At 38.6% G+C, this 57,671-nt stretch carries 58 protein-coding genes and 1 other annotated feature (2 of these 59 cut by a window edge); of the genes, 47 read left to right on the plus strand and 11 right to left on the minus strand.

The genetic code is table 11. The features are described 5' to 3' along the window. The 26 genes from MKY07_RS06925 to MKY07_RS07050 all read left to right on the plus strand — a co-directional run. A protein-coding gene (locus MKY07_RS06925; RefSeq protein ID WP_339264187.1) for an LTA synthase family protein crosses the window boundary here: on the plus strand, positions 1–920 show its 3' portion. The gene continues 982 nt to the left of window position 1, outside the view; 920 of the gene's 1,902 nt are visible here — the last part of the coding sequence; the start codon falls outside the window, past its left edge; the stop codon is at positions 918–920. Between the two features lie 532 nt (positions 921–1,452). Beyond that, on the plus strand, positions 1,453–2,571 hold the full coding sequence (locus MKY07_RS06930; protein ID WP_008404777.1) for a thiolase family protein: 1,119 nt from the start codon (positions 1,453–1,455) through the stop codon (positions 2,569–2,571). An 87-nt stretch (positions 2,572–2,658) separates the two neighbouring features. Then, positions 2,659–3,834: an acyl-CoA dehydrogenase family protein gene (locus MKY07_RS06935; protein ID WP_008404776.1), complete on the plus strand. Its 1,176-nt coding sequence runs from the start codon at positions 2,659–2,661 to the stop codon at positions 3,832–3,834. Positions 3,835–3,902: 68 nt separating this feature from the next. Next, complete coding sequence (locus MKY07_RS06940; protein ID WP_339264188.1) at positions 3,903–5,096, plus strand: thiolase family protein; 1,194 nt, start codon at positions 3,903–3,905, stop codon at positions 5,094–5,096. Positions 5,097–5,119: 23 nt separating this feature from the next. Continuing rightward, positions 5,120–6,406: an acetyl-CoA hydrolase/transferase C-terminal domain-containing protein gene (locus tag MKY07_RS06945; RefSeq protein WP_339264190.1), complete on the plus strand. Its 1,287-nt coding sequence runs from the start codon at positions 5,120–5,122 to the stop codon at positions 6,404–6,406. A gap of 27 nt (positions 6,407–6,433) precedes the next feature. After that, on the plus strand, positions 6,434–7,345 hold the full coding sequence (locus MKY07_RS06950; protein WP_008404773.1) for an SDR family NAD(P)-dependent oxidoreductase: 912 nt from the start codon (positions 6,434–6,436) through the stop codon (positions 7,343–7,345). Between the two features lie 36 nt (positions 7,346–7,381). Further along, positions 7,382–8,554: an acyl-CoA dehydrogenase family protein gene (locus MKY07_RS06955; protein ID WP_008404772.1), complete on the plus strand. Its 1,173-nt coding sequence runs from the start codon at positions 7,382–7,384 to the stop codon at positions 8,552–8,554. Positions 8,555–8,611: 57 nt separating this feature from the next. Continuing rightward, positions 8,612–9,019 (plus strand): MaoC family dehydratase N-terminal domain-containing protein, encoded by a 408-nt coding sequence (locus tag MKY07_RS06960; RefSeq protein ID WP_008404771.1) that lies wholly within the window; start codon positions 8,612–8,614, stop codon positions 9,017–9,019. A gap of 11 nt (positions 9,020–9,030) precedes the next feature. Continuing rightward, a complete protein-coding gene (locus MKY07_RS06965) occupies positions 9,031–9,411 on the plus strand; it encodes a MaoC/PaaZ C-terminal domain-containing protein (protein WP_008404768.1) in 381 nt (126 codons plus the stop codon). A gap of 134 nt (positions 9,412–9,545) precedes the next feature. Then, positions 9,546–10,430 carry a R2-like ligand-binding oxidase gene (locus MKY07_RS06970; RefSeq protein ID WP_008404767.1) on the plus strand — a complete coding sequence of 295 codons (885 nt, stop codon included), beginning with the start codon at positions 9,546–9,548 and terminating at the stop codon, positions 10,428–10,430. 56 nt (positions 10,431–10,486) lie between these two features. Then, a complete protein-coding gene (locus tag MKY07_RS06975) occupies positions 10,487–12,004 on the plus strand; it encodes an aldehyde dehydrogenase family protein (RefSeq protein ID WP_008404766.1) in 1,518 nt (505 codons plus the stop codon). A 24-nt stretch (positions 12,005–12,028) separates the two neighbouring features. Then, positions 12,029–13,231 carry an iron-containing alcohol dehydrogenase gene (locus MKY07_RS06980; RefSeq protein WP_008404764.1) on the plus strand — a complete coding sequence of 401 codons (1,203 nt, stop codon included), beginning with the start codon at positions 12,029–12,031 and terminating at the stop codon, positions 13,229–13,231. Positions 13,232–13,311: 80 nt separating this feature from the next. Then, on the plus strand, positions 13,312–14,835 hold the full coding sequence (locus tag MKY07_RS06985; protein ID WP_339264192.1) for a long-chain-fatty-acid--CoA ligase: 1,524 nt from the start codon (positions 13,312–13,314) through the stop codon (positions 14,833–14,835). Between the two features lie 141 nt (positions 14,836–14,976). Continuing rightward, positions 14,977–15,738 carry a 3-hydroxyacyl-CoA dehydrogenase gene (locus tag MKY07_RS06990; protein ID WP_339264193.1) on the plus strand — a complete coding sequence of 254 codons (762 nt, stop codon included), beginning with the start codon at positions 14,977–14,979 and terminating at the stop codon, positions 15,736–15,738. Between the two features lie 12 nt (positions 15,739–15,750). Next, a complete protein-coding gene (locus tag MKY07_RS06995) occupies positions 15,751–15,873 on the plus strand; it encodes a hypothetical protein (protein ID WP_339264194.1) in 123 nt (40 codons plus the stop codon). 34 nt (positions 15,874–15,907) lie between these two features. Next, positions 15,908–16,546 carry an enoyl-CoA hydratase/isomerase family protein gene (locus MKY07_RS07000; RefSeq protein ID WP_339264195.1) on the plus strand — a complete coding sequence of 213 codons (639 nt, stop codon included), beginning with the start codon at positions 15,908–15,910 and terminating at the stop codon, positions 16,544–16,546. Between the two features lie 77 nt (positions 16,547–16,623). Further along, positions 16,624–17,733, plus strand: coding sequence for a CaiB/BaiF CoA-transferase family protein (locus MKY07_RS07005; RefSeq protein WP_339264196.1), 1,110 nt, complete (start codon positions 16,624–16,626; stop codon positions 17,731–17,733). A 204-nt stretch (positions 17,734–17,937) separates the two neighbouring features. After that, positions 17,938–18,699: a membrane protein insertase YidC gene (gene yidC / locus MKY07_RS07010; protein ID WP_008404756.1), complete on the plus strand. Its 762-nt coding sequence runs from the start codon at positions 17,938–17,940 to the stop codon at positions 18,697–18,699. Between the two features lie 474 nt (positions 18,700–19,173). Beyond that, positions 19,174–19,393: a binding site (T-box leader), on the plus strand. A gap of 37 nt (positions 19,394–19,430) precedes the next feature. Continuing rightward, positions 19,431–21,110, plus strand: a complete 1,680-nt coding sequence (gene argS / locus MKY07_RS07015) for an arginine--tRNA ligase (RefSeq protein WP_339264197.1) — start codon at positions 19,431–19,433, stop codon at positions 21,108–21,110. Positions 21,111–21,260: 150 nt separating this feature from the next. Beyond that, positions 21,261–22,112: an alpha/beta hydrolase gene (locus tag MKY07_RS07020; RefSeq protein ID WP_339264198.1), complete on the plus strand. Its 852-nt coding sequence runs from the start codon at positions 21,261–21,263 to the stop codon at positions 22,110–22,112. A gap of 21 nt (positions 22,113–22,133) precedes the next feature. Then, positions 22,134–22,901, plus strand: coding sequence for a hypothetical protein (locus MKY07_RS07025; protein WP_339264199.1), 768 nt, complete (start codon positions 22,134–22,136; stop codon positions 22,899–22,901). 21 nt (positions 22,902–22,922) lie between these two features. After that, complete coding sequence (locus MKY07_RS07030) at positions 22,923–23,501, plus strand: GNAT family protein (protein WP_008404747.1); 579 nt, start codon at positions 22,923–22,925, stop codon at positions 23,499–23,501. A 190-nt stretch (positions 23,502–23,691) separates the two neighbouring features. Then, positions 23,692–24,762 (plus strand): 3'-5' exonuclease, encoded by a 1,071-nt coding sequence (locus tag MKY07_RS07035; protein ID WP_339264200.1) that lies wholly within the window; start codon positions 23,692–23,694, stop codon positions 24,760–24,762. A gap of 103 nt (positions 24,763–24,865) precedes the next feature. Next, on the plus strand, positions 24,866–25,702 hold the full coding sequence (gene coaW, locus MKY07_RS07040) for a type II pantothenate kinase (protein WP_014824241.1): 837 nt from the start codon (positions 24,866–24,868) through the stop codon (positions 25,700–25,702). 137 nt (positions 25,703–25,839) lie between these two features. Beyond that, complete coding sequence (locus tag MKY07_RS07045; protein ID WP_014824240.1) at positions 25,840–26,238, plus strand: MarR family transcriptional regulator; 399 nt, start codon at positions 25,840–25,842, stop codon at positions 26,236–26,238. A gap of 5 nt (positions 26,239–26,243) precedes the next feature. Continuing rightward, the gene (locus MKY07_RS07050; protein ID WP_251688694.1) at positions 26,244–27,434 is read left to right on the plus strand and encodes an MFS transporter; all 1,191 of its coding nucleotides are present in this window, start codon (positions 26,244–26,246) and stop codon (positions 27,432–27,434) included. A gap of 147 nt (positions 27,435–27,581) precedes the next feature. Here the strand turns inward: MKY07_RS07050 and MKY07_RS07055 are convergent, their stop codons facing one another. Further along, entirely contained in the window at positions 27,582–27,971 is a 390-nt protein-coding gene (locus MKY07_RS07055; RefSeq protein ID WP_339264201.1) for a reverse transcriptase-like protein, read from the minus strand. Between the two features lie 111 nt (positions 27,972–28,082). Here MKY07_RS07055 and MKY07_RS07060 point away from each other — a divergent pair, with 111 nt between their 5' ends. Beyond that, entirely contained in the window at positions 28,083–28,274 is a 192-nt protein-coding gene (locus MKY07_RS07060) for a zinc-finger domain-containing protein (protein WP_008404740.1), read from the plus strand. A 310-nt stretch (positions 28,275–28,584) separates the two neighbouring features. Here the strand turns inward: MKY07_RS07060 and MKY07_RS07065 are convergent, their stop codons facing one another. Both MKY07_RS07065 and MKY07_RS07070 read right to left on the minus strand, forming a co-directional pair. Further along, on the minus strand, positions 28,585–29,580 hold the full coding sequence (locus tag MKY07_RS07065; RefSeq protein ID WP_339264202.1) for an SEC-C metal-binding domain-containing protein: 996 nt from the start codon (positions 29,578–29,580) through the stop codon (positions 28,585–28,587). Positions 29,581–29,814: 234 nt separating this feature from the next. Continuing rightward, positions 29,815–30,714, minus strand: a complete 900-nt coding sequence (locus MKY07_RS07070) for a DMT family transporter (protein WP_339264203.1) — start codon at positions 30,712–30,714, stop codon at positions 29,815–29,817. A gap of 227 nt (positions 30,715–30,941) precedes the next feature. Between MKY07_RS07070 and MKY07_RS07075 the strand changes: the two genes are divergently transcribed. The 3 genes from MKY07_RS07075 to MKY07_RS07085 all read left to right on the plus strand — a co-directional run bounded on the left by MKY07_RS07075 (position 30,942) and on the right by MKY07_RS07085 (position 33,381). Further along, entirely contained in the window at positions 30,942–31,814 is an 873-nt protein-coding gene (locus MKY07_RS07075) for a LysR family transcriptional regulator (RefSeq protein ID WP_014824237.1), read from the plus strand. 14 nt (positions 31,815–31,828) lie between these two features. Beyond that, a complete protein-coding gene (locus MKY07_RS07080; RefSeq protein ID WP_065217160.1) occupies positions 31,829–32,491 on the plus strand; it encodes a phosphopantothenoylcysteine decarboxylase in 663 nt (220 codons plus the stop codon). Between the two features lie 83 nt (positions 32,492–32,574). Then, entirely contained in the window at positions 32,575–33,381 is an 807-nt protein-coding gene (locus tag MKY07_RS07085; RefSeq protein ID WP_339264204.1) for a VOC family protein, read from the plus strand. Positions 33,382–33,423: 42 nt separating this feature from the next. Here the strand turns inward: MKY07_RS07085 and MKY07_RS07090 are convergent, their stop codons facing one another. After that, complete coding sequence (locus MKY07_RS07090; RefSeq protein WP_008404734.1) at positions 33,424–33,624, minus strand: cold shock domain-containing protein; 201 nt, start codon at positions 33,622–33,624, stop codon at positions 33,424–33,426. 318 nt (positions 33,625–33,942) lie between these two features. Between MKY07_RS07090 and MKY07_RS07095 the strand changes: the two genes are divergently transcribed. After that, complete coding sequence (locus MKY07_RS07095) at positions 33,943–35,622, plus strand: formate--tetrahydrofolate ligase (protein WP_339264206.1); 1,680 nt, start codon at positions 33,943–33,945, stop codon at positions 35,620–35,622. 158 nt (positions 35,623–35,780) lie between these two features. Here MKY07_RS07095 and MKY07_RS07100 read toward each other — a convergent pair whose 3' ends face one another. After that, positions 35,781–35,933 (minus strand): hypothetical protein, encoded by a 153-nt coding sequence (locus MKY07_RS07100; RefSeq protein ID WP_008404730.1) that lies wholly within the window; start codon positions 35,931–35,933, stop codon positions 35,781–35,783. 276 nt (positions 35,934–36,209) lie between these two features. Here MKY07_RS07100 and MKY07_RS07105 point away from each other — a divergent pair, with 276 nt between their 5' ends. The 4 genes from MKY07_RS07105 to MKY07_RS07120 all read left to right on the plus strand — a co-directional run bounded on the left by MKY07_RS07105 (position 36,210) and on the right by MKY07_RS07120 (position 41,188). Further along, positions 36,210–36,842 carry a phosphohydrolase gene (locus MKY07_RS07105; RefSeq protein ID WP_008404728.1) on the plus strand — a complete coding sequence of 211 codons (633 nt, stop codon included), beginning with the start codon at positions 36,210–36,212 and terminating at the stop codon, positions 36,840–36,842. Further along, a complete protein-coding gene (locus tag MKY07_RS07110; RefSeq protein ID WP_339264208.1) occupies positions 36,839–38,725 on the plus strand; it encodes an ABC-F family ATP-binding cassette domain-containing protein in 1,887 nt (628 codons plus the stop codon). Before MKY07_RS07105 ends, MKY07_RS07110 begins: the two co-directional genes overlap by 4 nt. Positions 38,726–38,735: 10 nt before the next feature. Further along, a complete protein-coding gene (locus MKY07_RS07115) occupies positions 38,736–39,857 on the plus strand; it encodes a virulence factor (RefSeq protein WP_339264209.1) in 1,122 nt (373 codons plus the stop codon). Between the two features lie 134 nt (positions 39,858–39,991). Then, positions 39,992–41,188 carry an aldehyde dehydrogenase gene (locus MKY07_RS07120; protein WP_065217155.1) on the plus strand — a complete coding sequence of 399 codons (1,197 nt, stop codon included), beginning with the start codon at positions 39,992–39,994 and terminating at the stop codon, positions 41,186–41,188. Positions 41,189–41,258: 70 nt separating this feature from the next. Here MKY07_RS07120 and MKY07_RS07125 read toward each other — a convergent pair whose 3' ends face one another. The 3 genes from MKY07_RS07125 to proB form a co-directional block, all read right to left on the minus strand. Continuing rightward, the gene (locus MKY07_RS07125; protein WP_339264210.1) at positions 41,259–42,152 is read right to left on the minus strand and encodes a DMT family transporter; all 894 of its coding nucleotides are present in this window, start codon (positions 42,150–42,152) and stop codon (positions 41,259–41,261) included. 127 nt (positions 42,153–42,279) lie between these two features. After that, positions 42,280–43,545, minus strand: a complete 1,266-nt coding sequence (locus MKY07_RS07130) for a glutamate-5-semialdehyde dehydrogenase (RefSeq protein WP_339264211.1) — start codon at positions 43,543–43,545, stop codon at positions 42,280–42,282. Between the two features lie 12 nt (positions 43,546–43,557). Further along, positions 43,558–44,640 carry a glutamate 5-kinase gene (gene proB / locus MKY07_RS07135; RefSeq protein WP_014824228.1) on the minus strand — a complete coding sequence of 361 codons (1,083 nt, stop codon included), beginning with the start codon at positions 44,638–44,640 and terminating at the stop codon, positions 43,558–43,560. Positions 44,641–45,288: 648 nt separating this feature from the next. On the opposite strand from proB, the gene MKY07_RS07140 reads away from it, so the two are divergent. Continuing rightward, entirely contained in the window at positions 45,289–45,765 is a 477-nt protein-coding gene (locus MKY07_RS07140) for a sigma-70 family RNA polymerase sigma factor (RefSeq protein ID WP_339264212.1), read from the plus strand. A gap of 59 nt (positions 45,766–45,824) precedes the next feature. On the opposite strand, the gene MKY07_RS07145 is transcribed toward MKY07_RS07140, so the two are convergent. Then, positions 45,825–46,217: a glucosamine 6-phosphate synthetase gene (locus MKY07_RS07145; protein WP_339264213.1), complete on the minus strand. Its 393-nt coding sequence runs from the start codon at positions 46,215–46,217 to the stop codon at positions 45,825–45,827. Positions 46,218–46,577: 360 nt separating this feature from the next. Here MKY07_RS07145 and MKY07_RS07150 point away from each other — a divergent pair, with 360 nt between their 5' ends. The 4 genes from MKY07_RS07150 to MKY07_RS07165 all read left to right on the plus strand — a co-directional run bounded on the left by MKY07_RS07150 (position 46,578) and on the right by MKY07_RS07165 (position 48,688). Beyond that, positions 46,578–47,276, plus strand: a complete 699-nt coding sequence (locus MKY07_RS07150; protein ID WP_339264625.1) for a Type 1 glutamine amidotransferase-like domain-containing protein — start codon at positions 46,578–46,580, stop codon at positions 47,274–47,276. A 50-nt stretch (positions 47,277–47,326) separates the two neighbouring features. Next, positions 47,327–47,851 (plus strand): AAA family ATPase, encoded by a 525-nt coding sequence (locus MKY07_RS07155; protein WP_339264214.1) that lies wholly within the window; start codon positions 47,327–47,329, stop codon positions 47,849–47,851. Positions 47,852–47,923: 72 nt separating this feature from the next. Then, complete coding sequence (locus MKY07_RS07160) at positions 47,924–48,274, plus strand: hypothetical protein (protein WP_339264215.1); 351 nt, start codon at positions 47,924–47,926, stop codon at positions 48,272–48,274. Positions 48,275–48,334: 60 nt separating this feature from the next. Next, on the plus strand, positions 48,335–48,688 hold the full coding sequence (locus MKY07_RS07165; RefSeq protein ID WP_339264216.1) for a Clp protease ClpB: 354 nt from the start codon (positions 48,335–48,337) through the stop codon (positions 48,686–48,688). Positions 48,689–48,764: 76 nt separating this feature from the next. Here MKY07_RS07165 and MKY07_RS07170 read toward each other — a convergent pair whose 3' ends face one another. Then, positions 48,765–50,939 (minus strand): DNA topoisomerase III, encoded by a 2,175-nt coding sequence (locus tag MKY07_RS07170; protein ID WP_339264217.1) that lies wholly within the window; start codon positions 50,937–50,939, stop codon positions 48,765–48,767. A gap of 383 nt (positions 50,940–51,322) precedes the next feature. Between MKY07_RS07170 and MKY07_RS07175 the strand changes: the two genes are divergently transcribed. From MKY07_RS07175 to MKY07_RS07200, 6 genes are all read left to right on the plus strand, one after another. Then, positions 51,323–52,684, plus strand: a complete 1,362-nt coding sequence (locus MKY07_RS07175) for an aspartate kinase (protein ID WP_008408466.1) — start codon at positions 51,323–51,325, stop codon at positions 52,682–52,684. Positions 52,685–52,801: 117 nt separating this feature from the next. Next, complete coding sequence (locus MKY07_RS07180) at positions 52,802–53,452, plus strand: DsbA family oxidoreductase (protein ID WP_339264218.1); 651 nt, start codon at positions 52,802–52,804, stop codon at positions 53,450–53,452. Positions 53,453–53,482: 30 nt separating this feature from the next. Beyond that, positions 53,483–55,261, plus strand: coding sequence for a glycerophosphodiester phosphodiesterase (locus MKY07_RS07185; protein ID WP_339264219.1), 1,779 nt, complete (start codon positions 53,483–53,485; stop codon positions 55,259–55,261). Positions 55,262–55,271: 10 nt separating this feature from the next. After that, the gene (locus tag MKY07_RS07190; RefSeq protein WP_339264220.1) at positions 55,272–55,802 is read left to right on the plus strand and encodes a peptide ABC transporter ATPase; all 531 of its coding nucleotides are present in this window, start codon (positions 55,272–55,274) and stop codon (positions 55,800–55,802) included. 13 nt (positions 55,803–55,815) lie between these two features. Continuing rightward, positions 55,816–56,070 (plus strand): thymidylate synthase, encoded by a 255-nt coding sequence (locus MKY07_RS07195; RefSeq protein WP_339264222.1) that lies wholly within the window; start codon positions 55,816–55,818, stop codon positions 56,068–56,070. Between the two features lie 102 nt (positions 56,071–56,172). Continuing rightward, complete coding sequence (locus tag MKY07_RS07200; RefSeq protein ID WP_008408461.1) at positions 56,173–56,427, plus strand: hypothetical protein; 255 nt, start codon at positions 56,173–56,175, stop codon at positions 56,425–56,427. Positions 56,428–56,480: 53 nt separating this feature from the next. Here the strand turns inward: MKY07_RS07200 and MKY07_RS07205 are convergent, their stop codons facing one another. Next, on the minus strand, positions 56,481–56,672 hold the full coding sequence (locus MKY07_RS07205) for a hypothetical protein (protein WP_008408460.1): 192 nt from the start codon (positions 56,670–56,672) through the stop codon (positions 56,481–56,483). 157 nt (positions 56,673–56,829) lie between these two features. Here MKY07_RS07205 and MKY07_RS07210 point away from each other — a divergent pair, with 157 nt between their 5' ends. Then, positions 56,830–57,671 carry the start of a YcdB/YcdC domain-containing protein gene (locus tag MKY07_RS07210; protein ID WP_008408459.1) on the plus strand. Its footprint extends 1,375 nt past the window's final position, so the window shows 842 of its 2,217 coding nt (coding positions 1–842); the start codon lies at positions 56,830–56,832; the stop codon falls past the right edge of the window.

Genomic DNA, 57,671 nt, shown 5'->3' on the forward strand with positions numbered 1-57,671 from the left:
AAAATACGTTTGAAGCCGCACCATCGATTCTAAAAGATTATGGGTATACGTCTGCAGTATTCCACGGTAATAACGGCAGTTTCTGGAACCGAAATATGATTTATAATCAGTTTGGCTATGATGAATTTTTTGATGAAAGTTCATATGATACAGCCGATTCGAAAAATATGGCGGAGTACGGTTTAATGGATAAACCATTTTTCGAGCAGTCGCAAAGCTTGCTAGAAACATTGCCGCAGCCATTCTATACAAAATTCATCACGGTTGCCCATCACTTCCCATATAAGATTGACCAGGATTTAGTGTCGATCGGGAAAGCGACGACAGGTGATACGAGTGTCGATAATTATTTCCAGACAGCTCGATACGCTGACGAAGCAATTGAACAGTTCTTTACGTATTTAAAAGAATCCGGTCTGTATGAAAATACAATGATTGTGATGTACGGAGACCATTACGGAATTTCCGACAACCATAATAAAGCGATGGAACAAATTATTGGTGAAGAAGTGACACCTGTTGTAAATGCCGATTTACAGCGTGTGCCTCTCTTTATTCATGTGCCGGGTATGGAAGGCGGCGTTAACCATACGTATGGTGGCCAAATAGACCTTCTTCCGACAGTACTGCATTTACTTGGTGTTGAAACGAAAAACAATATTCATTTTGGGACAGACCTGCTATCGGAAGAGCATAGCGAAATCGTTCCGTTCAGAAACGGTAATTTTGTCAGCCCGACGATCTATTCATTGGACGGCAAATACTACGATCCGAAAACAGGCGAAATGCTCGATGAATCGAAAATGGAAACAGCAGAAAAATTAAAAGCGATGGTAGCAGAAAAACTTCACTATTCAGATAAAGTTGTTAATGGGGATTTATTACGCTTTCATTCTAAAGATGGAAGTATAAAAGAATAAGCAGAACAATTTAAAATTGAATAAATATACTCAGGCATCATCTATTTTGATTAATTCAAATGGATGATGCCTTTTTATTATGGCTTAAAAAATAATTATAAATATCCGAGTAAAGAAAAATACTTTTCAAAATCTATCGAAATACACGAAAAACTCTATTTGTTTCATAATAATTCACTATTGGAATTAATGTTCATTTTACATATACCACAATGAATCGATATTTAAATTACCGTCTGATGTGATGTATTAACTTATATTGGAATATAAAGTGAAATTATGATTTGTTATTAAAACCATAACATTAATCGTGGTATCAGTTAATTTTATTATTTAAAAGTACTAAATTGTTGAGAATAATTTCACCTGATTGTCTATATAAATTAAGAGACAGATATTCAATTGCTTAATAGGTTGTAATCTTTTTGTATAAGCAACATATAGTGGGTTTTGGGAAAGCGAAACGATTTTAGAGTTTTTATGAGGCGATCTAAGCAATTCGCCACCCAATATACTAAGGGGGAATGAGTGTATGAGAGAAGCCGTAATCGTCGCTGCAACACGAACACCGGTAGGCAGAAGAAATGGTGTCTTAGCAGAAGTACGAGCAGATGATTTAGCTGCAGATGTACTGGAGGAGGTAGTAAGTCGAGCAGGAATTGAAAAGGCACTTGTAGAGGATGTTATTTTCGGCTGTGTTTCCCAGACATTGGAGCAAGGCGGAAATATCGCACGAATTGCCGCACTGATGGCAGGCTTTCCGATTGAAGTGCCTGGTGTAACGATTGACCGGCAATGTGGCTCGAGTTTACAGGCAGTCCATTTTGCGGCACAAGCGATTATTTCTGGCGATATGGACATTGTCATTGCGGGTGGTATTGAAAGCATGAGTCGAGTACCGATGGGATCCAATATGGAGGGTACGCGTAAAAGTGATCGTATTAAAAAATATGAGTTGATCCACCAAGGTTTATCCGCAGAGCGAATTGCAGAACAATGGCAATTAACAGAGCAGGAAATTAATGAATATTCTGTGTTGAGCCAACAACGTGCCAGTGAAGCAATCAAAGCCGGCTATTTTAATGATGAAGTTGTAGCGATTGGTGATGTGGATACCGATGAAGGCCCGAGACCCGGAACAACCGTTGAAGTTCTGCAAGGCTTAAGGAAGCTGTTTAAAGAAGACGGATTTATTTCTGCCGGAACTTCATCACAAATGAGTGACGGTGCGTCGGCTGTACTCATTATGTCCAGTGATAAGGCAGAGGAACTCGGTGTGAAACCGATGGCAAAAATCATCGCGCGTACTGTCGTAGGTTCTGACCCGACACTTATGCTGACAGGCCCAATTGAAGCGACAAAACGTGTCCTTCAAAAGGCAAACTTAACGATTGAAGAGATCGATACGTATGAAGTGAATGAAGCATTTGCTCCAGTACCAATAGTTTGGGCAAAAGAGCTGGGAGCCGATTTGTCGAAACTGAATCCGGAAGGTGGTGCAATTGCGCTAGGTCATCCACTTGGCGCAACCGGAACGAAATTATTAACTTCGATGCTTTATCGAATGGAGCGTAATAACCAACGTTACGGCCTGCTTGCGATTTGTGAAGGAATGGGCATGGCCAATGCCACAATTATTGAGAGAATTTAAATAAAGGCGATATTCATATTTTAAAGATTTGTAATCGCTTTCAATATAAAAAGGTGTTAAAAATATGATGAAGAGAGAGTGAATTCAATGAATAAAACATTGGCGAAATCTAGAAAAGAGTCCCGTACATTTTTTAATGATGATCATATTATGTTCAGGGATTCTCTTAGAAAATTTGTAGAAAAAGAAATTGATCCTTATTTTACACAATGGGAAAACGATCGTATTGTACCGCGTGAATTATGGTTGAAGCTAGGCAGTCAAGGATTTTTATGTCCAAGCGTAGAGGAAAAGTACGGTGGGACGGGCTTAGACTTTATCTTTGATATTGTTTTGTCCGAGGAATTATCAAAAGTCGGCGGCGGCTTAAGTGGGATTGGTCTGCACAGCAATGTCGTAACACCGTATATCACTTCTTTTGGAACAGAAGAGCAGAAGATGAAATACCTTCCGAAGTTTGTAAGCGGTGAATGGATTTCAGCAATTGCGATGACAGAACCGGGTGCAGGGTCTGATTTACAAAAAATGACGACGACTGCTGTGAAAGATGGATCAGACTATATTGTAAATGGTCAAAAAACATTCATTACGAACGGAATTCTTTCCGATGTCATCATCATCGCCTGTAAAACAGATCCAAAAGCGGTACCTGCCCATAATGGGGTAAGCCTATTGATCATTGAGAGAGGGATGGAAGGTTTCTCCCGTGGAAGAAAATTAGACAAGGTTGGTATGCATAGTCAGGATACAGCAGAACTGATTTTTGAAAATGTACGAGTACCTGCAGAAAATCTTCTTGGGGAAGAAGGAAAAGGGTTCTTGTATTTAATGCAAAAATTGCAGCAAGAACGTCTGCTCACAGCAGTAGGGGCAATTACCGCTGCAAAAGATATGCTGGATTTGACGTTGCAATATGTAAAAGAGCGGGAAGCGTTTGGTAAACCAATTGGTAAATTCCAGAATACACAATTTACACTGGCGGAAATTGCGACACAAGTAAAAATCGGCCAAACATTTGTGGATGATTTGATCTTACGCCATTTAGAAGGACAGGATCTCGTGACGGAAGTATCAATGGCCAAATGGTGGACAACGGATATGGCTCGCAAAATATCAGTAGAGTGTATGCAATTACATGGCGGCTACGGCTATATGGAAGAATATAAGATTGCGAGACGATTCCGGGATATTGCCGTTACACCAATTTTCGCCGGTTCCAACGAAATTATGAAAGTCATTATTGCCAAAAATTTGGGGCTGTAATAAATCCGAAATTATTTCATCAAGTATAAACACATGATACGTAATATGAATTAATGAGGTGAGACGCAATGAAAAATGCCGTAATTATAGACTCTGTACGTACAGCAGTTGGTCGTATGGGCGAAACATTAAAAAATGTAGAGGTAGATTATCTTGCGGCAAAAGTGTTGGACGAAATTACTGTTCGTACCGGAATTGGTAAGGATAAAATCGATGAAGTCATTATCGGACAAGCAAAGCAAAGTACTGATTCGCCTAATCTAGCCCGCTTAGCCCTTTTACGTGCAGGTTTTCCGATTGAAATTACCGGCTATACAGTTCACCGGCAATGCGGTTCAGGTCTGCAGGCAATGAATAGCGGTGCTCAGCAAATCATGTGTGGGCTTTCGGATATTATTATTGCGGGTGGAGCTGAAAGCATGAGCACAGCCCCATACTATTTGCGGAATGTCCGTTACGGTTACAGTGCTGGAAACGGTGAAATTCTCGATTCGAACACTGAAAGTCAACCACGTGCCCAGCCAATTGAAATATATGGCGCATTAACAATGGGAATGACTGCTGAAAACTTGGCTGTAAAATACGCCATTTCCCGAAGTGAACAAGATGAGTTTGCCATAAGGAGCCAGGAGAATGCAAAAAGAGCCATCGAAACGGGATTGTTCAAGGATCAAATCGTCCCATTTGAAGTGAAGACGAAAAAAGGAATGGTCGAATTTAAAGTAGACGAACATCCGAGGGAAACAACATTCGAAAGATTATCTCAATTAAAACCGGTTTTTAAAGAAAACGGTACAGTTACTGCCGGGAATACAAGCGGTCGTAATGATGGTGCGGGTGTGATTATGCTTATGTCGGAAGAAGCAGCTGCACAGTATGATAAAAAACCTAAGGCGAAAATTATTGCGCAAGCTGTATCAGGAGTTTCACCGGAAATTATGGGAATTGGCCCTGCCCCGGCAACTAGAAAAGCGTTGCAATTAGCGGATTTAACACTTGATCAAATCGGTTTAATAGAATTAAATGAAGCCTTTGCAGCTCAATCCTTGGCCGTCATCAAGGAACTTGGCATGGATATAAACCGAGTAAATGTAAATGGGGGCGCAATCGCACTTGGTCATCCGATTGGCGGCACAGGTGGTGTATTAATGACGAAGCTGCTTCATGAAATGGAAAGACGTGGAGAAAAATACGGTCTAGTTACATTCTGTATTGGCGGCGGTCTTGGTATTACAACAATTGTTGAAAATATGCAGTTGTAGATACGGAACCGGAGCTGATCACGATGAACAATACCGATTGGAAACCCCACTATACAAAAAAATGTACTACTGCTGAAAACGCAATCCAACTTATTGAATCCTCTCAAACGATATTTTTGGCACCGATGTGTAATGAACCTCAAGTACTTGTAGAAGAATTGATTCGTCAAAAGGCGCGATTACAAGAGATTTTATTATATACCATCATTTTAGGGAGTCCGTGTAAATATGCGGATCCCATATGTCACCCACACTTTAGAATTCGAACATTCTTAAATTCAACCTTATTGAAAAAAGCATACGAAAATAATAATTGTGATTACGTTCCTGTAAATTTCTCGGACATCCCTCGGTGGATCAAAGAAGAGAAAATTGATGTTGCACTTATTCAGGTTTCCCGTCCAGATGCAAACGGTTTTTGTAGTCTTGGTCTTTCGGTAGATGTTGTACAGACATTGATAAAGGAAGCGACGGTTGTAATTGCGGAAGTAAACAGCAATATTCCTTATACATTTGGAGAAACTCTCGTCCATGTATCCCAGATCGACAAGTTTGTTCCATCTGACCGACCGTTACTCACGATTCCAAACAGTCATCCGGCTAAAGAAGAATTAGCTATCGGTAATTACGTTGCAACGCTAATCCCTGATTATGCGACGATACAAGTTGGCGTCGGTAAAATCGCTGCTAGTATTGTCCGGTCACTCCAGTCCAAAGCAGGATTAGGAGTGCATTCGGGTTCGATTTCCGATGAGATTATGCAGCTCATTAATCTTGGAGTTATTACAAATGAACGAAAAGAGATCAACCGGCATAAAACCGTTTGCACAACACTTACAGGAACAAATGATTTATATAAATTTTGTCATCAAAATAAAAGCGTTGAACTGTATCCGGTAAGTTACACCCATAATGCAGCGATTATATCGAAAATAAGTCATTTTTATTCAATTAACTCGGCGTTGGAAGTAAGCCTGTCCGGCCAAATCAATGCCGAGCAAGTTAAGGACTCCCATGTTGTTGCAGGGGTTGGAGGTCAAATGGATTTCATTCACGGCTCAAAGCTTTCTTCAGGTGGAAGAGCAATTATTGCGCTGCCTTCTACGGCGAAAAACGGATCGGAATCCCGGATAAAGATTCATACAAAATACGTGACGTCATTAAAGTCTGAAATCGACTACGTTGTCACAGAGTATGGTATTGCAAAACTGTTTGGAAAATCTTTAAGTGAACGGGCGCAAAACCTAATTGCCATTGCGCATCCGAAATTCCGGGCTGCTCTTACGGAAGAATACAAACAATTAGTGTAATGAACCAAATAAGAAAGGATGTTAACTATGTCGAATTTAAAAGATAAAGTTGCAATTGTCACAGGTTCCGGTCGAGGTATTGGACGAGATATTGCCTTACTTCTAGCGAAAGAAGGAGCAAAAGTTGTAGTCAATGATTTAGGTGGCGGATCCGATGGGCAAGGAAATGATACAAAAATTGCAGATGAAGTGGTGCAGGAAATACAGGACCTTGGCGGAGATGCTGTAGCCAACTATGATTCCGTTGCTGACTATGAATCTGCTTCCAATATTATAGACACAGCATTATCACGATTTGGCCGCTTAGATATCGTCGTGAATAATGCAGGTATTTTACGTGACCGGATGTTGTTTAAAATGAGCGAAGAAGAGTGGGATACAGTAATTGCGGTTCACTTAAAGGGTTCATTTAATATGACACGAGCGGCATCAACAATCTTTAAAGAACAAAAAAGTGGGCGTTTTATTCATTTCACCTCCACATCCGGGTTAATCGGTAATGTGGGGCAAGCCAATTATTCAGCTGCTAAATTAGGGATTGTCGGATTAAGTAAAAGTACTGCGTTAGATATGGCCCGGTATAATGTTACATCGAATGCGATTGCCCCGTTTGCATGGAGCCGATTAATCGGGACAATCCCTACAGAGACAGAGGATGAAAAAGAGCGAGTGGAAAGACTGAAGCAGCTTTCGCCAGCTCATATTGCGCCATTAGTTGCCTTTTTGGCATCGGATGAAGCTGCCGATATTTCCGGTCAAATATTTGGTGTACGAGGTAAGGAAATTATGGTGTTTTCTCAGCCGCGTCCGATTCGCTCGGTATTCAATGCGAAAGGCTGGTCCGTTGATAGCTTAAGTGCAATCAAAGGCTCGCTTCAATCAAGTTTTACACCGCTTGAAGCTAGTGCGCAAGTTTTCCCGTATGCCCCATTAGTGTAATTGTTTGGACTGTTAAATTGGAAGGGAGAGAGAAAAATGGACTTTCAGCTACCACCCGATTTAATCGAAATGAAAAAAACAATTCGAGAGTTTATAGACAATGTGGTGGATCCACTTGCAGGAGAGATTGATCGTGAAGACCGAATACCGGACCATATTATGGAAAAGTCAAAAGAAATGGGGTTGTTCGGTCTAAGTATCCCTGCAGAATACGGTGGTACAGGCATTGATATGGTCGGGAAATGTAGTCTTTTTGAAGAAATCGGCCGTACATCGAACGGTTATATGACGGTAATCGGTGCACATACAGGAATTGGATCGGTCGGGATTGTGGAATTGGGGACGGAAGAGCAAAAGCAAAAATATTTACCCCGCATGGCTTCGGGTGAAATTATTGGTGCGTTTGCTTTAACTGAAACGACTGCGGGTTCTCATGCAGCAGCTTTAAAAACAACGGCCGTTCGTAAAGGAGACAAATACATTCTGAATGGCGCGAAGCAGTATATTACAAATGCGCCGATTGCAGGGGTTTTTACGGTAATGGCTGTAACCGATCCAACTAAAGGCGCAAAAGGAATTACTTCTTTCCTTGTGGATAAAAGCGCTCCTGGTTTAATCATTGGAAAAACAGAAGAAAAAATGGGGCTTCGCGGATCCCATTCTTCTGAGATTTTCTTCGAGGATTGTGAAGTGCCGGTCGAAAATGTGCTTGGTGTAGAAGGATTAGGTTATGTCAATGCCTTAACCATTTTGGCAAATGGTCGTGCTGGGCTCGCGGCGAGAAACTTAGGCTCAGCGCAAAAGCTTTTTGAGCTATCCGTCAAATATGCACATGAGCGTGAACAGTTCGGAAAGCCGATTTTTGAACAGCAAATCATTCAACATTACTTGGCGGAAATGGCATTGGATATCGAAACATTGAGATCCTTTACGTACCGAGTGGCATGGATGGTGGACCAGGGGATGAATGTCATCAAAGAGGCAGCGATGGCAAAACTTTTAGGTTCGGAAATTTATAATCGCATAGCAGATAAAGCTGTGCAAATTCATGGTGGCCTCGGTTATATGAAAGAGTTCCCTGTTGAAAGATATTATCGGGATGCACGTATTACAAAAATATATGAAGGCACATCTGAAATTCAAAAAAATATTATTGCTGCTCAAATTCATAAAGAATATTTGAAGAAAGCACCGCCCGTATCAATCTAGTAATCTGATTTGGAATATCTGAAAATAACGACAAATTAAATTGGAGGAGGTAATTTTTTGAGTATAGGGCTTAAGGAAAAAGTTGGTCTGAAGTTAGAAGCCTACACCTTTCGAGTTGAAAAAGGAAAAATCAAAGAATTGGCCCAAGCGATTGGTGATGTGAAAGAGGAGTATTTGAATGGTGAAGCGGTTCCACCTACATTCCCGACAGTAATCGACTTTTGGGGTGGAGGTGCTTCCTCGTCCGAGCTATTAAATTTAAACATGAAAAAGGTTCTCCATGGCGAGCAGGAGTATGAATATTTCAGGGAAATCGTTCCCGATGAAGAAATTACAGTACATGGGGTCATTGAAAAAGCTTATTCAAAAGCGGCGATGAACTTCTTTATCATACGAAAAGATTATTTGGATAAACATGGTGAAACGGTTTTAATCAGTCGATCCACGATTATCGAAAGGCATTAGGGGGTTATTTTATGGAAATAGGCCAGACACTGGAACCTTTACAGAAGGAAGAAATAACGCATACGCAGCTCGTTCGATATGCAGGTGCATCCGGAGACTTCAATCCGATCCATACCGTTGTCCCATTTGCAGAGGCAGCGGGTTTAGGTGGGGTCATTGCACATGGCATGTTGGTTATGGGCTTTGTCGGGCAGGCAATTGGGCAATGGTTTGAAGTAAAGAACCTGAAGAAATTCACAACGAGATTTAAAGCAATGACAAGACCAGGAGAAAGAATAACTATACAAGGCCGTGTTGTCGATGAAAATGAAACTTGCTGGATTTGTGAGGCAGAAGCAGTTAATGAATCTGCTGAAGTAAAGGTAAAAGCATTTTTTGAAATAAAAAAATAATTGCATCCAACGTTGTTCTAGAGAGATGACTCGTTACGTAAAATTTGTGATGTTGACTGCAATATTTATAGGAGAATCTCTTTTATCATTACGCAGTTATGGAGTAACAAACAAAATTTAAGGAGGAGCTCGCAATGAGAGAATACGTCACGACTAAACAGGAAATCAACAAAAATTCACTACCGTATAATTTGTATCAAAAGGCAAAAAAGTTCGGAATCTGGAATCCGGTAGATATCGACTTTACGCAAGATAAAGAAGATTGGAAGAAATTAAATGAAGAACAGCAATTAGAGGTGCTTACTCAGTTTGCTCAATTTATTGGCGGTGAAGAAGCGGTCACACAAGATATTTTACCGATGATTATGGCGGTTTCTAAAAAGGGATGGTTCGAAGAGGAATCTTATTTAACAACTTTCCTTTTTGAAGAAGCGAAGCATGCTGAATTTTTCAGTCTGTTCCTGGAAGAAATCGGCGTAAAGGATGATTTGACTCATTTACTGACACCAGGCTACCGGAAGCTATTTGATGAAACGCTGCCAGCAGTGATGGGCAGATTGATTGAAGATCAGTCACCGGAAGCAATGATAGATGCTGCGGTTACGTATAATATTTTTGCAGAAGGTGTTTTGGCTGAAACAGGTTACTGGTTCTTCCATGAAGCACTATCAAGCGCAAATTTGTTCCCGGGATTTATATCAGGAATTCGAAACGTTAAGCGTGACGAAGGACGTCATATAGGTTTTGGTACATTCCTCATTCAGCGCCTAATTAGTGAGAATCCTGAACTGGAGCTGTTTGAACGCGTACAGCAAAGACTGCAGGAGCTGTTACCGATTGCGATGATGTTAACAGAAGGAAAAGAAGACAAACAAGTAACAAGTCTTGGAATTGAACGAGGAAAATCGATGGAATTTGCCATGAAGCAATTACAGGCACGTCTGACAGTGCTTTCCCGAGCTAAAGGAAAGACGTTAGAAGAAATCTATAATACGGACATTGCTTTAGAAGAAGTATAGGAAGTATTCATTCAGACGCTGTAATAAACAGTTTGCTATTTAGAGGGGGATGAAGGATGACGACAGACGTACAAGTTAAGATCTTTCCGCAGTTTATCAATGGTGAATGGACACCACCTGCTTCAGGTGAATTTTTTGATGTGATCAATCCGGCTACTTCAGAAGTCGTAGCGAAAGTTTCAAAAGGAAATCAGGACGATGTGAATAATGCGGTTCAAAATGCGAAAGAAGTTTTTGAATCAGGTGTCTGGTCAGGGAAAACGCAGGCAGAACGTGCACAGATCATGATGCAATTTGCGGGGAAAATCAGACAGCATGCGCAGGAAATCATTTTCTTAGAAGGGATTAGTACGGGGGCGACACTACGTAAATTGGGTGGCGCAGATATTCGGCAGTTAGTGCTTTCTCTTACTCAAACAGCGGATTTATCGCTGAAATATGAGGCAGTAACAGCTCTTCCGGTCAACGAACAATTAGGTGCAAATCGTAGTCTGCTTGTTCGCGAACCACTCGGAGTAGTAGCGGCGATTACACCATTTAACTTCCCGCTAGTTTTAGCGATGTGGAAAATCGCACCGGCAATTGCGATGGGGAACTCCATCATTATTAAGCCGGCTTCCAATACACCATTAGGTACATTGAAGCTTGCACAATTAGCAGTTGAAGCAGGTATTCCACCAGGGGTTATTAATGTCGTAACAGGTCCTGGAGCTGAAGTGGGCGATGCACTTGTTACACATCCAGATGTATCGAAAGTGGCGTTTACTGGATCTACAGAAGTAGGTAGAAAAATTATGGCACAAGCTGCAGGTACAGTTAAGAAAGTTACGCTTGAACTTGGAGGAAAGGCGCCTGCGATCGTGCTTCCTGATGTAAATCTCGAAGTGGCTATCCCAGGAATTCTGCTCGGCGTATTTTTCCATTCAGGACAAGTATGCGAAGCGAGTACACGTCTCATCGTACATGAATCCATTTATGACATTGTCGTGCAACAACTAGTTGAGACAACGAAGAAAATAAAACTTGGACAGCCGCTTGATATGACGACTGGAATGGGACCGGTCATCTCGGAAACACAGATGAATAAGATCCTCGACTATATTCAGTCTGGTATTGATGAGGGAGCAAAACTTGTATGTGGCGGTAAACGTGCAGCAGGTCCAGGGCTGGAGAACGGGTATTTCATCGAGCCGACGATTTTCGCAGATGTGACGAACGATATGAAGATTGCGAGAGAAGAAATCTTTGGGCCGGTATTATGCGTGATTAAATATTCAACAGAAGAAGAAGCAATCGCCATCGCAAATGATACGGAATATGGATTAACAGGCGGTGTTTGGGGCCGTGATGTGACGAAAGCAAATGAAATTGCTACGAAAATCAATGCCGGAACAATCTGGATCAATGACTGGCATATTTTCCGTACAGATGCGCCATTCGGTGGCTATAAGCAAAGTGGCTTAGGTCGTGAACAGGGAGCTCAAGTGTTTGATGACTACACAGAGCTTAAAAATATTTGCACTTCACTTACGACGGAAAATGCACAGCGCCCAGCTTTAGGACTAATCTTTTAATCGAAAAATGAATGGAGAGATACGATGAAAACGACTTCCTATTTTGAATTCACACATCGCCCTGAAATCCGAAGTGGTGCAGGTTCACATATTTTAGTACCCGATCTAATCCAAGGTTTAGGTGGAAAGCGCCCTGTTCTATTTTCTGATAAAGGATTGACGGATGCAGGCTTAACACAAAAAATCAAAAGCTTATTTGATATGGTTCCTGGCATAAAGCTGGCTGGTGTATTTGATGATATTCAGCAAGATGCGAAATCGAGCAATATTAACAGAGGCCTGAAATATTTTAAAGAATGCAATGGCGACTCCATTATTGCAATTGGCGGCGGGAGTGTTATTGATACAGCTAAAACTGTCAAATGGGCTCTTTATAATGGTGTTAACGAAGTTGAGTATATTTTAACAGGGAACGTTTTAGAAGTTTGGCCGGATGCAAAGCCATTCGGTATTCCGCATATTTCAATTCCTACTACAGCTGGAACGGGTTCTGAAATCTCCAGTATTTCAGTAGTATTCAATGAAATGCTGAACCTGAAGTGCAATTTAATGAATCCGTATTTGAGTTCTGATATTGCGGTTTTAGATCCTGACTTAACTGTTGGTTTACCGCCAAGAGTAACAGCGTTTACTGGTATGGATGCACTGACACATGCTGTAGAAGGATTTTTCTCAACAAAATCAACGAATTTTTCGGATGCATTTGCACTGCATGCCGCAAAAATCATTGTCGAAAATTTGACTACGGCTGTGCGTGATGGGAAAAATGTGGCTGCACGTGCGAATATGCTACAAGCAAGTGCAATGGCTATTACAAGTTTCCAATCGGCGATGGCCAATATCCCAATCCACAATATAGCCCATACGTATGGCGCGAAATACGGCATTCCACATGGGCTGGCAAATGCAGTTCTCATGCCGAGTGTAATGAAAAATATGCCGAGCATGTATTTACCGAAAGTGAATGCATTTGCACCTGCACTGGGAATTATTCCAAACGCAGAAAATCCGCAAGAAACATTGGAAGAGTGCATCAATGTAATTGTTGACTTAAGAAATACAGTCAATCTACCGGACAGCTTCGACGAGTTTAATATTGATGCGGCAGATATTCCGCAACTTGTCCCAGCCGTACAAAATGACCCGTCATCATTAAGCTTCCGTATTCCTGATGACATCATTGTAAACGTTTCTAAAGAAGTAATCAGTTCTAAAGTAAGTATTTAATTAAAAGCAATTGCTCTTCATCATGAAAGGGGGATCCTCCTTTCCTTTGATCGAAAATTTGAAAGTAGGAGGTTACTATTATGAATATTGTTGAATTGCTTACTTCAACAACTTCCCGTTTGCCAGATCAACCTGTCATCCACTTCAAAAGAGCTCTACTTACTTATAAAGAATTACAAGATAAAGTTTACAATATCGCTGCAGGATTGAAAGATCAGGGTGTCACAAAAGGTGCGAATGTGGCATTAATGATGACAAATCGTCCGGAATATATTATTACGTATTTTGCTATTTTAGCAAATGGAGGTACGGTCGTTCCGATCAACCCTACATTTAAAGAGCAGGAAGTAACATATATCGTAAACGATTCGGAAGTTGAATTGTTGATTATTGAAGATACGGCGAAACCGGTTATCGAAAACGCAATGGATCAATTCAAAACAGTCAAAACAATTATTAATTACGGTGATCATGTAGATGAACGATATTTATCATGGCATCAGCTAGATACATCTGCCTCTATTTCAGAAATTGTCCCCCTTCATGAATCTGACGTCGCACAAATCATCTATACTTCCGGTACAACCGGTAATCCGAAAGGCGCCATGATAACACACGGTAATTTAAACTGGATGGCGATTACAGCAGCCGTATACAACCAGTTAGTTCCAAGTGATCGTGTCCTATGTGTATTACCATTGTTCCATGCTTATGCAAAACTTCAAGGCTTCCTGGCACCGATAGCTCATGGATGTGCAATCTATTTGGAAGAACGTTTCCACCCGGTTGAAACATTAAAAGCGATTGCCGAACATGAAATTACAATATTTTTAGGTGTGCCGACAATGTATGCCTTTTTTGCCCAGGTTCCTCATTTAGTAGAGCAACTGGACTTCTCAAAATTACGGACAGCTGGTTCAGGTGGGGCAAGTTTACCATCGGAGCTATTGCATAAGACGAATGAATCGTTCGGTGTCAGTATTTCTGAAGGATATGGTTTAACCGAAAGTACGGTCATGCTGATGACAACACACCGAAGCTTACCGAAAAAAGTCAATTCAGTCGGGATGCCATTACCGGGAATCGATTTGAGACTGGTAGATCCGGAAGGCAATGAAGTAGCCAATCATGAAGTAGGCGAAATCTTATTTAGAGGGCCGAATATGATGAAGGGGTACTACAAGAAGCCGGACGAGACCGCAAATACGATTAGGGACGGCTGGTTGTATACAGGAGACTTGGCGTACCGTGATGAAGAAGGCTATCACTTTATCGTTGACCGTAAAAAGGACATCATTATTCGTGGCGGGTTTAATATTTATCCTCGTGAAATAGAGGAGCTGCTCTATCAGCACCCGGCGGTCGTAGAATGCTCTGTAATCGGCAGACCGGACCCGGTATTCGGTGAAAAAACGGTAGCGTATGTCGTATCGAAAGACACCGAGCTAATAGAAGATGATGTTCGTGAATACTGCAAAGCGAAACTTGCCGAATACAAAGTGCCGGATTATATAATTTTCATTGAAGAAATTCCAAAGTCCGGAACAGGTAAAATTCTGAAGACCGCTTTGAAAGACTTAGACAAAAACGCAATGCCTAAATAAGAAGCGTCGGCTGGTCGGAGTTCATAAACTTCAGTACATGAACTAGAACGCAGATTATGTCGTTATGGACGAGCCGCTTATTGCGTAGCCCTAAATGACAAATAGGTTAATGATTGAACAGGAATAAGGAGGGGTTAATAGATGAATTTTGACCAAAAGGCAATTATCGTGACTGGTGGAGGATCTGGTTTAGGAGAAGCAACTGCACGAAAGATTGCATCTGCTGGAGGCTATCCTATCATATTGGACTTAAATGAAGAAAAGGGGCAAGCGATAGCCGATGAATTGAATGGTTTATTTTTTAAAACGAATGTTGTGAAGGAAGAAGACGTACAGGCAGCAATTAACGGTGCAGTAGAAAAATTCGGTTCGATCCAAGGTATTGTGAATTGTGCAGGTCTTGGTACTTCAACTCGTGTAGTGGGCAGAAAAGGTGTATTCCCATTAGATGAGTTTAATTATATTATCCAAGTTAATTTAGTTGGGACATTTAATGTCATCCGTTTAGCTGCAGCTGCCATGATGACAAATGAACCGAATGAACACGGGGAACGCGGGGTTATTGTGAATACAGCTTCTGTCGCGGCGTTCGATGGACAAATCGGTCAGGCTGCCTATTCAGCATCCAAAAGTGGAATTGTAGGAATGACATTGCCAATCGCAAGGGACTTGGCTAGCTATGGCATCCGCGTTATGACAATTGCACCGGGAATTTTCGATACACCTTTAATGAACAGTGCGCCTCAAGCAGTTAAGGAAGCGTTAGGAAAACAAATTCCATTCCCGTCCCGTTTAGGGGAAGCGGATGAATATGCCCATTTAGTAACGGCCATTTTTGAAAATCCAATGTTAAATGGTGAAACAATTCGACTCGATGGAGCGATTCGCATGGCCCCAAGATAAGGAGGATAACGGATGAACCTTGAAACAATGACGATAGAGAAGCTTGACTACGGTGTACATGTTGTAACAATTAATAATCCGCCTGCCAATACATTAAATGCAGGAATTCAGCAGGACTTAGTGCAACTAAATTGAGGAAGTCGAAAAAAATCCGGCAATCCGGGCCATTGTGTTCAAATCGGCCAACCCGAAAATCTTTATTGCAGGTGCAGACCTGGGTACAATGGGCAGCTCTGATGAAAACGTGGATTTTGCTGAAAGTTCAAAACATGTGCAGGGTATTTTCAACCGGTTGGAAGCATTGCGGGTACCAACTATTGCCGCAATTAATGGTCATGTATTAGGCGGTGGCTGTGAATTCGTGCTTGCATGCGACTTCCGTATAATGGGTGGCGGCACAATCGGATTAACGGAAGCATCATTGGGATTATTGCCTGGTGCTGGCGGTACACAGCGTATGACGAGATTAGTAGGCGGAGCAAAAGCGCGCGAATTAATGTATTTAAGCAAACGTTTAAAAGCAGAGGAAGCAGCAGCAATCGGCTTAATTACAGAAGCGGCAGCTCCGGAAGAAATGGAAGAAAAAGCAATCGCATTTGCAACATCGCTTGCTCAAAGTGCCATTGGAGCAATCGGCCTCATTAAAAAGAGTATTTTAGCCGCGGAAGAATTGCCGTTAGAACAAGGGTTATTAGTAGAACGGGAAGCCTTCGCGAAAACATTTACTACAGGGGAAGTAAATGAAGGCATCCGCGCGTTCTTTGAAAAGCGCCCTCCAAATTTTTTGAAGCCAGTCACAAATCAATAAATGGAACATTTGGGGGCCGTGTTGAAAGTTCAGCTTTCAGTACGGCCTTTAATTTAATATGGAAGGATGAAAGATTTATGCTGTTAAAAGGATTAAAAGTGCTGGATTTCTCCACATTATTGCCAGGCCCGTTTGCGACGATGATGCTGGCGGATCTTGGAGCGGAAGTTGTTCATGTTACCAAACCGGTAGAAGAAGGGAAGCAATGGGGGCCGAATGATTATTTGCAGCGTTCTAAAAAGTCGCTGGCGGTCGATTTGAAGTCTCCGGAAGTAGTCAAATCGCTAAAGGAGCTTTTAAAGGAGCAGAAATATGATATTGTAGTTGAGCAGTTCCGGCCTGGCGTGATGGCGCGCCTTGGTCTCGATTATGAAACGCTTAAAGCCATCAATCCTGGCTTAATTTACTGTTCCATTACAGGCTATGGTCAAACAGGTCTATATCGTGAGCGTGGCGGGCATGATATTAATTATATATCCTTGTCGGGAGTGCAAGGCTACTCCGGCACGAAAGAAAATGGCCCGGCAAATATAGGTTTTCAGGTGGCCGACTTGGCAGGTGGATCAATGCATGCAGTGATCGGTATTTTATCGGCTGTCATTTATCGGGATAAAACGGGGGTAGGGCAGCATCTTGATATTAGTATGACGGACTGCGCATTAACGCTAAATGCCTTATTTGCCCAGGATTATTTAGCAGAAGGAAAACCGCTGCCACGTGAAGAGCTGATCCTAAACGGCGGCTCGTTATATGGTTATTATGAAACGCTGGATGGTCGGTACCTTTCTGTCGGCAGTCTTGAACCGAAATTCAGACAGCAGTTATGTCAGGCAATCGGTCATCCGGATTTACTTCCATTAGCGATGAGTAATAAACCGGAAGATATTGCAAAGATGAAAGAACAGCTGCAAAGTATTTTCCTGCAAAAGACGCTTGATGAATGGCACTCTATTTTCTTCGAAGTGGATGCTTGTGTTGAACCGGTATTGACCTTTGAAGAAACGGTTGCACACCCGCTTTTCAAGGACCGGGATATGTTTGTGGAAATAGCAAAGCCGGATGGAACAACCCAAAAACAAATTGCATGTCCGATTAAGTCCAATCTCTTCAAAGCTTCGTATGGGACAGTCGGAGTACATGCAGGAACACATAACAATGAAATTTTAGGAAGCCTGTTAAAGAAGTAGGGAATGCGATACGGATGAATACATGTATAAATATGTCTCCTAAACCGCATAACACCGGAGATCTGGGAGTGCAAGTGTAAAAAATATTAATTTTTATTGCGTTCATATTAAAAATACTTAATATTTATAAGAGTAATTACTGTTCTTTTTTTGAAAAATATTTTAAGATATAAACGAATTACAAGATTGTTGAGCAGGTGAACTATGAAAAACTTAAAACTTAGTGTTTTCCTTCTAACCGTTCCACTTTTACTGGCAGGTTGTGAGAGTGTTGAGAACAAAGAAGGCTTCTTCTATTCAACATTTGTACGTCCGATGGATTGGACACTAAACACATTTGGTGAATTATTTAACGGCAGCTATGGTTTGGCTATTATTGCTATTATTTTAATTATTCGTCTCGTACTAATGCCGTTTATGCTTAAAACTTACCGCAGTCAAGCTACAATGAAAGTGAAAATGGATTTTGTCCGCCCGCAAATGGAGGATATCCAGACACGTTTAAAAGCAGCAAAAACTCCGGAAGAAAGAATGACAGTTCAGCAGGAAATGATGTCGCTCTACAAAGAACATAATATTAATCCGTTAAATATGGGCTGCCTGCCAGCGCTTATACAAATGCCGATTATTATGGGCTTATACTATGCGATTTTATATTCAGCTGAAATTAAAACACATTCATTCCTATGGTTTGACCTTGGCTCTACGGATATTTGGATGACTGCAATCGCAGGTGTCGTATATTTTGTACAAGCGAAAGTCTCGCTTCAAACCGTACCAGAAGCTCAGAAGAATCAAATGAAACTGATGATTTACGTATCGCCGATTATGATTGTCATTATTTCATTGTCTTCGATGGCTGCACTCCCACTGTACTGGGCAGTCGGAGGGTTATTCTTAATTGTCCAAACTTATATTGGACGCAAATTTTTCTCAAGCATCCCTGAAACTAAGGGAAATGAATAAATATAAGTTATGCCGCTGCTAAAGGCTTACTGAACTAAAACTACTGAGACAATGATTTCAGTAGTTTTTTTATGCGTTGCGATCAGAGTGAATTTATTATCTAATAAACTTGAGTATTGTTCTAATATATTTTAAAATCTTCTAATAAAAAACTTATTTTCTAATATAGTTGTCAGTTGTTCAAATAAGTGGTCAAGATTGTCGAATAAAGCGTCCGGTTGTTCTAATATGTCATAAGCATCTTCTAATAAACGTGTCAACTGTTCCAATAAAGGTAATTCCAGATATTTGAAAGCCCCCTTAGTAACTGAAAAACTTAGCATACTGCCTATATTTCCGGTAATTTTCTAAAATATAGTCGCAATTGACTAATATCCACCTCAGATTATCTAATAACAACGATTATTTAGTAATTAAATTTGCATACAATTTATATTGACATTGATTATCCTTAATGGATATAATTCAGTAAATTTAAATTCGATGAAAAAGACAGTAATTTACAATTTTTTTGGTAAGCGAGCTGGGGATTGGTGAGAGCCTGGTGCAAAATATGTAAATGAAGCGCACTTTGGAGAAGCAGTCTGAACATAAGTAGGACCTGCCGGGGAGTCACCTCGTTATTAATGGAAAGTGGTCACAATTTGTGGCAACTAGAGTGGTACCACGGGAATTTGAAGCTCTCGTCTCTATTTTTGAGACGGGGGCTTTTTATATTGGGAGGAGATAATATGTATAAAAAAATTGCATCAATTATTCAAGATGCTGTGCCGCAGAAAATAATAACAAATATCGAAATTGAACAACTATTAGAAAGGCCAAAGTATCAGCATTTAGGGGATATAGCTTTCCCATGCTTTACGCTTGCTAAATCATTAAAGAAAGCCCCAAATGTTATCGCTATAGAAATAGGCGACAATATTAAAAGTGATTTTATTCAGGAAGTTCATGTTGTTGGAGGCTATATAAATTTATTTTTAAATAAGTTACAGGTGACAAGAGACGTCATGGCCAAAATTATGATCGCTCACGAATCATATGGACAACAAGAAATACAGCAGAAGAATATCGTGATTGATTTTTCATCACCGAATATTGCAAAGCCATTCTCAATGGGGCATCTTCGTTCTACGGTCATTGGAAATGCTCTTGCAAATATTGCAGAAAAGAACGGATACAATGTCATTCGGATAAATCATCTTGGCGACTGGGGTACCCAATTCGGTAAATTGCTTGTGGCATTCCAATTGTGGGGAGAAAAAGAACGTGTTCAACAATCATCTATTGAAGAACTTTTGAAGCTATACGTGAAGTTCCATGATGAGGCAGAAACAAATGAATCCTTAAATGAGGAAGCAAGATCGGCATTTAAAGCGCTCGAAGATAATGATCCACAGGCAATGGCATTATGGACCTGGTTTAAAAGTGCCTCCTTAGAAGAATTTAAGCAAATCTACGAGCAGCTTCATATTCAGTTTGATACGTATGAAGGGGAAGCTTTTTATAATGAAAAAATGCAGTCTGTTGTTGATGAATTAAAAAAGAAGCAATTACTCACAGAGTCGGATGGTGCGAATGTTGTTGAGCTTGAAGATATGCCACCTTGTTTAATAACAAAACAGGATGGTGCAACATTATATGCTACCCGTGATTTAGCCGCAGCTTTTTATAGACAGGCGCAATATGAACCATCCCAAGTTTTCTATGTGGTAGGGAATGAGCAAACACTGCATTTCAAACAAGTATTTCAAGTTATCTCAAAAATGGGCTATCCATGGTCGGGAAATCTGAAACATGTACCATTTGGAATGATGTTGAAAGATGGGAAAAAGATGTCCACACGTAAAGGCAGAGTCATTTTATTGAAGGATGTATTAAAAGAAGCAGTGGAAACAGCGTCGAGAAATATAGAGGAAAAAAATCCGACGTTAAATAATAAACAGAATGTTGCTGACCAAGTAGGGATTGGCGCGGTAATATTTAATGATTTAAAGAACTTCCGCTTAAACGATATTGAATTTTCATTACCTCAAATGTTGAATTTTGAAGGTGAAACAGGTCCTTATGTACAATATACGCACGCCCGGATCCATTCCATTTTAGAAAAAGCAAAGTATACAGCAAGTAATGAAGTAACGGTGATGGAATTAGAGAATTCAGCTTGGGAGGTTATTAAGCTGCTGCAACAATATCCTCAAGTAATTACAGATAGTTTCGAACAAGTAGATCCTTCCTTAATTGCGAAATATGTATTGCAATTAGCGCGGATATTCAATAAATATTATGCAAATACAAAGATTTTAGTGGAAGATGAACAGCTAGAAAGTCGTTTACAGTTATGTTTTGCAGTAGCAACCGTTTTAAAGGATGGTTTGAAGTTACTGGGAATAAAATCACCGGAAAGTATGTAAAGAATTAAATTTTCTTTGAACGATTTAAAAGTCAACAACAGTATTTAATCGATATTTAAATATAAAGATAAAAATATTAAATACTCATTGTATCCCCAGACCAACTATGCGAAAATTTATTAGAATATTGGAAAAATAAGGGGTGGGACTATGTGGGAACAGCAGCTAATTGAAACGAAGCGTGGAATTTTTGAAGTTTTTACAAAAGGCGAAGGGAATCCGGTCTGTGTAACGCATTTATACAGTGAATTTAACGAAAACGGGAATCGCTTTGCGGAAATGTTTGTCCCGTATTATAAAGTGCATTTAGTGAACTTACGTGGCTGTGGAAAATCAACGGATGATGTGTCTGTTTTTAATTATGGCATGCACGATAGCGTAGAGGATCTGGAGGCAATACGTTTAGCATTAGGTTTTGATATATGGGGATTTGCCGGGCATTCAACAGGCGGGATGCTGGCATTAAACTATGCTATTTTGCATCCGGAAAGTGTAGAATTTCTCGTAGCTGGCGGTCTTTGTGCTTCTGCAGAATATATGCATCATCCCGCAAGTATTTACTGCAAGGAAAATCCGAACAATAAAAGAATTCTTGAGATTTTAGCGATGCTTCGAGATCCATCTTCAACGGTCGAACAAAGAAGAGCGGGTTCTAAAGAATGGGCGCTTATGTCGCTATACAAAGAACAAAACTATGACAATATGATAAGTCGTCCGAACAGCGGAAAAACAGTTTCGAAAAGACTGGATTATTTTTCATATAAAGAGCTGCCCAACTTCGATTTGCGACCACAATTACCGACTGTGAAAACAAGAGCTTATATATACGGCGGTTTATACGATGCGCAATGTCCATATGAATTTGCAGTGGAAGCAGCGGATTTACTGGCGAATGCGACATTGACGACATTTGCAGAGAGTAACCACCACCCGGTTATTGAAGAAGAAAAAAAGTTCTCGGAATTTGTGCGCAACCTATCTCAACTGCAATCCATCCGATAGTGAATATAGGAGTCATGCTATATGTATACAAAGAACGAAAGAGAAAATTATTTTCAAAATGTAGTATCTAAGATTAAAGGAATCCAGGATGTGGAAGGCATTATCCAGTTAGGCTCTGGAACTATTGGCTACAGTGATCGATACTCTGATATTGATTTAATGATAGCAACGACAGAACAGGTAGGTTTGGCAAAAGATTTCATTAAAGCTGAGCTACAAAGGATGGGTGCCTTTTATATAAAGGAAGGAAAGTTCAGCGATGAGATTTTTTTACTTATACCTTTCTTTGAAAATGGACTAGAAATGAATTTATCTGTATTATCAACCCCTCATCTGAATGTAAAATCCCCTTTATGGAAACTTGTTTTTGATCGTAATGGTGGAGTTCAGTCAAAAATGATTGAAGAAAATGAAAATTTTTTAAAGCAAGATCAGCCTTATATGAATAAGTTCAATATTACATTTGAATATGCCTATCATTTAAGAAAGTTGCGTATTGAAGTTCGACGCGGGAATTTAATATATGCGATGAAGATGCTTGAAGTATTGCGGGAGTTGACGTTAACAGTCCAAATATTAAATGAACAAAAAAAGCTTCATCAATTTAAAGCCTACCATACATTAGAAAATGATTTTGTAACGCAATTAATGGGTAGTTATCCGACATTAGTAGGCACTACAGCGATTGAGCAGGCTGCTTATACAGTAACCGAACTTTTTAAAAGTACAGTAATGAAAAATGCAATGTTCGATTATGACGAACAATTATTTAAAATCTCCGAAATTTGAATAAGTGAAAAGGAGAAATTTATGGAAGAAATAATAGTAGAAAACGACATCGTCAAATTAAGACCGGTCCAAATGAGCGATATTGAAGCTATTGCAAATGCTGCGAATGACGAGCGGATTTGGGAGCATATGTCGGTAACATTGCTTACGCAGGAAGCAGTTGAGAACTATATCGAAAATGCGATTAAAGAAAGAGAAAAAGGCATTTCATATATGTTTGCGGTGATCGAGAAAAAAACGGATAACATTGTAGGCTGTACATCTTTTCTTGATATTTCATTTCCCCATAAACGGCTGGAAATAGGGGCTACGTGGTATAACCCGACTGTTTGGCGTTCAGCGATTAATACAAATTGTAAGTTTTTATTATTCCAATACTGTTTTGAAGTACTTAATTTAAATCGTATTCAAATTAAAACAGGGCACGAAAATTACCGTTCACAAAAAGCCATTGAACGCATTGGTGCAGTAAAAGAAGGCGTTTTACGCAATCATATGATTCGAAAAGAAGGAACAATTCGTCATACCATTATGTATAGTGTCATTGTGGAAGATTGGGAAAAACTTAAAACCAGGTTCATTGAGGCTTTGTTAAAATAAATTTGAAGGTTAGTTAATGGCAATGATAAGTATTTATAAGAAAATCACATTTTTTCGAGCCTTTTAACACGAATTGTATGGAATAAACGAACATTATCGTGTCATATCACAAATTTTCATATACAATGAAAGAGGTTAATCTTTAATAGGAATACTCATTACCTATTAAATATAGATATATTCGGTGTAGGTGAAAAATTTGGGACGAACGAAAACATATATAAGTATAGATATAGAAGCCGCCCTTATACGCGGTAAGCAGTATATTATTGAAATTGGTGCGGTTAAATGGTTGCCAGATGGTACAACAGAAACATTTACGCAGCTTATTCAGCCTTATAAATTCAAAAAACTGAACGCGCATATTCAAAAGTTAACTGGTATTACCACAGAGCAGCTAGTTGATGCACCTTCTTTTAAAGAAGCTTTTACTAAATTTAAACGCTGGTGTAAGCAGGATTATGTATTTTTAACATTTGGTGAATTTGATCGGAAAGTATTAGAAGAAGAGCTGTCACGCAATTACATAAAAAACGATTGCTTATATCCAATGATCGATTTTCAGCAAAAATATATGATTGCAAACGGTTTAAAAGAGCAGCCTTCATTAGGCGGGTTAATGGCACAGCTTGGATTGGAAAACGAAACACAGCACCGGGCATTAGCTGATGCGGCAAGTCTGCTCTCAATCTTTGTTAAAGTGGATGGAGATAAAATCATTGAACAGCAGCAGACGAATGATTTTATTTTATTGCTGACAAATTTCAAAATGCTGGAAACGACATATGAGCTTGTCATTTCTGCGACAAATTGCAAAATCGAGGATAACGGGATAACGATTCAATCAATGGAAACTTTCCGTGATGAGCTTCCTTTTACTGTTCAAATGGTTGAACGTCAAGGAGAAGATGGGGAAATGACAACAGTGGAAAAAGTTTCGATTAAACCGAATGTGCAGGCAAAGCAGCTGTTGCAACAGATTTCCGAAAATATGTCCGGTAAAATTTTAATTTCACGAACGGCATTACGTTCAATGTCAAAAATATTGAAATTACATCAAGTAACTTTACCAAAAACAGAAGTGATGACATTAGTAAATTTATTGAAAAAAGAAGAGATTATTGCAAGATTTAATTTGGATGATGAACCTACAAATACATACGAAGCAAGGGTTTTACGTTTACTTAATAAGTATGATCATATGTTTGTTTCTGAGTTTTATAAACGGGCATTAATCGAGGAAAATATAATACAAGTATAATAAATTCTCCGTTTTTAGGAGAATTTTTTCTTTAATGCCGACTCCTATTACGTTATGATAGGGGGGTACGAATCACTCGTGGGATAATAAAGGAGATTAATTTATGTCAGCATGGATCGGAATTGATACAGGGGGTACGTTAACGAAGCTTGCCTATTTAGATGAACGTCAGGAGCTTAAATTAACGGTCTTTCCATCTAACGAAATGCATTTAGTAAAAGAATGGTTGGAAAATCATCCTCAAGTGGAAGAAATCGGCTTAACTGGAGGACGCACAGAGCAATTGCTGGACGTTTTAAAGACGATGAAGTCGATTGAATATATTGTAGAATTTGAAGCAACTTTAAAAGGTGTGCGCTATTTGCTGGAGAAAGAAGGCCACACAATTGATCAAAGTATCATTACAAATATTGGTACGGGTACATCGATTCATTATATGGATGGCAATACTCATGCCAGGGTTGGCGGTACTGGAGTAGGCGGAGGTACCCTGATTGGACTATCAACGATTATGACCGGGATTTCAGATTTTGATGAGATAAAAGCAAACGCTTTCAAAGGAAAGCGGGAAGGCATTGATTTACTCGTAAAAGATATTTATCAAGGAATGGATACACCGATTGACGGGAATTTAACAGCCAGTAATTTCGGGAAGGTCGGGATTACCGATCAACGTGAATTTGAACAAAATAATGTACTGGCAACAACACAGGGTCTCATCGGTGAAGTGATTTCAACGTTAAGTATTCAGCTTGCCGTACAGCATGAGACAGAGCATATCGTATATATAGGATCAACGCTGATCGACAATGAACAGCTTGTAAAGGTAATTGAACATTATACTATATTAAAAAAACATAAACCTATTTTCTTAGAGGATTGTGGATTTTCCGGTGCAATTGGTGCATTGTTGAATATTCGTGAGCACAGCAGAAAATAAAGGACAGCATTTAGGCTAGCAAAATAGTTTAAATGCTTCTTTTTTGCCATTTTTATCTCAATTACTTTACTTAGGTTTTTAGGAAGCGTAGAATTGGAAAGTAAATTATTTAGTTAGGTAAATAAGGAGTGATTGCGATGAATCCGTTATTTCATATATTTTTTCAGCAAAATCGTTATTTAGTAAATCAGTTAAATGATGTTTTAAAACAGCATGGACTATTCAGCTCACAATGGACGGTTCTTTTTTTATTGCATCAAAACGGACCAATGACACTCACAGCTATATGGAAATACCTTGATGTAGAAGCGCCAACTGTTACGCGAACAGTCACTCGTCTGGAGACGCTTGGATGGGTGGAGAGAGTTCACGGAGCGGATAAACGTGAAAAAATGATTGATTTAACGACCAAAGCAATTGAACAATTTCCTCAAATTGAAGCATCCGTCGTTTCGTTCGAGAAAAAAATGACTGATAATCTGTCTGAGGAAGAACAGGTGCTCCTAATTCACTTACTAAAAAAGATGGAAGGTTAGAATAAATGGAGCTTCAAGAACAAACAAATAAAATTTTCACGAAACGATTTATTAGTCTATTCTTTACAAATATGTCCATATTCCTTGTGTTTTACGGATTAATCACAACATTGCCATTATATGCTATCGGCGAGTTAGGGAAATCGGATGACGATTCCGGACTCCTTGTCACGGTATTTTTAATTTCAGCGATTATCGTTCGTCCATTCAGCGGAAAACTGCTAGATCTCTTTGGCAAGAAGCGATTGTTGATTTTAAGTCTTGTACTTTACTTTGCATGCACAGTGTTGTACTTATTTTTTAAACCTTTTCTGCTTTTGCTTGCACTTCGTTTTTTCCAAGGGATATGGTTTAGTATTGCAACGACTGCATCGGGCTCTTTAGCAGCCGATATTATTCCGAAAAGACGTAAAGGAGCAGGATTGGGCTATTTTGCAATGTCTACGAACTTAGCTGTCGTATTCGGTCCTTTTATTGGGTTGCTCATTATTCAATATTCAGGATTTGATATGCTATTTATCGTATTATCTGTATTGGTGGCAATTGGCGGTTTACTTGCATTAACTATTCAAACGAAGGACTTGCCAAAACCAGTAGTAACAGACCGCAGCTTTAAATTTTCATTTAATGATTTATTTGAACGAAGTGCCTTGCCACTTGCCGCGTTAGCTAGCTTGATCGCGTTTTCTTATGCGAGTGTTCTGTCGTTTCTATCTCTGTATGCCGAGCAGAAAGACTTGCTGAGTGTTGCAAGTTATTTCTTTGCGGTATTTGCAGTTGCAATGATTTCGGTTCGTCCGTTTACAGGAAGAATCTATGATACAATAGGCGCAAAATTTGTTATTATTCCGTCCTTCTTTATTTTTGCATTAGGGCTGATTATTCTAGGGAATGCAGATCAGGAAATACCGTTCTTATTATCGGCAATCTTTATCGGTGCAGGGTACGGTACGTTAACAACAAGTTTCCAGTCACTCTGTATCCAGTCAACATCGATCCAGCGAAGCGGCTATGCAACGGCCACTTATTTTACGCTGTTTGACATAGGGATTGCTATCGGGTCATATTTATTGGGGATGGTAGCAGTGAAACTTGGCTATGAATTTGTATATTACATTGCGGCATTCATCATCATTGTCGTATTTGCGCTTTATATGCTGGTACTTAATCGTCAAAAACACAAAATTGAACAATAATAAAAACGATTCATCGTTCCTTAAATGGAATAGATGGATCGTTTTTTGCCACAATTAGTTTTAGAGATTTTTGAATATTAATTTGGTTGAAAATGAAGGATTTCTTAATAATTTTTACCGCTTATCAAATTGCTTCATGGAAGAGCCCTAACTATTTTTCAATATGGCCTCACGTGCAAGAACATCTGCTGCTTTGTTTTCTTTTTCCGGAATCCATTTAATGAAAAATAGGTCAAATTGTTCGATCAATGAGAGGGCCTGCTCTAAATAAGGTTTGAAATCCTCATTTTTCACATAAGCTTTGTCGATTGAGCTTACAACAATTTTTGAATCGGAGCGCACGGAAACAAAGGAAGAACCGATTTTCAATGCTTCTTCCAAACCACGTAAAAGCGCAGTAAATTCAGCCTGATGATTGTTCGTATTACCGATTGGTTCACTGATTTTTACATGCTGTCCTTCACCTTTTATAAATATTCCAATCCCGCTAGGACCTGGATTGCCGGCACTGGCACCATCTATATAGACTTCTAGCATAATTTCGCTCCTTTTATGTTCTGTTCATTTAAGTATAACAAATACATGTAAGTTGGAGAAAATAAAAAAATAACGTACAATAGTAAAACAAATTAATGGGAGGTACATGACTTGAATAAAGTAGATGTTATGAAAGATATTGATGAATTAATGGATATGTACTGTGCTGATTGTCTAGTCATTCAGGACCTTCGCAAAGAACGAGGTAAACATGGTGCACACCGTTTCTGCATTGAATCTTGTACGGTAGGGGAACAGCTTCAGTTTCTTGGAAAAGAGATAATGAAAGTTTCCGAAAAATAATAATTTTAAAACATTCTTCTTACTATTGAATAATAATGTTTTTTTGATATAATAATTAAGTATTTCTTATTTACCTAGTATAAATCTCTGGTACAGATTTATTTTTAATAGGTAAATACTTCAGCGGAGTGGTTACCGTTGAAAAATTTCTTTATTTTTTAATCCTTTTTTATTAAAAAGGGAGAGACAACTTGTAATGAGTAGCGCATAACTACTATATTACAAGTTGTTTTTTTGTGGATTTATTTTGAAAAAAAGCATAATAAAAAGCTACTTTCGACGTCTCGAAAGTAGCTTTTCTGTTTTGTGCTTAACTATTAACAAGTTGCTTTTCATTATAGAAAGCATTTAATTCCTGATAATATTTATTTAAAGAAGATGAGGAAACACTGAAGCTTTCGCCAATTTCTTTTACAGTAAATTTTTGATCAAATAAATCGTTCTCCTGACCAAATCGTACTGCACCGGCTGCTATCGCTCCCGCTTTACGTGCTGTAGGCTGCTTTTCGATTAAGTAATCTTCAACCAACGCTACGAAGCTCTCATTATTAATCGCTTTTTCAGTCATGAATGCTTTTAACTGTTCGACTACTTCCTGCTCGAAAGGTGTAAATTCTTCCCCTTCATAGCCGTTTTCGACTAAACCTTCCCATAATAATAAATGGTTTTCTTTTGTGAATTGCTCAACAGGTAAACGACTTGTTTTGTACGCTTCTGTAAACTGTTCAAACGAAATCGCATGCTCTTTATGGAAGAAGATTAGTGTAGAGACAGCTAATACGTGGTTTTCCTTGTTTGAACCATCCGGTAATAAAAAGGCGAACACACGCATTCCTAGAGGGATTGATTTGTGGCTTTCTCGCTGAATATGATATGTTGTGCCAGTTAAAGCAGAGATAGCTGTAAAGTAATCATCTTGCACATCTTCGACAGTTCCGATGAAGAAAATCGGCTGTTCCCATGATTTCAATAATTCGATCATAGATGGGCGAAGTGCTTTCTTAGCTGTTTTTGCTAAGAAGTTTTGCCAAATATCAGGTCGTTGATGGAAGAAGTATTCGTCCAATGCAACAGCTTCCACTAATTCCTTGTGTAATTTTTTTTCTAGTTTCGGTGCCCATGTACGAACCAATTCCATAAATTCACGGATATCTTTTCGTTCTGGGTAATTACTATAGAAAGTTTGTAATACGTTTTCGATTTCATCTTGGAAAACGTTTTGTGAAGTTACTTGATTTTTTCCTTCACAACATTTTTTGTATTTTTTTCCACTACCGCATAGACATGGGTCATTACGTCCAATCATTGTAACACTTCCTTTAATACAACTTTTAAATACTAATGTCGCAGTATTGCTACTAATAATAATAACGTCAGATTGTTATTATGAAAACTGATTATGTTTTTAGAACTATCAGAAAAATTGTTGCATTTTACATTATATTAAACTTTACATAAAAATAGAACAATAATAGAGTTAATTCTATCATTAATTTATAAAAAAAGAGACATTGCACGCTCGATGCGATGTCTCTACCTATTATAACGTAGTTTCAGAGTGAGTAGGTGCCGGAATTTTTTTCATTGCTATAAATTGTTCTAACTGAGCAACAGTATTGCCGATTAAAATAAATGCGCCACCAATCACAAGCTGTGCAGTCAATCCTTCGCCCAGGAAAATCATGGCGAAAAGAGCTGCGAAAATCGGTTCAAGTGAAAAGATTAACCCGGTATGTGTGGGAGAAGTATATTGTTGTACAACAGCCTGAGCAATAAAACAAAATGCCGTACAGATAATACCTAATCCAAGTACAGCAATCCAACTTGAAGAATTGGAAGGGAACATTGGAGATTCGAACATCATTGTGAACACTGCGCCAAACAAGCCGGCAATACCTAACTGATAGACACCATAAGAAATAGATTCAACATTTTTAGTGAATTTGCTGTTTAATATCAAATAGATTGAATAGCAAACTGCTGCAATCGCAACCAATAAATCTCCTGTCTGGAATGTCAGAGATTCTTTCAATGTCAGAACCGTAATTCCAATCATCGTAGCAACAACGGCAAAGCTCACTGCTCGCGAAGGAAGCCGTTTTTCAATGAAGCTTGTCATGATTGGTACTAATACAACCGTTAGACTTAATATAAAGCCTGCGTTACCTGCAGAAGTCGTCTTTAATCCTAATAGGGATAAGGCAAATATCGTGAACAATAAAAAGCCTTGTATCGATGCATATAAAATCGTTTTAATATTCACACGCAACATCTTCGGTAAAAAGATTAGCCCTGCAATGATAAATGCGATTAAGCATCGAAGTGCCACAACATTAAAAGCTTCCAAACTCTCAAGGCCCATGACCATGAATGTATACGATAGCCCCCAAAACATTGTAACAATCACCATTAAAATATTTGCTTTTCCTTGTAAACTCAAAGATGTCACCACATTTCTAAAAAGTAAGTTTTAAATAACCAGTAAAAATATGTATTATACGCCAAATTTAACTATAAGATTAATAGATCGAAAATGTTGTATCATCTACAAATCTGACCTGTTATAAAACAGTATAAAACACGATGTTGTGATTAGTAAAACGAATGTTTATAATGATTGATATGAAAATAATTCATGTTTAAAATTTATTAGTGGAGTGAATTATAATGAGTTTAGTAAAATACGAAATTTTAAATAAAGTGGCGGAAGTACATAGCTTTACTAAAGCGGCCTCTATTTTGGGCTTGACGCAATCGGCAGTAAGTCATGCGGTTTCAAGTTTGGAAAAGGAATTTGGATTTAATTTAATTCACCGAAATCGTACAGGTGTAACGCTGACTGAAGACGGTATGAAAATGCTCTATGAAATGCGCAAAGTATTGTTGGCGGAGGAGCATCTGCAGCAGACCGCATCCAATATTATAGGTGTAAGCCAAGGGACAGTTCGAATTGGCCTAATTTCGACGATTTCTACACATTGGATGCCGAACATCATTCATATTATGGATTCGCAGTTTCCGGGTATTCGTATTGAATTGCGCGAAGGGGATTATTATGAGATTGAACAGTGGCTATTACAGGGGGAAGTCGACTGCGGATTTTTAAATCGGACAAGCTCCAAACAGTTCGAGTTTATGCCGCTAAAACGCGACCCGCTGTTATGTATTGTGTCGTCGCATAGTCCACTATATGATAGAGCAGAGATCGATTTATTTGAAATTGAAGATACCCCGATTATAATGCCTTCCTATAAAGGAACAAATGATGTTATGACAACATTTGAGAAATATGGTGTATTTCCGAATATACGTTTTGAACTTTATGACGAAAAAGCCATCGTATCAATGGTAGAACATAATCTAGGTATTAGCATACTGCCTGAAATGGCGATTTCGATGCTGCCGGATACTGTAAAGGCACTGCCTCTAGTACAGGAAAGTTACCGGATCCTCGGTTTATCGACAAAGCAGAAGCTGTCACCGGCATCGCAAAAATTTGTAGAAATATTAAAACAGTGGCTGGAAAACGAAGAACACTAAAAGGGGAAACTACAATGCTGACAGGAAAAAAAGTATTAATAACGAGTGGCGGGACATTTGAAAAATGGGATAATGTCCGCGGCCATACAAACTTATCAAAAGGGACGATGGGGTGCTATTTAGCAGAAGCCGCACTTGAAAAAGGTGCGAGCGTCATATATATGCACGGTGTATTTACACAGCTGCCGGAACATCAAAATAAGATGCAGCTTATTAAATTTGAAGGTATTGAGGACTTAGGAGAAAAGCTGAAAACAATTCTTGAATCCGAGGAAATTGACTATGTCATTATGGCGGTGGCCGGCTCAGACTGGCTTATTGACAAAGTGTTCGATCAGCATGGCCATGAGCTGACGGAAAAAGGGAAAATGCCATCGGATGAACCACCGATTATCCATTTTAAAAAAGCGCCGAAAATATTGGCACAAATTAAAAACTGGGCGCCTGAAACAACATTAATCGGTTTTAAACTGGAAGCAACGGATGATGAAACGTATTTGTTGGAACGAGCTTCTGCAAGAATGGAAACGGCAAAAGCAGATTATATGGTCGCAAATAGTTCCAAATCTTTATATGGTGCGATGGAGCCTCACTATATTATTCATAAATCAGGGGAGACTGTTAAAGTTGATGGGAAAAAGAACGCTGCAACTACATTAATCAATGTCCTTTCTTAAATGGAGTTTGCTCATTTTCAATTATCTATATATGTTATAATTTAGAATATTTAATCTATTTTAAACTGAAATGAGGTTGAAGCATGTACCAGTTCGATCATCTCGTCCATTTTGTTTCATATCCAGAACAGACATTGTTAAAATTACAAGAAGAAGGCCTTCATGTAGTGCCGGGAGGAAGCCATGAAGTGTGGGGTACATATAATACACTAAGCTACTTTGATTTGGCTTATATTGAATTGATCGGCATTGAAAATGAAGAAAAGTTTCAGGAAGCTGCCGATAAGAAGTATTCATTACATGCAAGCTATAAAGAAAATCGCCGACGTGATGGATTGACGCGTTTTGCTGTTCGTACAACGACAATTGAACATGATGCGAAGCTATTTGCGCAAGCAGGTTTGGAAGTAGTTGGACCGGAACGTTATTCCCGAATACGGGAAGACGGCTCTGAAGTAAGCTGGCAACTGCTTTATATTGGTCATCCGAAATCGAAAATTGAATTTCCTTTTTTCATTCAATGGGATGAAGCAGATACACTTCGACGCAAAGAACTAACGGACCGCGGTATTATAGCGCAACATCCGTTAGGAAATTTAACGCTTCAGGCTGTCCATTTTGTTGTACCGAATTTTGATGCAGTGGAGCAAATTGCCCAACTATGTGGTGCGACAATTTTAAAAAAGGTCAATGAAGAAGAGAATGTAGAGTATTCGATTATTCTGCTTGATGAAGTGAAGCTTATATTTGTCAAGCCAATCGGTGATGGAGTCGCCTGGGATTATATGCTCGAACATGGCTACGGCATAAAAAAGGTCGTCATATCAGGTGCGACAGAGCAAAAGCATTTTACAATTGATGGTGCACAATACGAAATTAATAAGAAATAAAAAAAGCTGTAAACGATGAAAATCTTTCGTTTACAGCTTTGTCTATTTTTTTATAACATTCGCTGCCTGTGGACCCCGGATACCATCGACTAAATCGAATTCAACCACTTGTCCTTCATCCAGTGAACGAAATCCTTCTTCTTGTATGCCAGTAAAGTGTACAAAAACATCTTCACCATCTGCAGATTCTATAAATCCATAACCTTTTTCATTATCAAACCATTTTACAGTGCCTTGGTGCATCCGCTTTCTCCTCCGATACTGTCAAAATCAATTGATGAAACATGAAGATTCCAGAATATTACGAATAAACTATATCCTATAAAGATAAGAACTGTCAATAATTTGTCGATTTACATCGCTTTTTATATTTAACTTCTATTAGCGTGTAAATAAGACACGCTAATAGAAGTAGCCGCTGGCAGATGTCACAGATTTGGTAAGGAGTTCTTTGCGTCAGCGCAAAGCCAAATCTGGACGCAAATACGCTAAAGCGTATTTGATTAATTCAGACAAAACAGACTATAATAAAGTGACTACATATAGAAAGCAGGGCAAAGCATGACAACAACTACGAAAAAACCATTATCAGATATTGAAATAGCCAACAAAGCGACAATGAAGCCAATTTTGGAAATTGCTGAAAATGCACAAATTCCATTAGATGCGGTTGAACAATATGGTCGCTTTAAAGCAAAAATTGATACAAGTAAAATTAGTGGTGAAGCAACGGCGAATGTGGTGCTTGTAACAGCGATAAGTCCTACACCTGCAGGAGAAGGGAAATCAACGGTAACAATCGGTTTGGCGGATGCATTGCACCAATTGGATAAGCGAGTAATGGTCGCTTTACGAGAACCTTCATTAGGACCGGTAATGGGTGTAAAAGGAGGTGCTACCGGCGGCGGTTATGCACAAGTATTGCCGATGGAGCAAATCAATTTGCATTTCAATGGCGATTTCCATGCAATTACGACTGCGAATAATGCATTATCTGCATTGATTGATAATCATATCCACCAAGGGAATGCATTGAACATTGATCCAAGACGAATTGTCTGGAAGCGTGTACTGGACTTAAATGACCGTGCACTGCGCCATGTAACGGTCGGGTTAGGAGGTCCGATGCAAGGCGTACCTCGTGAAGACGGATTTGATATTACAGTAGCTTCTGAAATTATGGCCATTTTCTGTTTGGCGACAAGCCTGAAAGATCTGAAACAGCGTTTAGCACGCATTGTAATCGGTTATACGTATGATCGTAATCCGGTAACTGTAGGTGATTTACAAGTAGAAGGAGCACTCGCTCTTATTTTGAAGGAAGCAATGAATCCAAACTTGGTTCAAACAATTGAAGGCACACCGGCCCTGATCCATGGTGGACCATTTGCCAATATTGCCCACGGATGTAATTCAATTACAGCAACGCAAACAGCACGTAAACTTGCGGATATTGTTGTAACAGAAGCAGGATTTGGTTCCGATTTAGGGGCGGAGAAGTTTTTAAATATTAAAGCACGTGAAGCAGGATTTAAACCGAGCGCTGTTGTTATTGTTGCGACAATTCGTGCACTAAAAATGCATGGCGGTGTAGCAAAGGCTAACTTAGTGGAAGAAAATGTGGACGCATTAAAACAAGGTATTGCCAATTTAGCACAGCATGTAGCCAATGTTCGTAACTTTGGGTTAGAGCCGGTCATTGCTTTAAATCGTTTTATTACGGATTCTGAACAGGAACTGAAAGCTGTTTTACAATGGGCCGCAGCAAATGAAGTTCGGATTGCCCGCACTAATGTTTGGGAAGAAGGCGGTAAAGGCGGTATTGAGCTTGCCGAAAAAGTACTCGAAGTAATTGAACAGCCGAATACTTTCCACCATTTATATGATTTGCAAGAAACCGTGAAACAAAAATTAACGAAAATTGTACAACAGGTGTATGGTGGTGCAGGTGTGCAATTAACGGATGCTGCGAAAAAACAGTTAGCAGTCATCGAAAAAAATGGGTGGGACACTCTGCCGATCTGTATGGCGAAAACACAATATTCATTATCGGATCAACCAAGCTTAGTAGGCAGACCAACCGATTTCGTTGTTACAATTCGTGAAATTCTTCCGAAGTTAGGTGCGGGATTCCTTGTTTGCTTAACTGGGGATATTATGACAATGCCAGGCTTGCCAAAACAGCCGGCAGCACTGAATATGGATGTGGCTGAAGACGGAAGTGCACTTGGATTATTTTAAAATGAAAATATATAGCGACCGACAAGAAATTGCTGTCTGAGGACAAAATAACGCCGGAGCGATTAATAAAAGTAAAAGAAACGTATTCGTTTGATTATTCATTCGAATACGTTTCTTTTATTTGCTGTGAATATTTAGTTTAAATTTACGTTCGTCCATTAAAACATGATTTGTAGAAGGTTAGTCGCAATCATAAAAGTGGCACTTAATCCGTATGCAACCGATCCAATTAAAATTGGTGAAATAACAATTAGTCCCTTACGTTGACTTTCATTCATATTTGGTGCTACAGCTTGCATCATTCTTTGCATAATTAACACTCCTTTTCCCTGTTTTATGTTTCCTTATTTCTAGTATATGTCACAAATTTGTAAAAAACAAGCATTTAGTTCACATTTTGGACAAAAATTATCTCCGCATAATGAAGGATACTTGATTTTTCGTGTAAAAGTTGCTACGGAGGGGGTTAGGGCAAGAGTAGGGAAGACGGAATTTTTTAGCAATAAACATGTCAAATAACTGAAGTCATCCTACTTCTCGTGGTAATATAATTATGTAAACTATAAAAAGAAAATGGTGAATGTAACATGTCCGAAGTAATCGTACGTTGTGAACAATTAGTAAAAGAAATTTATGAAACAATGGATGCAAGCCATGATTTTCAACATATTGAGCGTGTCTATCAAAACGCTATGACAATACTGAAATCAGAACCTTTAGCAAGTGGAAAAATCGTGAGTTTAGCCGTGCTGCTGCATGATGTCAGTGACGAAAAATATGCTGTCGATAAACAGCAGGAACAGCGGATCCTGGATGAACTTGATTTAACGGAAGAGGAAAAACAACATATCCAAACGGTTATTGCAGAGGTTTCATTTAATGGAGGCAATGAACGGGAAATTACAACAGTTGAGTCGAAAATCGTCCGGGATGCAGACCGACTGGATGCGATTGGTGCGGTAGGGATTGCGCGGACGTTCGCATACGGTGGTGCGAAAGGACGCAAGTTATATGATGATGCAGAAGAAGTGCGTGTAAATATGACGAAAGAACAATATCGCAGTCAATCCACAGCCTCTGTTACGCATTTTTATGAGAAGCTTTTATTATTGAAAGATTTAATGGTAACTGCAAAAGGGCGCGAAATGGCTGAAGAACGTCATGCCTTTATGGTACAATTTTTAGAGCAGTTAAAAAAAGAAAGAGACGGGATTTCATGAGTCATTTAATCGTATCAAACTTAACAAAAACAGTTGGCGATAAAACGCTATTTCAAAATATTGAATTTACCATTTATGACGGGGAACGTGCAGGATTAATCGGGATAAACGGGACAGGAAAATCTACTTTATTATCGATTATCGCTCGAAAACAAGATGCGGATTCAGTGGAATTTGACCATCCGAATAAATACCGTATTGCCTATTTGGAACAAGATCCCCAATTTCCGCAAGATTTAACGGTTTTACAAGCTGTATTTAGCGGAGATTCACCAATATTACAGTTAAACCGTGCCTATGAAGAGGCGGTAGCGGCATTGTCCCAAAATCCGCAATCGGAAAAGCTGCAAAATGAACTATTTCGATTACAGCAACAAATGGACACGGAAAATGCCTGGGACGTCAATGCTTTGGCAAAGCAAGCATTAACGAAGCTTGGGATCGGCATGTTTGACCAGCAAGTAACGAGCCTTTCGGGTGGACAGCAAAAACGTGTTGCATTGGCAAAAGTATTAATTGAACCGGCAGACTTATATTTACTGGACGAGCCAACAAACCATTTGGATGTCACATCGACGGAATGGCTGCAAGAAATGGTAGCACGTCTAAAAGGAGCGGTCATCTTTATTACCCATGACCGTTATTTCCTGGATGAAACAGCAACACATATTTATGAATTGGCAGATAAAACATTGTACCGTCATACAGGATCGTATGGGGATTTCCTGGAAGCGCGGGCAATTCGTGAAGAAATAAATGCAGCTTCCCAGGCGAAACTGCGTAACCGCTACCGTTCGGAATTAAAATGGATACGCCGTGGGGCAAAGGCCCGTACAACAAAGCAAAAGGCTCGAATTCAGCGTTTCGATGCATTAGATGAATCAATCGACCGTTCGAATGATCAGACGGATCTGGAATTAGGACTGGCAACAACACGTTTAGGAAAAAAAGTATTGGAATCGGATGGGATTTCCAAAGCTTATGGAGACCGAGTCATTATTCAGGATTTCGAATTTTTACTGCAGCACGGGGACCGTATTGGCATAATTGGCGCAAATGGCTACGGAAAATCGACACTCCTTAACATGCTTGCAGGGGAAATTGAACCGGACAAAGGTGAGGTAATTGTCGGGTCCACAGTAAAGCGTCTGCATTTCAAACAAGCATTGCCTGCCATGAATGAAAATGCGCGAATGATTGATTATATCCGTGAAGCTTCAAATGATATTACCGATTCTGACGGTGTTCGTTATTCTGCATCGCAAATGCTTGAACGTTTTTTATTCCCGCTGAACACACACGGGACACCGATCAGCAAGTTATCGGGCGGTGAGCGCAAAAGACTTCACTTGCTTCGTCTATTGATGGAGCAGCCAAACGTATTGCTTTTAGACGAGCCGACGAATGACTTGGATATCGAAACATTGGGTGTACTTGAAGATTTCATCGAAAACTTCCCTGGCGTTGTTATTACAATCAGTCACGATCGTTTCTTCTTGGACCGTATTGCGAAAAAGCTGTGGATTTTGGATGGAAAAGGCGGTGTATCGAAAAGCCTGGATATCTATACCGATTATTTAGCAAAACGCGAGTCCGAGCTGCAACAGGAAGCGAAAGAAATGAAGCTGGAAAAGCCAAAAGTTGAGAAACAGAAATCAGAAAAGAAAAAGCTATCATTTAAAGAGCAGAAAGAATGGGAATCGATTGCTGATACAATTGCTCAAGTTGAAGAAAAAATTATGACAACTGAAGATGAAATTTCATCAGCTGGTTCGGACTTTACAAAACTTCAACAACTGACTTCTGATCTTGAAAAACTAAATCAGGAATACGAGCAATTAATCGAGCGTTGGAGCTATTTAGACGAAATTGTAAATGGATAGGAGCATAACAATGAAAATTTTATCAATTGAACCAACACCAAGTCCAAATTCAATGAAAGTAATCATCGATCAGGATTTACCATTTGGTAAAAGCTTTAATTATACAAAAGACAATATTGGTGAGGCATCACCTGAGATGCAAGCCATCTTTGGAGTAGAAGGTGTAAAAGGCATTTACCATGTATCGAACTTCCTGGCGATTGAACGTAATTCGAAATATGCTTGGGAAAATATTTTAGCCGATATTCGCCGCGCAATTGGCGGAGAGGCAACGGAAAGCACGGAGTATGAGATGAATGAGCATTATGGGGAAGTAAATGTGCATGTTCAAATGTACAAAGCGATTCCATTGCAAATTAAAGCATTTGATGGTGAAGGAGAAGTGCGAATTAGCGCTGGAGACCGTTTCACGACAGCTTTTAAACGTCTGCAATTCAGTGTGACTGACGAAAATTATATTTTTGAACGAAAATGGGTCGATTTTGGTGTTCGCTATGGCGATAAAGAACAAGTTGTACAAGAAGTGCTTAAAGAAGTAGATGCACTTTATCCGCAAGATCGAGTGGAAACTATTGTTCAGTCTGCTAACGAACAAGTTGTCACAGCAGCGCATGAGCGTAAAGAAGTGACTTTAGAACAATATGAGCGAGTGGAAGATTGGCAACAACGCTTCCAGCTGTTGGATCAATTACCGGATCCGGAAGTAAAGGATGTTCCTTTGTTCGAAAAAGCGCTGGAAGATGAGCAAATGTCGATACGACGCCTTGCAACCGTTTATTTAGGGATGATTGAAGATGTAGCGGTCGTTCCAGCTTTGACGAAGGCATTGAATGATAAAAGTGCAGCCGTTCGCCGTACAGCAGGCGACTGTATGAGTGATTTAGGATTACCGGAATTTGAGACGGCCATGATCGCTGCATTAGGTGACAAAAATAAACTCGTCCGCTGGCGCGCGGCAATGTACTTGTATGAAGCAGGTACAGAGCATGCAATTGACGCATTAAAAATGGCGAGTGAAGATAAAGAATTCGAAGTAAAACTACAGGCAAAAATGGCGCTTGCCCGTATTGAAGGCGGAGAAGAGGCTAAAGGTTCAGTGTGGAAACAAATGACAGAAAGCCGCAAAGCATAAATTTTAAGCTGCTAACGAAATAATCGTCAGCAGCTTTTTTGTTTATTTAAATTTACATTATTTAGTTTGGTAAATGGTATAATTTGAGAATATGGTATATATTTAAAAATATACTAAAGAGAGGTGGGTCCATGATGGAGGAGCTATTGTTGAAAAATCCTAGCTCTTTAAGCGCTGAGCGTAAAGAGGCACTGTTAAAGTTACTTTATTCCGAACAATGCACTGACTCCATAATATTGAAAAGTGATGATTTTTATTTATTTTTTCATGATATTTGGTCACTTTTTGAAATTGGAGAAAAGTATGAAAGTGAAATTGTAGATGGAGATATTAGACTGAAAGAATGGCGAATTTTTATATTGGAATTTTTTTCTGCCAGAAATTTAGATAAATTGAACTTTGAATACTTAACCAATTCCTCTGTAAAAAAATTTTTTATAGCACTATACATATGGAAAAAAATTAAAAGAGAATATTTTCTGGATATGCGGAAAACATTGAAGATCGAAAAATTTAACAATGAATTTGTGAAGGAACAAGCCGATAATCAAGTTAATAAGGACATTTATCACGAAATGCATTTGAAGATTCAAAATAATTGGTACTTGAATTTATTTAAGTTCAATTCTATTTACGACAGAATTTTCGAAGAAGCCCTGGAAGAAACCAAAGCGGTAGAACTGCTATTCGGTGACACGATATGGGAAACAATCAGCAATGAGAATTTAAAGAAATTAATGAGTTATATTGAATCAAGGCACTTTTCAGAAGTTTTGTTTTGGAAAACCAAATTTCAGACAGAACAATTTCTGGAAGTTGGTCTGGATCCGAACAGTACATATGTATTTTGTGTTCAAAAAGATATATCAATGAAACGCAGCCTTACTTTACAAAAAGGATTGGCACTGGCCGTTTCGGAATTTTCACAAAAACATGAACACAATTTTGTTTTTTTACCATTCATAAACGCAATTGATCAGGAAATGATTACACATAAAGATACTACAGATTATAATTATTACTTTGAGCTGGATAAATCATTCGGACTTAAAACCGAACCGATTAACTATAAAGGTGTGATTAATTATGCCTTTACGATGTTGAAGTTAGAATTATCTCATAGCAGTAGCGGCAAAATCTATTTAATCTGCAATGAATTACTATTTGATGACTTTCCAAATGAAGAAGATTGGATATCGGCTGTAACCCACTACAAAAAGTTAAAAAATATTGAAATTGTCGTTATTTATATGGGGGATAAAACAAAACTGCAGCAAATATGGTTTGCAGATAAAATATTGATTCCCCAACAACTGGCCCAATTTAAATAATAAAAAATAAACTCTAAATAGTAAGCGCTTAAATTCAGCCACTATTGAGAGTTTATTTCTATTTTGGATTTTATTGTGAACTACTTGTTTTTACCTTGTTTATGGTTTGTTTAGGATAGAAAACGGTGTATAAAATACTTCCAAAAATGAGCACAATTCCAAGCACTTGCAATAAATCTGGTCGGAAGGATAGCAGCAAAGCATCCAATAATATGGCTACTACCGGATCGACAAATACGAGTACTGAAACGATGACAGTAGGGAGGTCTCGAACACTGTCAAAAAATAAATAGTAGACAAATCCCGTATGGATTAAACCTGTACCAAGTATGTAGAGCCAGTTTGTATTCGTTAAACCTTCAAAAGCAGCAAAATCGCAAAATGGGAGCAACAGTATAATCCCGGTAATCGTTTGAATATATGTTAGTGCATAAGATGACATGCCATGAATGGTTTTACTCGTGAACATTGTCAGTGCATAGCAAATGGCCGAAAGAAGCGCCCATATAAATCCTGAATTCATAAATTGCGAAACGCTTGTAAAGCTCTCAATACCGATAATGAGAATGCTGCCAAAAAAGCAAATAGCTGTTGCACAAATTGAACGTAGGCCCATTTTTTCTGCCAAAAACACCGAACCTAAAATTAATACAAATATCGGAGCTAAATTATAAATCGAAATGGCGACTGAAATTGACATAACTTCGAACGCTTTAAATAAAAACACCCAGTTTAAGACAAGAAATATGCCGCAAACGATTGTTTTCATCACTTCGCTTCTATTCCAATCTTCTGTTTTATGACCACCTGTAATCAACCACAATCCGCCTAAAAAGATTGTCGCACATATACAGCGTACAAAAACGAGTTCCACTGCTGGCAATCCGGTTTGTGTTGTAAAGAAGCCGATAGAGCCGAAAATAGCCATGGAAATAGTAAGTTTAAGCATCGAACGTACATTCATATGATGAACCTGCTTTCTTTATCCCGCATTAACGGATAGTAAAATGTATCTGCCTCGAAAGCGTGGGGCACAGGCAAAACTCCGCCTCCAGACAATGATCGAAGTTTTACTTTACAGAAGGTGAATATTAATCACGGATCTGACCGTTGCCATGAATATAATATTTTGTAGATGTTAATGCCGGTAAACCCATTGGGCCTCGTGCATGCAGCTTTTGAGTAGAAATTCCGATTTCAGCGCCATACCCGAATTCAAATCCATCTGTAAAGCGAGTGGACGCATTATGATATACTGCTGCCGCATCAACAGAATTTAAAAAGATATCCGCATTATGACGATCATCCGTGATAATGGCTTCCGAGTGATTTGTTCCGAACAGATTAATGTGATGGACGGCTTCAGCTACATCCTCCACTACTTTGACACTTAATGTCAGCGCCAAAAATTCTTCAGCATAATGTGCCTCTGTTGCTTCAATTGCTTCTGGCAGTAAAGCACACACTTTTTTATCGCCATAGATTTTGATTTTAAGTTGATCCTGTAAGTAATGTAAAAATTCTGTACCGTAGTTTTGGAAAAATTTCTGGTGAAGCAATAAACTCTCCGCTGCATTGCACACGGACAAACGCTGTGTTTTCGCATTTTTTACAATTGATTTTGCCATTTCAATATTAGCGAATTCATCCAAATAAATATGGCAATTCCCTGCACCGGTTTCTAGGACAGGAACCGTTGATTCACGCACGACCAAATCGATCAGGTTCTTCCCGCCACGCGGAATAAGTACATCCAAGTATTCAGTCAATGTAAATAAAGATTTCGCTGTTTCACGGCTCGTATCTTCAATAAGCAAAACAGCATCTTTCGGATAGCTGACAGCGTCCAATGCCCGGTGAATCGATGCAACGAGTGCAATATTAGAGTGTTTGGCAGATGAGCTGCCTCGTAAAATGACCGCATTACCGGTTTTAATCGAAAGTGTTGCTGCATCAATCGTTACATTCGGGCGTGCTTCATAGATCATGCCGATAACCCCGAGTGGAACACGCTTCTTAATAATTCGCAGACCATTTTCTTTCGTAATCTGTTCGACTACTTCACCTACAGGATCCTCTAATTCTATTAGCTGTAAGATTGCATCGCTCATCGCCTGAATACGGTTTTCATTCAGTAAAATCCGATCTATAGTAGCTTGATCGAGTCCATTCCCTTTACCGGCAGTAATATCTTTGTCGTTTTCTGCCAGCAAAACATCCAAATCAGAAAGAAGCTGCTGTGCAATACTTCTTAATGCTTCATTTTTTTCTGCTGTTGATTTGGTATTTGTTAAATAGCTTGCCTTTTTTGCGCGCTTGCCTTTTTCCACAACTTCGTTTGTTATCGTTTTTGACATAAAATGACCTCCTTAAATTTTGACCCATTGATTCCGGTGAATAACTTCAATCGGGTAATGCATGAGCTCTGTCGTTCTTTTCCCCATTGCTTGCTCCAATTCTGTTGAAGAATAAAGAATTTCTCCACGCCCGATACAATTATGCCGGTCAAAAACTTCTACAACATCACCTTTTTCAAATTGTCCTTCATATGCATAGACACCGGCCGGCAATAAACTTTTTCCGCCAAATTGCAATGCTTGAACTGCACCTTCATCTATAAAAATCTTCCCGGAAGATTTTGAGAGCTGGACCCACTGTTTATTTGTCGGTATATACTTTTCATTGCGTTTAAAATAGGTACCGTCCCCATTATTATCGAGAATATCTGTTAGTTTTGTATGGCCGATACCTGTGCCGATAAAGACTTCGACACCTGTATTGACGGCATAATTGGCTGCAACAAGTTTTGACTGCATCCCGCCGGTACCAACTTTTGAGCTTGAGCCTGAAGCAAATTGAAGCATTTCTTCTGTTACTTTTTCGATACGATCAATACGAACAGCATTTGCGTTAGTTAAAGGATTTGCCGTATAGAGCCCATTCACATCTGTTAGAATAATTAACTGATCTGCGTGAACGAGCCCACTTACTAAAGCGGAAAGCATGTCATTATCACCAAAAGTCAACTCAGCAACAGATACAGTATCATTCTCATTGATAATTGGGATAATTGAACGCTCCAATAGCTCTGTTAATGTTTCATAAGCATTTCTATAGCGCTGTTTATCATTAAAGTCAGAACGTGTAAGTAAAATTTGGGCGGACGTCACATTATATGTGGCAAATTTATCTGCATAAGTTTGGATTAATATACTTTGGCCGACCGCGGCAGCAGCTTGTTTCCCTTTAAGGGTAATTGGTCGAGAAGGGTAGCCAAGCTTTTTGAAACCTGCCGCTACTGCCCCTGAAGATACTAAAATGACTTCATGACCTGCCTGTTTCATTGTGGCAATGGCGGCAACATGGTCATGAAATTTTTCATGATCAAGCTCACCCTTACTATTTGTTAAAGAACTGCTTCCGATTTTTACTACAACTCGTTTTCTTTCCACCAAAAAATCCCCTTCCATAGAAATATTGAAATTATCCCGCATTAACGGGTAGTTAGACTCCCGCTTCTGGGCGGGAGGTCAACTACTCGTAAAAGCCCGATTGGTTCAACTAACAATCAGTGGGGAGGTAAGGATACCCCACTGATTGAGTTTCACTTTATTACATTAAAAAAGCACATTTCGATCCTATCGATTAGGACGAAATGTGCTGTTTCCGTGGTACCACCTAAATTGAATGCTAATACTTGCATTCCACTTCATCTCATAACGCTGAGTCTGCGCCTATTTTTCTAGGAGCTGTTGAAGTAGGTTCGGCAGGTTTTGCTATGCCATTCTTTCAGCCTGTGGAATGTGCTCTCTTGTTTAGCCAATTGCTACGTACTTGTCTTCAATATGCCTTTATATTTTCTAATAGCATGCATGATAGCCGGTTTTTTGTCAATATCGTTAAGTCTGATTTATTTGAAAACTATGCGAAAATCTCCTTTTTGTACCGATTTACTGCATAAAAGTGTGAATTTTACGACTATTTTCTATTCAAATGTTATTTTTCATGATAAATCTGTACTTTGTTTCTTTTTCAATTATTTTTTAAATTTGTAGTACCTAGGAATAATCAGTTGTGCACAGCTTAAAGGATTTGGAATCATGCTGGATGTGGAGCAACTTATTTTTGAAAATGAAACATTAATAAAAAAGGTCATTTTTAATCTTAAAATTTATCGAGATATTGATGAATATATGCAAGTAGGGAGGATCGCTTTATGGCAGGCATCGCAAAAATTTGATGAAACAAAAGGGGACTTTGCGATGTTTGCTTACATGAGCGTTAAATATGCAATAATTCGAGCGTTATCCAAAGCCAATCATGTATCTGAGCATGAATTAGCAGTGGAAGAAGACGTAATGATCATTAATTCGCAACAACATCATTTTATTACATCTAATATGGAGTGGCCCGAATGGTTTGAGGAGTTAAATAAAGATGAGCAATTTCTGTTGATCGCGTTGTACGAAAAAGAGCTTTCGGTAAAGGAGTTTGCTGACAAGTATAGGCTGAATTATGAAACAATAAAGAAAAGACGGCAGCGATTATTGTCGAAGTTAAGAAGTTTATTAATATAATTTTAGGGTTTTTGGTATATAAAAAGTGGAAGCTTATGAAGTTTCCACTTTGTAATATTTTATTGAATTGTATCCAAAAACGCTGTTCGCTGCTCTTCGGATTGCTGTTCACCATCAACAAGCATTGCCCCCATACGGTAATCTGTTTGTCCTTTTTCAACAACATACTGTAAATTAACAGGCTGTACTTTGTTATCAATATTGCATTTACCTTTAAATTCCACTACATGCTCCATCATTTTAGTTTGGAAATATTCCCAGCGGCTTTCTTCACAATAATTTTTGAGGGCATCTTCTATTGTAATATCGCTATTTTCCATAACGGGTGTAGCATGAATATATGTAATGTAGTCGTTATCAGTTACGGCTTTTTGTGGACCGAAAAAATAAAAAAATACCCCGATTACCCCAATTGGTATGATCCAAAATATCGTCCGCTTTCTTTTCTCCATAAAATAAATCCCCCTTTTTGTATCATTAGTATAACATTGAAAAGTTCATATTTTCTACATTGGGATAATATTTATCTCGGTGAGGATTATTGTTGGTCGATAACCCTATTAACGTTTTCAGATGGCGTTTGAACATGTATTTCAAATCAACATATCGTTAAAGGAGGAGCTTCCTTCATGACGCTGCTCCAAGTTATTGTTTTGATATCAAAGGGATTATTACGAACTTTATAGAATATGAATGATTAAGTAGTTAAAAGTGACCGAGGAAGGGCTGGGCTGGAGAGAAATGAAGAAAATCTTGAAATCATAAGGATAATGTTTTGAGTGTATATGGACGAAAGGAGTACATAAATGAAAATGAGACAAATAATAGCTATGGGTGGCGGGGGTTTTTCAATGGAACCCGATAACCCGTTATTAGATCGCTATATTTTAAAAGAAGCGAAGACTGCTAATCCGAAAATCTGTTTCCTGCCTACAGCTAGTGGTGATTCCGAACAATACATATCAAGATTTTATAGTTTTTTTAATGACCAAAATTGTGATCCTTCACATTTATCTTTATTTAACCCACCTTCTCGAGACTTGGAAAGTTTTGTTTTAGAAAAAGACATTTTATATGTAGGTGGTGGAAACACGAAAAACCTTTTAGCTTTGTGGAAGGAATGGGGATTAGACAGTATTTTGCGAAAAGCATGGGAGGAAGGTGTTATTTTAGCTGGGCTGAGTGCAGGAGCAATCTGTTGGTTTGAACAAGGGGTGACGGATTCCTATGGGGATGGACTTGAGCCTATTAACTGTTTGGGGTTTTTAAAGGGAAGTAATTGTCCGCATTACGATGGAGAAACCGAAAGAAGACCTGCATATCATAAACTGATGGAGACCAATAAATTACACTCTGGAATTGCTTTAGATGATGGCGTTGCGATTCATTATAAAGAACAGGAAATTCATAAAATCGTAAGCTCAAGACCAAATGCCAAGGCGTACAGTGTGTCTCTGGAAAAGGGCATTACAGAGAGGGAACTCCATGCAAAATATTTGGGTTCTGAATAGTTTAATTTTGACGAGTGAATAAAATTCCGATAAAAGTGAGTTGTTTAAGTATGTTTTTTGTACAAATGTCCGGGTTCCCGGGGTCTGGAAAGTCGACGCTTTCTCGACAGATTGCCAAGAGAACAGGGGCAGTCATAATAGATCATGATATTGTAAAATCTGCGTTACTGAAGTCGCTGGAGGAAATTTCGATCGATGAAAAACTTGTTGGTAAAATGGCCTACAATGTAGATTGGTCTTTAGTGGAATTTCACTTATCCCAAGGACAAAATGTCTTGTTGGATAGTCCAGGTCTCTATCAGGAAATGGTAGATCGAGGCATCGAGTTGTCAAAAAAGTACAAAACCACATACAAATACGTGGAGTGTTATCTGAATGATTTTCAAGAAATTAATAATAGATTGAAATGCCGAAATAGGATGGTTAGTCAAATTGAAGTAGCCAGCTCAGAAGAAACATTTAAATTTACCATTGAAAATAGTAAGAAACCAAATGAAGGTTTATACATCGTTGTAAATACTAAGCAACCTTTAGAGAGATACATAGATCAGGTAATCCGTTTTATTAAGGAGTAAGCCATACTCTGCATATTGTTTTTTTATTTAAGGAAATTGTAAGTGGAAAAGAGTAAAAAAGGGGGATTTTAAATGAAAAGCAAAATGTTAATCCTTTTGTTTAGTGTTGCTCTTTTATCTGCCTGCATACAAAAAGATTATGTGTTTTTTGGTGAAAGTGAAAATTGGAGAGTTCAATATGTAGTGACTGATGATAATAGCTGCAATTCTACTAAAGGCTATATAAAATACCTAAATAATGATCCGCTGCCTGAGCAATTGGAGTTTAGTGTGGATAATAAAGAAGGGGCCTCCATCTCTTTAGATGAAAATGGAATGTTTTTTATGCCTTACGGCTGTTCGAATGCAACGGAAGGATCAGAACTTAAAGCGACAATAAAGTGGAACAGTCAATCAGAAACAATCCAATTACGATTAAAATGATAAATGGTTTTTTTTAAGGCAAAGTGTTTTATAAACTATATATTAGTAGGAGGTTCTATTATGAAACAGTCGACTTATTTAATGGGAGCAGTACTGTTGGGTTTATCTGTTGTAATACCTGCTTTTATATTAAGTAATTCAACGAACATACCGAATTCCGATATAGATTCACAATATGTCAATAGTTCAATACCAGATTTGATGACAATCACTCAACTGGCTGACTACCTTCAAATAAGCGAACAATCAATTGAAATCATTATATCGAATGATGATTCGTTAAGAGAGGGGTTAAGCAGCTATGATACTTATCAGTTCATCCCCTATGTATTGCTCGATAATCAGAAAAGATTTATGAAAACAGAAATAGATGCGTGGTTAAAATACAGGAATGATAACAGGTTAAATTATTGATTAAGAGATAAGAAATTCCCCCGAAAGTTAAATGTTCGACACTAACTTTCGGGGGATATCTTTTAAAGGAAGTTGATTACTTAGTATTTGTAAACTTAAAACTTGTCTTTCGTTCCTTCTCATCCCAAATGAGGTGGGCGTTGAAGATTTTACCGCCTCTTTTAAATCCTTTGATCAAGTCTGTTTCACCGGAAGCCAGAAGTTTCTTCAAATTCGTTTGCGTAATTGTTTTTCCGAGAATTTTTTTGGAAACCGAGAATTTACAGTTGGCTTTCTTATAATTCGAACAACCGTAAAAAGTACCATGGTCGACAATGGATCCATCACAAAGGATGCATTTACCGACAACCGTTTTTACTTTGTTATACTTTTTCGTATATGGATTGTTTGCGGTAATTTTCTCCACATCATTTTGGTTGAATGCCCACTCTTTTTCACGTTCGCCTGCATCTACTATCAATTTATCGGCCAGTTTTTTCACCTGTTCCATAAATACTTGCGGGGAAGCGTTCCCTTCACCAATTTCAGAAAGGCGCTGCTCCCATTTAGCTGTCATTGAAGCGGACGTTAAAATGCTTTCACCTAGTGCTTCAATGAGCAGCATTCCTTTCGTCGTTGCAAACACTTGGTTTTTCTTCACTTCGATATAATTCCGGTCTTTCAGTGTACCAATAATTCCGGCACGTGTAGCTTCTGTCCCTAAGCCTTCCGTTTTCGATAAAACCTTTTCCAGTTCCGCATCTTCCAAATGCTTGCCCGCTGTTTTCATAACTGTAATTAAATTACCTTCCGAATAGCGGTTTGGCGGTTGGGTTTCTCCTTTTTTTACATTTGCCTTCACGACAGTCCCTTGCTCCTTTTCTTGCAGAAGGGGGAGCAGTTCATCTTTGTCAGCATTATCTTTCGAATGATGAATGACTTTGCGCCAACCTTCCTCCAGCAATACTTTTCCTTTAGAAATAAACTCAGCACGATTATCGACAAGTGAGTGAATCGTTGTATAGGAGAATACGGCATTATTGTAATGTGCCGCAATGACTTGTCTTGCAACTAAATCATAAATCTTTGCTTCCTCGGCACTGAGCTTTCCCATATTCGGAACTTGTTCTGTAATGATAATGGCATGGTGATCGGTTACCTTTTTTTCATTCACGAACCGTTTATTGTTCATAAGTGAAGTTGTCGGTGGAGGCAACAGATTTTTATATTGATCTAACTTACCTAGCTGTCCGAGAATGGCCGGCAATGTTTTTGCTTCTTCATTCGTTAAAAATTGGGAATCCGATCTAGGATAGGAAACGACACCTTTTAAATAAAGCTTCTGTAAAATATCGAGCGTCATTTGCGGTGAAAATTTAAACGCTCTGTTTGCTGTTGCCTGTAGTGCAGACAGATTGAACAAAAGAGGTGGCGCATATTCCTTCGTTTCCTTTTTGATATTCTTAATTTCTACGTTTTTATTGATGCAAAAATTGGCGGCAGCAATTGCTTGGCGTTCCTCTAGAAGCCTTGTCACGCTATTTTTATGCCATTTCGCTTTTAGTATCTTGCCGTTAAAATTAAATTCTGCTTCCACTTCCCAAAACGGTTCAGGTTTAAAGTTTGCAATCTCATGCTCTCGTTTTACAATGAGTGCTAGTGTCGGTGTTTGAACTCGTCCAATGGAAAATACATCCTTTACTCCATTTCGTTTAAGCAGCACTGTGTACAATCTCGATGTATTAATCCCGATTAGCCAATCTGCACAGGAACGGCTTAGTGCTTCAAAATAAATATTTCTCGTTTTTTCTTCTGGTAGTAAGTTTGCAAATCCGTTTTTCACCGCATTTTCCGTTAGCGATGATATCCATAAACGTTTCATTGGTTTATTCACGCCGCAAACTTTTAAAATGGTCCTTATAATAAGTTCACCTTCGCGCCCTGCATCCCCGCCGATGATAATTTCCCTTATATCCGGCCTTTTCACGAGTGTCTTAATGATATTAAATTGCTTGTATTTTGTTTTCGTTACTTTATACTCGAAACGTTCTGGAATGATCGGCAATGTTTCCAACGTCCATTTTTTCCAGGAAGCGTTGTATTCTTCCGGGGCCTTCAATTCACAAAGATGACCGATTGCCCATGTTATAAGAGCACCTTCCGGAAAATATGTGTTTGGCTTTACTTCAAAATAACCAGCCTTTTTAGTAAATGAAAATGGGGCAGCCAGTTTTGCAGCCTGGTCTGGTTTTTCTGCAATTACTATTTTCATATATCCTTCTCCTACTAATAATAATTACAACTTCTTTTCTAATAATTATAGATTAATTTGCAGTAGAATGGGGGAACAAACATTTTTTCATTGCTAGGGATTGACGGGAAGGTTGTTTAACTATTGTGACACTTCATTTGCCTAACAAATTATATTTATTTTTTATTGTAAAAATGTTATAAAATTGAACAAATAAATATCATTTTATATAAAAATCTCATATAATATATTGACAAAATGACGAATTATTCGTATTTTGACAAATAGATTAATGAATTTACTGAATAGTCTTGACTGAAATAGGATAAATTTGTACACTGTGTAAAGTCAAATGTTTTTTCGGTGAGTACAAATATCAATTTTGAGAGTAAGGATATGATGAGATGATAGTATGTAAATTTGGCGGCACATCTGTCGCGAGTGCAGAACAAATCAAAAAAGTAGCAAGCATTGTGAAGTCTAATCCTGAAAGAAAGATTGTCGCTGTTTCTGCGCCTGGTAAGCGTTCAAGTGATGATATTAAAGTGACGGATTTATTAATAGATTTAGCAAACACCGTGATTAATAAAGGCGATGTTGAAGCAAAAATTAAAGCTGTTGTAAATCGTTACCGTAATATTGCTGAAGATCTTGGTTTAGACAATACAATTTCAGATATTATTGAGCAAGATATACGCGGGCGTGTGACAGAAAATTGGTCAGACAAAGACTTATTCTTAGATAATATGAAAGCAAGCGGTGAAGATAACAACGCAAAACTAATTGCGTGTTATTTTAATGCAATTGGCATGCCCGCAAAATATATAAGTCCAAAAGATAAACTAATTTTAAATGACTTCCCGGAACGTACGTATGCATTGCCAGAAGCATACGAAAACTTAAGTGTATTGAAAAATACAGAGGAGATTATTATTTTCCCGGGATTCTTCGGATATACAAAATCAGGCGTATTACGTACATTTGACCGTGGCGGATCTGATATTACTGGTTCGATCTTGGCATCAGCTGTTGGTGCTGAGCTATATGAAAACTTTACGGATGTGGACTGTGTGTTCGCTGCTAACCCTAAAGTCGTAAACGATCCAGTCGATATTAAGGAAATTACGTATCGCGAAATGCGTGAGCTATCGTATGCCGGTTTTTCCGTGTTCCATGATGAAGCATTAATGCCAGTCTATAAACAAGGTATTCCGGTCAATATTAAAAACACAAATAACCCCTCGGCATCTGGGACGTTAATTTTACCGACTCGTCCGGCAACGAATCGCCCGGTTACAGGGATTTCGGCGGATAGTGGTTTTTCAATTCTATATGTATCAAAATATTTAATGAATCGAGAAGTTGGCTTTGGCCGCAAGCTACTTCAAATTATTGAAGAGGAAAACATTTCTTATGAGCATACACCATCTGGTTTAGACGATATTTCAGTTATTATGCGTTCTAGCCAGCTGTCACCTGAAATTGAAGCGCGAATTGTAAAGCGCGTTAAGGAGGAACTATGTGCAGATGATGTTCAATTCAGCCATAATTTTTCTATGATTGTCATTGTCGGGGAAGGCATGCGCCATAATACAGGGTTGGCAGCACGTGCAGCCACTGCGATTTCTGCAACAGGAGCGAATATTGAGATGATTAATCAAGGTTCTTCGGAAGTTAGTCTTGTATTTGGCGTTCGTTCGGAATATGAAGATCAAATATTAAAGGGACTTTATGAAGAGTTTTTTGCAACAATTACTTCATTTTAGATATTATTTAGTCGAATCCATGTCGGGTTCGGCTTTTTTCTTTGGATTTTTGGGTATTGTAATAAAAAACCCATAGAATAGAGGGATATAATTACATAATTATTAGGGGGAGACAATATGAAAATAGAGATTTTTTCTGATTTTGCTTGTCCGTTTTGTTATATCGCTAAAACGAAGTTATTTCAAGCTATCGAACAATTAAATTTAGGTGAAGAAACGGAAGTCGTTTACAGAGCGTTTGAAATAAGCCCTGCCGCTTCAAAAACGGAAACGTTATCTTATGTGGATTCCATTTTTAAAAAGAAAAATAATGACCTCCGTAAAACAGAGGAGTTCATGGAAGCGTTGCAAATGCATGCCCAGGATGTAGGAGTCGTATTCAACTTTGATAAGATAGTTCTCGCCAATACGAAAAATGCGCATCGCTTAACTAAGCTTGCAAAACTCTATGAAAAAGAACTGGAGTTTGTAGATGTTGTAATGAAAAATTATTTTGCGGAAGGTCTTAATTTAAATGACACTGAATCACTTCTGACCATTTGCGAACAGATTGGCATCGATCGGAGCATGGCACAAAAAATAATAATAGAAGAACAATTCACAGAAGAGTTAGTGCTAGATCGATATGAAGCACAGCAACTTCAAATAAAGATTATCCCTTTTTTCGTATTTGAAGACCATTACGGAATTAGAGGGGTGGAGCCAATGGAAGTATTTACAAATACTTTGCTTCAAACAAAGGAATATATTAAGAAAAACCAAAAATAGAGATAGAATTGACTAGTCGGAGGAAGCCTTGTGGACAGAATTAAACGCGTTATTCAACTGATTTTCAGAAATCTATATTATTATCGAGTCGATTATATACGGACGTTTGCGATATTACGGATTGTGCAGGCATTCATTTTACTGCCTATCATCTGGCTGATTACCGCAGTTGTCATGGATATTACCGGAGTACAGGTAATTACGCAAGATAGTATCCTTTATTTACTGACAAATCCGTTTGCGTTATTTGGAATAGGAATTATTTTATTTATCGGAATTGTATTCATCTATTATGAATTAGGATTTTTAATACTATTGGCATACTATCAGCAGCGTGGAATTCCATATACATGGAAAGAGCTTTTAAAACGGTTAAATCAGAAGGTTGTCTATTTTATCAGCTTGCAGACATTATTGATTGCAGTTTACTTACTATTATTGATTCCACTTATTTCATCATTTTTGCCAGTTTCGTTGATTCAAAATATAAATATACCAAGCTTTATTATAGACGAACTTTTAAATTCTCGTAATGGTACGTTTCTATATGTTGTGCTAATAATTATATTGAGTTTTATAGGCTTACGTTTCATTTTTACATGGCCGTTTTTTACGGTTTATCAAGAGGTTTCAATAGTTGAAGCATTAAAGATGAGCTGGCAGTTTTCAAAAAGAAAACTAATTGAGACGGTCGGGATGATCGGGGTTATTGTCATCGTCAATATAACGCTTTTGTTGTTCGCGTTATTTATCGTATTGACACCGCTCTTTATCATTGAAAGATTTAAGCCGAGCTGGGGACTTGTCACTGCAAGTTTTACAATGACACTTGCACAGGGCGTCATCATCCTGTTCTTCACAATATTGCAGGTTTTGTTTACTCAGCTAATCGTTATGGTGGCATTCCAGTTAACACGTCATAAACCGTTAATCATACAGGAAGAGCCATTTAGACTAACAATTCGTCAGTGGTCCTTTCTAATTGCTGTATATGCGTTTTTCCTGGTGAGCGGTATTAATTATATCAATTTGGGAAAAACGATTTACGAACCGGACACAAATATTGTTTCCCATCGCGGCTTTATGGATGGCGGTGTGGAAAATACATTGAGTGCGATTGAAGCGGCTAAAGAAGCAGATGCGGATTTAGTGGAAATCGATATCCAGCAAACGAAGGACGGGGAATTTGTCGTCTATCATGATAAAACTTTATCACGTTTGTCAGGGGAAGATGATATCATTTATGATTTAACGCTAAATGAATTAGTCACAACAACCGTTTTGGCGGATGGATTCAGTGACACGATCGCTTCTTTTGAGGAAGTGCTTGAAATGAGTCATGATTTAAATATAAAATTGCTTATTGAGCTGAAAACTCATGGTTTTGAAACAGAGGACTTTTTACAGCGCTTTGTTGATCTGCTTGATGAATATGATGCCTTGGATTATCATTATGTTCAATCACCTGATTTACCGACAATGGAGCTGCTTGAAGAACTGGAACCCCGTGTTCATACTGGGCATGTGTATTCCATCGCATACGGCAAGTTACCAGAATCAAATGCCGACTTTATTTCGGTGGAGCAGTCTTTTGCTACGAAAAATATCCAGCAGCAAGTAGAGGATCGTGATATGGAGTTGTTCGTCTGGACGATTAATGATGAGTCGGATATGCAGAAATTTTACGAGAAAAATGTAAATGGTGTCATTACCGACCATCCTGATGAGGCACTTTCGATACGGGAAAAATTTGACGAAAAGCAAAATTTTTTACAACGGATACTCAATAAAATTAAGATTATTTATTAAGGGGAAATCAATGCAGACTTATACGTACGAAGTATTAGGAAATATAAAATCAACGGAACAACAGCCTGTTTACAATGAAGCGGGGGGGCAAATCCTAAAAGTTCAGCGTATTTATGATAACGGTTTGAAAAAATTGCTGGACGGCTATTTCGATCACCGCTATTTTTTGAAATATGCGGTGCTTGGTAATGATGGACAATCATTATTCGAAGTGAAGAAAATCTTCAGACGTGGAAAAGTGTGGTTTGAAGGAAAGGATCTTGTTTTAAACGAAAAATATATCATTAATTATGAGAACTGGCGTATTGGCGTTCCCGAACTGTTTATATCAAGCGATAAATTTAAGATGAAAATTGATAAAGAAATGGAAGACTGGTCCAACTTTATTATAAATGACGAGGTTATCGCAAGGTGGCTTGCTGTTTATAATGAACAATCGGATATGTTTTCGGTTAAGCTGGTAGTATGGGAAGAAGCACCGGTACAGGACCCGGCGTTTTATATCGCCATTGCGCAGGCGACACTATTCATAGGGGTATAGGAGAGTAAAAAAGATGAATGTAGTATTTGTATTAACAGAAACGGCTGAAGAAGTTTTGCAGATGGTCAGTAATGATGTTGCGGGACTGCTAGCTGCTGTAAAAGGCGAAAGTGTTTCATTTCCATTTGGCAACTATCAGTATGACAGCCATACACTTGATCATTATTTACTGGAAAATAGTACATATCAGCAAGAGCTTGTCATTTATTTAAAGCCAGAGCAGAAAAATAATGAAACGATTTTGCCATTACCAAAAATGCAGGATTAACGTAGTTGACTGCATTAATTAGATTCATGTTTCGCCTGAATAAAGGAAAATAAATTCACTTGTCGAATGTAATGTTGAATACATATTGGCAGGTGAATTTTTTTGCGGCAGCTAAATTTATTTGAACTGGAGTTTGAACAGCATCAGCCGAAGTTTCAATTGATGGACACTGTAAAAGTTATCTTAATCGATGAACAATTGGATAGTGAAACGTATCATTATCGCAAATTTTATGAAGCCCATATCATTAATAAAGCAGGGGAAATAACAAACATTCATATAAGTCCAGCCGGAGTCACCTATGAAGTGGATATATACGGAGCAAAATATTATTTGCTTGAAGAGGAACTGATTTAAAAATGATATAGGTAAAGGAAAAATCCCGAGTACTCATGCGGTACTCGGGATTTTTATTTATTTTTCCGTTCAAGTTTCATACCGATAATGCGGATGACGATGCCGATTAGGATAAACACCCATCCGATGCCGATAAATACATAATTCAATGTTTGGTTAGTGTTAGGTAGGATGCCAAACAAACCTAAACAAACGACAATAATGCCGGAAAATGATACAAGCATTCCTGCTGTTACAATATTCACGAACTTCACCTCTGAAAGATTCTAACATGACTTACTATTGAACACAATGTATAGTATTTTCCTGAAAAAAAGTAATAATTTTATAAAATGTACAATATATTGAAACTATTGCCAATAATTAGGCGTATAATAGATAGAAACAAAGGAGGAATTGAATATGAAAAAATGGACAACCGCTTTAGGCATGTCGATTGTTTCTTTAGGATTGCTTGCCAGTCCTGCTCTTGCAGAGGCTTCTGTCAATCCGAAAGAAGAAAGGGTACCCATCTATGTTGCGATGACAGATGAAAGTGTAACAAAAGAACAGTTGATTAAAATTTTAAAAACGAAATTACCGGAGATGTTTGCTACATACTCTGATAGTGATTTCCAAATGACTTCTATGAGTTATCATTATGCTGATGATTTAACTACACGTTATGAATTAATGTTCCAAAAAAAGGTCAATAAACAGATGGAAAGCGGCAGTGTTTCATTCAGATCGGACAACCTAGAAATTGAGCATTTATATTTCAGTCCTGCAAGTGTGAAGGATGCTTTATTCCCAGGTAAAATAACAGAAGAACAAGGACGTAAAATTGCAGAAGATTTCGTTAAAAAGGTGGCCTCGTCATCGAATTACGTGATATCAACTGAAACACCTAGTTATTTCAGCCGTCTAATTACTGAGCCGATCACGTACAATTACAGCTTCACTTCAACCGAAAAAAATATTCCAATTCAGGATCAGTCAATGATAGTAAGTGTACTTGGCGATGGTAAAATCCAATATTTCACACAAATGAGTCCTGATCAAAAACGCATGTCGTTTGAAGAGACGACAAATGTTGTTACAAAAGAAGCAGCGTTAGAAAAAATGAAAGATCAACTAAATTTAACTTTGCAATACACGGTTGATTATTCCCTAACATCTTCCAAGCCTGCTGTTAAACTTGTTTACTTGCCAGCCCCAAATGTAATTGGTTTACATGCGACTTCTAATAAATGGGCAACTACAAC

It is taken from the genome of Solibacillus sp. FSL W7-1472 (assembly GCF_037969775.1).
In the GTDB taxonomy this organism is placed as follows: domain Bacteria; phylum Bacillota; class Bacilli; order Bacillales_A; family Planococcaceae; genus Solibacillus; species Solibacillus silvestris.

Bases quoted from the DNA above. Each gene is read 5' to 3' on its own strand.
- MKY07_RS06930 (WP_008404777.1), top strand. From the start codon at position 1,453: ATGAGAGAAGCCGTAATCGTCGCTGCAACACGAACACCGGTAGGCAGA.
- MKY07_RS06935 (WP_008404776.1), top strand. From the start codon at position 2,659: ATGAATAAAACATTGGCGAAATCTAGAAAAGAGTCCCGTACATTTTTT.
- MKY07_RS06940 (WP_339264188.1), top strand. From the start codon at position 3,903: ATGAAAAATGCCGTAATTATAGACTCTGTACGTACAGCAGTTGGTCGT.
- MKY07_RS06945 (WP_339264190.1), top strand. From the start codon at position 5,120: ATGAACAATACCGATTGGAAACCCCACTATACAAAAAAATGTACTACT.
- MKY07_RS06950 (WP_008404773.1), top strand. From the start codon at position 6,434: ATGTCGAATTTAAAAGATAAAGTTGCAATTGTCACAGGTTCCGGTCGA.
- MKY07_RS06955 (WP_008404772.1), top strand. From the start codon at position 7,382: ATGGACTTTCAGCTACCACCCGATTTAATCGAAATGAAAAAAACAATT.
- MKY07_RS06965 (WP_008404768.1), top strand. From the start codon at position 9,031: ATGGAAATAGGCCAGACACTGGAACCTTTACAGAAGGAAGAAATAACG.
- MKY07_RS06970 (WP_008404767.1), top strand. From the start codon at position 9,546: ATGAGAGAATACGTCACGACTAAACAGGAAATCAACAAAAATTCACTA.
- MKY07_RS06975 (WP_008404766.1), top strand. From the start codon at position 10,487: ATGACGACAGACGTACAAGTTAAGATCTTTCCGCAGTTTATCAATGGT.
- MKY07_RS06980 (WP_008404764.1), top strand. From the start codon at position 12,029: ATGAAAACGACTTCCTATTTTGAATTCACACATCGCCCTGAAATCCGA.
- MKY07_RS06985 (WP_339264192.1), top strand. From the start codon at position 13,312: ATGAATATTGTTGAATTGCTTACTTCAACAACTTCCCGTTTGCCAGAT.
- MKY07_RS06990 (WP_339264193.1), top strand. From the start codon at position 14,977: ATGAATTTTGACCAAAAGGCAATTATCGTGACTGGTGGAGGATCTGGT.
- MKY07_RS06995 (WP_339264194.1), top strand. From the start codon at position 15,751: ATGAACCTTGAAACAATGACGATAGAGAAGCTTGACTACGGTGTACAT.
- MKY07_RS07005 (WP_339264196.1), top strand. From the start codon at position 16,624: ATGCTGTTAAAAGGATTAAAAGTGCTGGATTTCTCCACATTATTGCCA.
- yidC (WP_008404756.1), top strand. From the start codon at position 17,938: ATGAAAAACTTAAAACTTAGTGTTTTCCTTCTAACCGTTCCACTTTTA.
- argS (WP_339264197.1), top strand. From the start codon at position 19,431: ATGTATAAAAAAATTGCATCAATTATTCAAGATGCTGTGCCGCAGAAA.
- MKY07_RS07020 (WP_339264198.1), top strand. From the start codon at position 21,261: ATGTGGGAACAGCAGCTAATTGAAACGAAGCGTGGAATTTTTGAAGTT.
- MKY07_RS07025 (WP_339264199.1), top strand. From the start codon at position 22,134: ATGTATACAAAGAACGAAAGAGAAAATTATTTTCAAAATGTAGTATCT.
- MKY07_RS07030 (WP_008404747.1), top strand. From the start codon at position 22,923: ATGGAAGAAATAATAGTAGAAAACGACATCGTCAAATTAAGACCGGTC.
- coaW (WP_014824241.1), top strand. From the start codon at position 24,866: ATGTCAGCATGGATCGGAATTGATACAGGGGGTACGTTAACGAAGCTT.
- MKY07_RS07045 (WP_014824240.1), top strand. From the start codon at position 25,840: ATGAATCCGTTATTTCATATATTTTTTCAGCAAAATCGTTATTTAGTA.
- MKY07_RS07050 (WP_251688694.1), top strand. From the start codon at position 26,244: ATGGAGCTTCAAGAACAAACAAATAAAATTTTCACGAAACGATTTATT.
- MKY07_RS07055 (WP_339264201.1), bottom strand. From the start codon at position 27,971: ATGCTAGAAGTCTATATAGATGGTGCCAGTGCCGGCAATCCAGGTCCT.
- MKY07_RS07065 (WP_339264202.1), bottom strand. From the start codon at position 29,580: ATGATTGGACGTAATGACCCATGTCTATGCGGTAGTGGAAAAAAATAC.
- MKY07_RS07075 (WP_014824237.1), top strand. From the start codon at position 30,942: ATGAGTTTAGTAAAATACGAAATTTTAAATAAAGTGGCGGAAGTACAT.
- MKY07_RS07080 (WP_065217160.1), top strand. From the start codon at position 31,829: ATGCTGACAGGAAAAAAAGTATTAATAACGAGTGGCGGGACATTTGAA.
- MKY07_RS07085 (WP_339264204.1), top strand. From the start codon at position 32,575: ATGTACCAGTTCGATCATCTCGTCCATTTTGTTTCATATCCAGAACAG.
- MKY07_RS07090 (WP_008404734.1), bottom strand. From the start codon at position 33,624: ATGCACCAAGGCACTGTAAAATGGTTTGATAATGAAAAAGGTTATGGA.
- MKY07_RS07095 (WP_339264206.1), top strand. From the start codon at position 33,943: ATGACAACAACTACGAAAAAACCATTATCAGATATTGAAATAGCCAAC.
- MKY07_RS07100 (WP_008404730.1), bottom strand. From the start codon at position 35,933: ATGCAAAGAATGATGCAAGCTGTAGCACCAAATATGAATGAAAGTCAA.
- MKY07_RS07105 (WP_008404728.1), top strand. From the start codon at position 36,210: ATGTCCGAAGTAATCGTACGTTGTGAACAATTAGTAAAAGAAATTTAT.
- MKY07_RS07110 (WP_339264208.1), top strand. From the start codon at position 36,839: ATGAGTCATTTAATCGTATCAAACTTAACAAAAACAGTTGGCGATAAA.
- MKY07_RS07115 (WP_339264209.1), top strand. From the start codon at position 38,736: ATGAAAATTTTATCAATTGAACCAACACCAAGTCCAAATTCAATGAAA.
- MKY07_RS07120 (WP_065217155.1), top strand. From the start codon at position 39,992: ATGGAGGAGCTATTGTTGAAAAATCCTAGCTCTTTAAGCGCTGAGCGT.
- MKY07_RS07125 (WP_339264210.1), bottom strand. From the start codon at position 42,152: ATGAATGTACGTTCGATGCTTAAACTTACTATTTCCATGGCTATTTTC.
- MKY07_RS07130 (WP_339264211.1), bottom strand. From the start codon at position 43,545: ATGTCAAAAACGATAACAAACGAAGTTGTGGAAAAAGGCAAGCGCGCA.
- MKY07_RS07140 (WP_339264212.1), top strand. From the start codon at position 45,289: ATGCTGGATGTGGAGCAACTTATTTTTGAAAATGAAACATTAATAAAA.
- MKY07_RS07145 (WP_339264213.1), bottom strand. From the start codon at position 46,217: ATGGAGAAAAGAAAGCGGACGATATTTTGGATCATACCAATTGGGGTA.
- MKY07_RS07150 (WP_339264625.1), top strand. From the start codon at position 46,578: ATGAGACAAATAATAGCTATGGGTGGCGGGGGTTTTTCAATGGAACCC.
- MKY07_RS07155 (WP_339264214.1), top strand. From the start codon at position 47,327: ATGTTTTTTGTACAAATGTCCGGGTTCCCGGGGTCTGGAAAGTCGACG.
- MKY07_RS07160 (WP_339264215.1), top strand. From the start codon at position 47,924: ATGAAAAGCAAAATGTTAATCCTTTTGTTTAGTGTTGCTCTTTTATCT.
- MKY07_RS07165 (WP_339264216.1), top strand. From the start codon at position 48,335: ATGAAACAGTCGACTTATTTAATGGGAGCAGTACTGTTGGGTTTATCT.
- MKY07_RS07170 (WP_339264217.1), bottom strand. From the start codon at position 50,939: ATGAAAATAGTAATTGCAGAAAAACCAGACCAGGCTGCAAAACTGGCT.
- MKY07_RS07175 (WP_008408466.1), top strand. From the start codon at position 51,323: ATGATAGTATGTAAATTTGGCGGCACATCTGTCGCGAGTGCAGAACAA.
- MKY07_RS07180 (WP_339264218.1), top strand. From the start codon at position 52,802: ATGAAAATAGAGATTTTTTCTGATTTTGCTTGTCCGTTTTGTTATATC.
- MKY07_RS07190 (WP_339264220.1), top strand. From the start codon at position 55,272: ATGCAGACTTATACGTACGAAGTATTAGGAAATATAAAATCAACGGAA.
- MKY07_RS07195 (WP_339264222.1), top strand. From the start codon at position 55,816: ATGAATGTAGTATTTGTATTAACAGAAACGGCTGAAGAAGTTTTGCAG.